52 protein-coding genes are annotated in these 53986 nt (G+C 68.1%); 17 read left to right on the forward strand and 35 right to left on the reverse strand.

The window, feature by feature from the left end; all coding sequences use genetic code 11:
- Nucleotides 1-183: 183 nt before the first annotated feature.
- Together AAFN89_RS19810 and AAFN89_RS19815 are read right to left on the reverse strand one after the other, a co-directional pair.
- Nucleotides 184-1128, reverse strand: a complete 945-nt coding sequence (locus AAFN89_RS19810; RefSeq protein WP_347540953.1) for a hypothetical protein — start codon at nt 1126-1128, stop codon at nt 184-186.
- Nucleotides 1129-1264: 136 nt separating this feature from the next.
- Complete coding sequence (locus AAFN89_RS19815; RefSeq protein WP_347540954.1) at nt 1265-2485, reverse strand: GTP cyclohydrolase II; 1221 nt, start codon at nt 2483-2485, stop codon at nt 1265-1267.
- Between the two features lie 95 nt (nt 2486-2580).
- On the opposite strand from AAFN89_RS19815, the gene AAFN89_RS19820 reads away from it, so the two are divergent.
- The 5 genes from AAFN89_RS19820 to AAFN89_RS19840 all read left to right on the forward strand — a co-directional run bounded on the left by AAFN89_RS19820 (nt 2581) and on the right by AAFN89_RS19840 (nt 6933).
- Nucleotides 2581-2865 (forward strand): DUF427 domain-containing protein, encoded by a 285-nt coding sequence (locus AAFN89_RS19820; protein ID WP_347540955.1) that lies wholly within the window; start codon nt 2581-2583, stop codon nt 2863-2865.
- A gap of 31 nt (nt 2866-2896) precedes the next feature.
- Nucleotides 2897-3586 carry a response regulator transcription factor gene (locus AAFN89_RS19825; RefSeq protein ID WP_347540956.1) on the forward strand — a complete coding sequence of 230 codons (690 nt, stop codon included), beginning with the start codon at nt 2897-2899 and terminating at the stop codon, nt 3584-3586.
- 211 nt (nt 3587-3797) lie between these two features.
- Nucleotides 3798-4628 (forward strand): MBL fold metallo-hydrolase, encoded by an 831-nt coding sequence (locus AAFN89_RS19830; RefSeq protein WP_347540957.1) that lies wholly within the window; start codon nt 3798-3800, stop codon nt 4626-4628.
- A gap of 17 nt (nt 4629-4645) precedes the next feature.
- Nucleotides 4646-5512, forward strand: coding sequence for a class I SAM-dependent methyltransferase (locus AAFN89_RS19835; protein WP_347540958.1), 867 nt, complete (start codon nt 4646-4648; stop codon nt 5510-5512).
- A gap of 101 nt (nt 5513-5613) precedes the next feature.
- A complete protein-coding gene (locus AAFN89_RS19840) occupies nt 5614-6933 on the forward strand; it encodes an adenylate/guanylate cyclase domain-containing protein (protein WP_347540959.1) in 1320 nt (439 codons plus the stop codon).
- A gap of 9 nt (nt 6934-6942) precedes the next feature.
- Here the strand turns inward: AAFN89_RS19840 and phnE (AAFN89_RS19845) are convergent, their stop codons facing one another.
- The 4 genes from phnE (AAFN89_RS19845) to phnD all read right to left on the reverse strand — a co-directional run bounded on the left by phnE (AAFN89_RS19845) (nt 6943) and on the right by phnD (nt 10432).
- Nucleotides 6943-7743 carry a phosphonate ABC transporter, permease protein PhnE gene (gene phnE, locus AAFN89_RS19845; protein WP_347540960.1) on the reverse strand — a complete coding sequence of 267 codons (801 nt, stop codon included), beginning with the start codon at nt 7741-7743 and terminating at the stop codon, nt 6943-6945.
- Nucleotides 7740-8540: a phosphonate ABC transporter, permease protein PhnE gene (gene phnE / locus AAFN89_RS19850; protein WP_347540961.1), complete on the reverse strand. Its 801-nt coding sequence runs from the start codon at nt 8538-8540 to the stop codon at nt 7740-7742. Before phnE (AAFN89_RS19850) ends, phnE (AAFN89_RS19845) begins: the two co-directional genes overlap by 4 nt.
- On the reverse strand, nt 8537-9334 hold the full coding sequence (gene phnC / locus AAFN89_RS19855; protein ID WP_347540962.1) for a phosphonate ABC transporter ATP-binding protein: 798 nt from the start codon (nt 9332-9334) through the stop codon (nt 8537-8539). Before phnC ends, phnE (AAFN89_RS19850) begins: the two co-directional genes overlap by 4 nt.
- A gap of 78 nt (nt 9335-9412) precedes the next feature.
- The gene (gene phnD / locus AAFN89_RS19860; RefSeq protein WP_347540963.1) at nt 9413-10432 is read right to left on the reverse strand and encodes a phosphate/phosphite/phosphonate ABC transporter substrate-binding protein; all 1020 of its coding nucleotides are present in this window, start codon (nt 10430-10432) and stop codon (nt 9413-9415) included.
- Between the two features lie 240 nt (nt 10433-10672).
- On the opposite strand from phnD, the gene AAFN89_RS19865 reads away from it, so the two are divergent.
- From AAFN89_RS19865 to AAFN89_RS19875, 3 genes are read left to right on the forward strand one after another with little or no spacing between them, the layout of a single operon-like run.
- Complete coding sequence (locus tag AAFN89_RS19865; protein WP_347540964.1) at nt 10673-11557, forward strand: HAD-IIB family hydrolase; 885 nt, start codon at nt 10673-10675, stop codon at nt 11555-11557.
- On the forward strand, nt 11554-12330 hold the full coding sequence (locus tag AAFN89_RS19870) for a DeoR/GlpR family DNA-binding transcription regulator (protein ID WP_347540965.1): 777 nt from the start codon (nt 11554-11556) through the stop codon (nt 12328-12330). Before AAFN89_RS19865 ends, AAFN89_RS19870 begins: the two co-directional genes overlap by 4 nt.
- Nucleotides 12331-12379: 49 nt before the next feature.
- Nucleotides 12380-12916 carry a hypothetical protein gene (locus AAFN89_RS19875; protein WP_347540966.1) on the forward strand — a complete coding sequence of 179 codons (537 nt, stop codon included), beginning with the start codon at nt 12380-12382 and terminating at the stop codon, nt 12914-12916.
- A gap of 191 nt (nt 12917-13107) precedes the next feature.
- Here the strand turns inward: AAFN89_RS19875 and AAFN89_RS19880 are convergent, their stop codons facing one another.
- The 4 genes from AAFN89_RS19880 to AAFN89_RS19895 form a co-directional block, all read right to left on the reverse strand.
- Nucleotides 13108-14262 (reverse strand): putative sulfate/molybdate transporter, encoded by a 1155-nt coding sequence (locus tag AAFN89_RS19880; protein WP_347540967.1) that lies wholly within the window; start codon nt 14260-14262, stop codon nt 13108-13110.
- Nucleotides 14263-14416: 154 nt separating this feature from the next.
- Nucleotides 14417-15238 carry a substrate-binding domain-containing protein gene (locus AAFN89_RS19885; protein WP_347540968.1) on the reverse strand — a complete coding sequence of 274 codons (822 nt, stop codon included), beginning with the start codon at nt 15236-15238 and terminating at the stop codon, nt 14417-14419.
- Nucleotides 15239-15263: 25 nt separating this feature from the next.
- On the reverse strand, nt 15264-15986 hold the full coding sequence (locus AAFN89_RS19890; protein WP_347540969.1) for an ATP-binding cassette domain-containing protein: 723 nt from the start codon (nt 15984-15986) through the stop codon (nt 15264-15266).
- Complete coding sequence (locus tag AAFN89_RS19895) at nt 15983-16687, reverse strand: ABC transporter permease (protein ID WP_347540970.1); 705 nt, start codon at nt 16685-16687, stop codon at nt 15983-15985. Before AAFN89_RS19895 ends, AAFN89_RS19890 begins: the two co-directional genes overlap by 4 nt.
- An 82-nt stretch (nt 16688-16769) precedes the next feature.
- Between AAFN89_RS19895 and AAFN89_RS19900 the strand changes: the two genes are divergently transcribed.
- The gene (locus AAFN89_RS19900; RefSeq protein WP_347540971.1) at nt 16770-17648 is read left to right on the forward strand and encodes a helix-turn-helix transcriptional regulator; all 879 of its coding nucleotides are present in this window, start codon (nt 16770-16772) and stop codon (nt 17646-17648) included.
- A 7-nt stretch (nt 17649-17655) separates the two neighbouring features.
- Here the strand turns inward: AAFN89_RS19900 and AAFN89_RS19905 are convergent, their stop codons facing one another.
- The 13 genes from AAFN89_RS19905 to AAFN89_RS19965 all read right to left on the reverse strand — a co-directional run bounded on the left by AAFN89_RS19905 (nt 17656) and on the right by AAFN89_RS19965 (nt 31876).
- Nucleotides 17656-18138: an RES family NAD+ phosphorylase gene (locus tag AAFN89_RS19905; protein ID WP_347540972.1), complete on the reverse strand. Its 483-nt coding sequence runs from the start codon at nt 18136-18138 to the stop codon at nt 17656-17658.
- Between the two features lie 113 nt (nt 18139-18251).
- Nucleotides 18252-18875 carry a helix-turn-helix domain-containing protein gene (locus AAFN89_RS19910; RefSeq protein WP_347540973.1) on the reverse strand — a complete coding sequence of 208 codons (624 nt, stop codon included), beginning with the start codon at nt 18873-18875 and terminating at the stop codon, nt 18252-18254.
- Between the two features lie 72 nt (nt 18876-18947).
- Nucleotides 18948-20123 carry an ABC transporter permease gene (locus AAFN89_RS19915; protein WP_347540974.1) on the reverse strand — a complete coding sequence of 392 codons (1176 nt, stop codon included), beginning with the start codon at nt 20121-20123 and terminating at the stop codon, nt 18948-18950.
- Entirely contained in the window at nt 20120-21121 is a 1002-nt protein-coding gene (locus AAFN89_RS19920; protein WP_347540975.1) for an ABC transporter permease, read from the reverse strand. The genes AAFN89_RS19915 and AAFN89_RS19920 overlap by 4 nt, the downstream gene beginning before the upstream one ends.
- Nucleotides 21122-21145: 24 nt before the next feature.
- Nucleotides 21146-23041, reverse strand: coding sequence for an ABC transporter substrate-binding protein (locus AAFN89_RS19925; RefSeq protein WP_347540976.1), 1896 nt, complete (start codon nt 23039-23041; stop codon nt 21146-21148).
- A complete protein-coding gene (locus AAFN89_RS19930; protein ID WP_347540977.1) occupies nt 23038-24921 on the reverse strand; it encodes an ABC transporter ATP-binding protein in 1884 nt (627 codons plus the stop codon). Before AAFN89_RS19930 ends, AAFN89_RS19925 begins: the two co-directional genes overlap by 4 nt.
- Before the next feature lie 3 nt (nt 24922-24924).
- Nucleotides 24925-25440, reverse strand: a complete 516-nt coding sequence (locus tag AAFN89_RS19935) for a hypothetical protein (RefSeq protein ID WP_347540978.1) — start codon at nt 25438-25440, stop codon at nt 24925-24927.
- A complete protein-coding gene (locus tag AAFN89_RS19940) occupies nt 25440-26294 on the reverse strand; it encodes a polysaccharide deacetylase family protein (RefSeq protein ID WP_347540979.1) in 855 nt (284 codons plus the stop codon). The genes AAFN89_RS19935 and AAFN89_RS19940 overlap by 1 nt, the downstream gene beginning before the upstream one ends.
- 296 nt (nt 26295-26590) lie before the next feature.
- A complete protein-coding gene (locus AAFN89_RS19945) occupies nt 26591-27712 on the reverse strand; it encodes a glycosyltransferase (protein WP_347540980.1) in 1122 nt (373 codons plus the stop codon).
- Complete coding sequence (locus tag AAFN89_RS19950; RefSeq protein WP_347540981.1) at nt 27709-28281, reverse strand: histidine phosphatase family protein; 573 nt, start codon at nt 28279-28281, stop codon at nt 27709-27711. The genes AAFN89_RS19945 and AAFN89_RS19950 overlap by 4 nt, the downstream gene beginning before the upstream one ends.
- Complete coding sequence (locus AAFN89_RS19955) at nt 28278-29393, reverse strand: glycosyltransferase family 4 protein (protein ID WP_347540982.1); 1116 nt, start codon at nt 29391-29393, stop codon at nt 28278-28280. Before AAFN89_RS19955 ends, AAFN89_RS19950 begins: the two co-directional genes overlap by 4 nt.
- An 8-nt stretch (nt 29394-29401) precedes the next feature.
- Nucleotides 29402-30640, reverse strand: coding sequence for a glycosyltransferase family 4 protein (locus AAFN89_RS19960; protein ID WP_347540983.1), 1239 nt, complete (start codon nt 30638-30640; stop codon nt 29402-29404).
- 21 nt (nt 30641-30661) lie between these two features.
- Nucleotides 30662-31876, reverse strand: coding sequence for a glycosyltransferase (locus tag AAFN89_RS19965; RefSeq protein ID WP_347540984.1), 1215 nt, complete (start codon nt 31874-31876; stop codon nt 30662-30664).
- A 193-nt stretch (nt 31877-32069) separates the two neighbouring features.
- Here AAFN89_RS19965 and AAFN89_RS19970 point away from each other — a divergent pair, with 193 nt between their 5' ends.
- The 3 genes from AAFN89_RS19970 to AAFN89_RS19980 are packed head-to-tail and all read left to right on the forward strand — an operon-like array spanning nt 32070 to nt 35683.
- Entirely contained in the window at nt 32070-34715 is a 2646-nt protein-coding gene (locus AAFN89_RS19970; RefSeq protein WP_347540985.1) for an ABC transporter ATP-binding protein, read from the forward strand.
- A gap of 33 nt (nt 34716-34748) precedes the next feature.
- Nucleotides 34749-35198 (forward strand): cyclic nucleotide-binding domain-containing protein, encoded by a 450-nt coding sequence (locus AAFN89_RS19975; protein WP_347541004.1) that lies wholly within the window; start codon nt 34749-34751, stop codon nt 35196-35198.
- The gene (locus tag AAFN89_RS19980; protein WP_347540986.1) at nt 35195-35683 is read left to right on the forward strand and encodes a class I SAM-dependent methyltransferase; all 489 of its coding nucleotides are present in this window, start codon (nt 35195-35197) and stop codon (nt 35681-35683) included. The genes AAFN89_RS19975 and AAFN89_RS19980 overlap by 4 nt, the downstream gene beginning before the upstream one ends.
- A gap of 22 nt (nt 35684-35705) precedes the next feature.
- Here the strand turns inward: AAFN89_RS19980 and AAFN89_RS19985 are convergent, their stop codons facing one another.
- The 4 genes from AAFN89_RS19985 to AAFN89_RS20000 all read right to left on the reverse strand — a co-directional run bounded on the left by AAFN89_RS19985 (nt 35706) and on the right by AAFN89_RS20000 (nt 38484).
- Complete coding sequence (locus AAFN89_RS19985) at nt 35706-36263, reverse strand: RES family NAD+ phosphorylase (RefSeq protein WP_347540987.1); 558 nt, start codon at nt 36261-36263, stop codon at nt 35706-35708.
- Nucleotides 36264-36270: 7 nt separating this feature from the next.
- Nucleotides 36271-36609, reverse strand: coding sequence for an antitoxin Xre/MbcA/ParS toxin-binding domain-containing protein (locus tag AAFN89_RS19990; RefSeq protein WP_347540988.1), 339 nt, complete (start codon nt 36607-36609; stop codon nt 36271-36273).
- 54 nt (nt 36610-36663) lie between these two features.
- A complete protein-coding gene (xth, locus tag AAFN89_RS19995; RefSeq protein WP_347540989.1) occupies nt 36664-37458 on the reverse strand; it encodes an exodeoxyribonuclease III in 795 nt (264 codons plus the stop codon).
- A gap of 231 nt (nt 37459-37689) precedes the next feature.
- The gene (locus AAFN89_RS20000) at nt 37690-38484 is read right to left on the reverse strand and encodes a gamma-glutamyl-gamma-aminobutyrate hydrolase family protein (RefSeq protein WP_347540990.1); all 795 of its coding nucleotides are present in this window, start codon (nt 38482-38484) and stop codon (nt 37690-37692) included.
- Between the two features lie 49 nt (nt 38485-38533).
- Here AAFN89_RS20000 and AAFN89_RS20005 point away from each other — a divergent pair, with 49 nt between their 5' ends.
- On the forward strand, nt 38534-39319 hold the full coding sequence (locus tag AAFN89_RS20005) for a sterol desaturase family protein (protein ID WP_347540991.1): 786 nt from the start codon (nt 38534-38536) through the stop codon (nt 39317-39319).
- A gap of 448 nt (nt 39320-39767) precedes the next feature.
- On the opposite strand, the gene AAFN89_RS20010 is transcribed toward AAFN89_RS20005, so the two are convergent.
- The 5 genes from AAFN89_RS20010 to AAFN89_RS20030 all read right to left on the reverse strand — a co-directional run bounded on the left by AAFN89_RS20010 (nt 39768) and on the right by AAFN89_RS20030 (nt 45960).
- Complete coding sequence (locus tag AAFN89_RS20010; RefSeq protein ID WP_347540992.1) at nt 39768-40388, reverse strand: outer membrane lipoprotein carrier protein LolA; 621 nt, start codon at nt 40386-40388, stop codon at nt 39768-39770.
- An 89-nt stretch (nt 40389-40477) separates the two neighbouring features.
- On the reverse strand, nt 40478-42874 hold the full coding sequence (locus AAFN89_RS20015) for a DNA translocase FtsK 4TM domain-containing protein (protein ID WP_347540993.1): 2397 nt from the start codon (nt 42872-42874) through the stop codon (nt 40478-40480).
- 6 nt (nt 42875-42880) lie between these two features.
- Nucleotides 42881-44107, reverse strand: a complete 1227-nt coding sequence (locus AAFN89_RS20020; RefSeq protein ID WP_347540994.1) for an aminotransferase class I/II-fold pyridoxal phosphate-dependent enzyme — start codon at nt 44105-44107, stop codon at nt 42881-42883.
- A 184-nt stretch (nt 44108-44291) separates the two neighbouring features.
- Nucleotides 44292-45620 (reverse strand): ammonium transporter, encoded by a 1329-nt coding sequence (locus AAFN89_RS20025; protein ID WP_347540995.1) that lies wholly within the window; start codon nt 45618-45620, stop codon nt 44292-44294.
- 1 nt (nt 45621) lies between these two features.
- The gene (locus AAFN89_RS20030) at nt 45622-45960 is read right to left on the reverse strand and encodes a P-II family nitrogen regulator (RefSeq protein WP_347540996.1); all 339 of its coding nucleotides are present in this window, start codon (nt 45958-45960) and stop codon (nt 45622-45624) included.
- 246 nt (nt 45961-46206) lie between these two features.
- On the opposite strand from AAFN89_RS20030, the gene AAFN89_RS20035 reads away from it, so the two are divergent.
- Nucleotides 46207-47466, forward strand: coding sequence for a UbiH/UbiF/VisC/COQ6 family ubiquinone biosynthesis hydroxylase (locus tag AAFN89_RS20035; RefSeq protein WP_347540997.1), 1260 nt, complete (start codon nt 46207-46209; stop codon nt 47464-47466).
- A gap of 201 nt (nt 47467-47667) precedes the next feature.
- Nucleotides 47668-47850 carry a hypothetical protein gene (locus AAFN89_RS20040; protein WP_347540998.1) on the forward strand — a complete coding sequence of 61 codons (183 nt, stop codon included), beginning with the start codon at nt 47668-47670 and terminating at the stop codon, nt 47848-47850.
- Nucleotides 47851-48101: 251 nt separating this feature from the next.
- Here AAFN89_RS20040 and thpR read toward each other — a convergent pair whose 3' ends face one another.
- The 3 genes from thpR to AAFN89_RS20055 all read right to left on the reverse strand — a co-directional run bounded on the left by thpR (nt 48102) and on the right by AAFN89_RS20055 (nt 50496).
- Complete coding sequence (gene thpR / locus AAFN89_RS20045; RefSeq protein WP_347540999.1) at nt 48102-48671, reverse strand: RNA 2',3'-cyclic phosphodiesterase; 570 nt, start codon at nt 48669-48671, stop codon at nt 48102-48104.
- A gap of 15 nt (nt 48672-48686) precedes the next feature.
- Entirely contained in the window at nt 48687-49724 is a 1038-nt protein-coding gene (locus AAFN89_RS20050) for an NADP(H)-dependent aldo-keto reductase (RefSeq protein WP_347541000.1), read from the reverse strand.
- A 67-nt stretch (nt 49725-49791) separates the two neighbouring features.
- Complete coding sequence (locus AAFN89_RS20055) at nt 49792-50496, reverse strand: arylesterase (RefSeq protein ID WP_347541001.1); 705 nt, start codon at nt 50494-50496, stop codon at nt 49792-49794.
- Between the two features lie 34 nt (nt 50497-50530).
- Here AAFN89_RS20055 and AAFN89_RS20060 point away from each other — a divergent pair, with 34 nt between their 5' ends.
- Both AAFN89_RS20060 and AAFN89_RS20065 read left to right on the forward strand, forming a co-directional pair.
- On the forward strand, nt 50531-51235 hold the full coding sequence (locus tag AAFN89_RS20060) for an ABC transporter ATP-binding protein (protein ID WP_347541002.1): 705 nt from the start codon (nt 50531-50533) through the stop codon (nt 51233-51235).
- On the forward strand, nt 51232-53790 hold the full coding sequence (locus AAFN89_RS20065) for an FtsX-like permease family protein (RefSeq protein WP_347541003.1): 2559 nt from the start codon (nt 51232-51234) through the stop codon (nt 53788-53790). The genes AAFN89_RS20060 and AAFN89_RS20065 overlap by 4 nt, the downstream gene beginning before the upstream one ends.
- Nucleotides 53791-53986 lie beyond the last annotated feature (196 nt).

Raw genomic sequence — 53986 nt, forward strand, 5'->3', positions numbered from 1 at the left:
TCACTCACCAAGAAAGTCGCCATCATCGCCGTCGCCAGAAAGCTCCTCACCCACCTCAACGCCATGCTCAGAGACCGTAAAGCCTGGGCCTGACAACACAGTTGCCGGCTCGGAGGCCGGAATGACTTCTTTGTTTGTGGTCATGCCGAGGCCAAAAGCATGGACCTGATAAACCAGACCCGGTCAGGCTGCGATGTCGAGGCCGGGCACGATGGGCGAGGCCCCGGCCGGCGCGCCGCCGGGCGGCGCGGCCGGACGCGACTGTTGATAGAGGTCGAGCGCCCGCATCATGGCGTCGGGGATCTGGGCATCGGGAACCCGATTGTCAGGACTTTCAGCGGAGGGCGCAGGCTCTTCCGCTGGCGAGGAACCGCCAGCCAGGGCCGACAGCGCCGCGTCCAGCCCGCCATCGATCGGCACCGCCTCGCCGGGCGCGGCGGCGATCGTGCGCGCCGGGGCAGGCGATTCGACTTCCGGGGGAGTCGGCATGGATTGGAAGAACCGGCTCGACTGCCAATCCTGGGGGCGCAGGGCGAAGCCGTTCTCCAGCTTGGCTGTCTGCATCGGCGGCGGCCCGGCCGGCTGGACCTCCGCCGGGACGGCCGTCGCTGGGGCGGTGACGGCAGACCGGGCGGCAGGATCGGCGGAGGCCTGGGGGGCGACTGGGGGGACGGGCCGAGCGACGGCTTCAGGGGTCGTCGCGGGGGCCATGGCCAGCACGGCGTCGGGCTGGACGACAGGGGCGGCGTCGGGGCCGCCGCCGCGTCCATCGTCGCCGGTCAGCATCGCCAGGGTGGTCTCGCCGATGTCGCGGCCGGTCACCTCCTCGCTCACCACATTGGCCAGGCTGGCGACAAGGCCGACCGGGCCGCCATAAAGGGTGGCTCCGGCGACCCGCGCGGCCGGGCCGATCTCGTCGCCCGTCAGATGGCGGTAGATCGTCGACACGACGGGGATGTGCTGCAACGGGTTGATGACGTCCAGCAGGTCCCAGAAGCCGAACTCGTTCTCCGCCGCCCGCTGCTCCCGGTTGGCGGCGATCTGCCGCTGGGCCGATGTTTCGCGATTCCAGGCGCGTCCGGACTCCCGGGCGGTATCAAGATTCAGTCCGTGACGTTCGATGGGCATGGGCGGCACCTCCGTCTCTTGAGGAAGCAACCGCCGTGCCAGGACTAAGGCGCTGGAATCGCTATGGTCGCCGCGCACCGGGCCGACATTATCCTGCCGACCCGGCAGACTCTGCCGGGAGATTCTGGCGGGAAGGCTACAGCAGGTGGCCGCTGCGGGCGCGCTTGGTCGCCAGGTAGAATTCGTTGTGGCCGTTGGCGGGGAAGGCGTGGGGAACGCGCTCCGCCACCTCGATCCCGCAGGCGACGAGCTGGTCCACCTTGTCGGGATTGTTGGTCATCAGCCGGACCCGGCCGAATCCCAACTGCCGCAGCATCTCCGCCGCCGGGAGGTAGAGCCGCTCGTCGGCGTCGTAGCCCAGCATCTCGTTGGCGTCGACCGTATCGAACTCCCCATCCTGGAGCCGGTAGGCGCGCAGCTTGTTGACCAGCCCGATCCCCCGTCCCTCCTGCGCCAGGTAGAGCAGCACGCCGCCGCCGGCGCGGGAGATCTCCGCGATCGCGCCGCGAAGCTGCGGGCCGCAATCGCAGCGCAGGGAGCCCAGAAGATCACCCGTGAAGCATTCCGAATGAAGCCGCGCCAGCACGGGGGCAGCCGGGTCGGGCTCGCCGATCACGATCGCCAGATGCTCCTGCCCGCCATCGGTCGGGCGGAAGGCGACGATGGCGGTCTGCTCCGCGCCCTCCAGCGGCACCGACGCGTCGGCGACCCGGCGCAGGCCGCGCGCGGCGTGGCGGTCGTACCAGTCGATGTCGAAGGCGCTGACCGACAATATGTCCGTCCGCGCCAGCAGCCTTTCCGTGCCCAAGGGCCGGTCGACCGGCGCGACCAGGGCGGCCGGCAGCAGGCGCGCCAGCTTCGCCAGCTTGGCGACGGCGGTCGCCCCGTCATGGGCGAAGGGCGGCGTGGTCTCCGTCGGCAGGTCGCGGAGCGCCGCCGCATCCACCGGTTCCAGCGGATCGCTCAGGCGACGCACCAGCTCGGCCGTCAGCCTCTCGCCCGGCCGCAGCTTCAGCACGCCTTCCGTCACGGCGGAAAGTCCCAGCGCTGCGGCGCGCTGGCAGGTGATCAGGACATCGGGCTCCTGGTCGGTCAGCGCCCGCATCCGTTCGATCGACCGCTTGGTCGCGCTCTCCGCCGCATGGGCCAGCAGGGCCGGCCCCTGGTCGGGCCTCACCAGCACGAAATCGCCGCGGCGGAGATCGGCGCAGGCGCGATCGACCGCGCGCAGCGACGCCTGCCGGTCCGGCGGCGGGGGAAGCGATGGGGAAGGGTCTGTCATCTGGATCGGCTGGTTGGGGGTGGGTTCGGGATAGATGGGGATCGCCATGCCGCGGGTGAAGCCGCGAACGGCCATGTGACACGGATCATCGCGGACGATCGCGTCTCCTCGATGTTATGGGTTTTGCAAGCTTCGCGATATCCTTCCAGCGGCAGAGAGGAAACAGAGCCATGCCGAGCGCCCTGTTCAACGGCCAGGTGATCGCCGACAGTCCGACCTTCGTGGAGGTGGAGGGTAATGTCTATTTCCCCCGCTCCGCCGTCCGGGCGGATGCCCTGACCCCCAGCGACACGACCAGCGTCTGCCCGTGGAAGGGCACGGCGCGCTATCACACCGTGTCGGTCGACGGCGTGGAAAGCCGCGACGCGGCGTGGTACTACCCCGATCCTAAGCCCGAAGCGGCGGAGATCAGGGACCATGTCGCCTTCTGGCGCGGGGTCGAGATACGCCGGTGAACGAGAAGGGCGCGAGGGGGAGGGGAGCCGCATGATTCCGGCCAAGAAGGTGCTGCTGGTCGATGACGACCCGGCGCTGCGCGGGTCGCTGGCCGAGCAGCTTCAGCTGATCGAGGAGTTCACGACCGCGGAGGCCGAGACGGCGGCCGACGCGCTGGCCGCCGTGAAAGACTCTCATTTCGACGTCATCCTGCTGGATGTCGGCCTGCCGGACATGGATGGGCGCGACCTCTGCCGGCTGATGCGCCGCAACGGCGTGCGCTGCCCGATCATCATGCTGACCGGCGTCGACGGCGACGCCGACGCCATATTGGGGCTGGACAGCGGGGCCAACGACTATGTCACCAAGCCGTTCCGGCTGGGCGTCCTGCTGGCCCGGTTGCGGGCGCAGCTCCGCCAGTTCGAGCAGAGCGAGGATGCCGTCTTCGCCATCGGCCCCTACACCTTCCGCCCGGCCGCCAAGATCCTGATCGACGAACCGCGCAACAGGAAGGTGCGGCTGACGGAGAAGGAGACGGCGATCCTGAAATATCTCTACCGGGCGGGAGAGAAGGTAATCGGCCGCGACGTGCTGCTGGGGGAGGTCTGGGGCTACAATGCCGGGGTGACCACCCACACGCTGGAGACCCATGTCTACCGCCTGCGCCAGAAGATCGAGCGCGACCCGTCGAACGCCGAGATCCTGGTGACGGAGCCGGGCGGCTACCGGCTGGCGCCGTGATGGCATCCATGACCGGCGCGAACTGCGGAAACGCTGGGAAAAGCCCTGTGACGGCGGGCACAGGAAGATTGCTCGACCCTATGCCAGTATTATGGCAAGTGGCGGCCCGGATGTCGTCTCGACACCGGAACCGACGGCTGCCAAAGTGCTTTCATCCCCCATCCGCACGAGGGATGGAGGCTTCTTTCCCAAGCTGCGGCGAAGTGCGGTGATGAACAGTTCATCCGACTTCTTCATCAAGTTCTGGGGGGTACGCGGCAGCATCGCCTGCCCTGGACCCCGGACCGTGAAGTATGGCGGCAACACAAGCTGCGTGGAAATCCGCTGCGGCGACCACAGGATCATCATCGACGGCGGCACCGGCCTGCGGGAGCTGGGCTACGAGCTGTCGAAGTCGCTGCCGCCGAAGATCGACATCTTCTTCACCCACACCCATTTCGACCATGTTGCGGGCGTGCCCTTCTTCAAGCCGGCCTACATGCCCGACACCCGCGTCGATTTCTGGGCCGGGCACCTGATGCCGGAGAAGACGCTGAGGGGGGTGCTGTGCGAGATGATGATGGCGCCGCTTTTCCCGGTGCCGATCAACGTCTTCTGCGGCTGCCAGTTCCGCGACTTCGCCTGCGGCAGCACGCTGACGCCCGCCCCCGGCGTGACGCTGACGACCTGCCCGCTGAACCATCCGAACGGTGCCTGCGGCTACCGGATCGACTTCCAGGGCAAGAGCATCTGCGTCATCACGGATACCGAGCACGTGCCGGGCAAGCCCGACCAGGCGGTGATCGATTTCGTGCGCGGCGCGGACATCATGGTCTACGACTCCATGTTCACCGACGAGGAATTCCCCAAATTCGTGACCTGGGGCCATTCGACCTGGCAGGAGGCGTTGCGCGTCGCCGACGCCGCCGGCGTCAGGCTGGCGGTGCCCTTCCATCACGACCCGCACCATAATGACGAGTTCCTGGACGATCTGGAGGCGAGGGCCGACGCCATCCGCCCGGGCACAATCTTCGCCCGCGAGGGCCTGGTCCTTCACGCCTGAATGGGTCCCTGCCTGACATGAGCTTCGCCAAGAAGGCGCGGCGGCTCCGCATGGGGCTGTCGACGGTGCTGGGGCTGAAGCGGCAGGGCTATTTCATCCCCTACCGCCACGCCGCCGAAACGCCCGTCGCCCTGCCGCCCTACCGGCCGTTCGAGGATCTGTTCGACCGGTCCCGGCCGGCCTTCCGCGAAATGCTTGGCTGGATGGACCGGCACGGTGAGGCGCTGGCTGCGCTGGGCCAGGAGCCGCCGCCCGCGCCGCGCTGGAAGCAGAGCTGGTTTCCACGGCTGGACGGGGCGGCCGCCTATGTGCTGGTCCGGGAGACGAAGCCGGCGCGGATCGTGGAGATCGGCTCCGGCCATTCGACCCGCTTCCTCGCCCGCGCCGCCGCTGATGGCGGGCTCTCCACCGCGATCACGGCGATCGATCCCGCGCCGCGCGCCGACATCTCCGCCCTGCCGTCGGTCCGAGCGATCCGCGCGACCGTCCAGGATGCGGGGCTGGAGCCGTTTCGCGACCTTGGCTCCGGCGACGTGCTGTTCATCGATTCAAGCCACATCGCCATGCCGGGCACGGATGTCGATTTCCTGTTCGGCCGGGTGATCCCGGCGCTGCCGGCGGGCGTGCTCGTGCATATCCACGACATCTGCCTGCCGGACGACTATGTCCGCCCCTGGCGCTGGCGCGCCTATAACGAACAGGCGCTGGCCGGGGCGCTGATGGCCGGCGGCGGGTTCCAGCCGGTCTTCGCCAGCCGCTACGTCGCGACGCGAATGTCCAAGGACCTCGCCGCCTCCGCCGCCGCCCGCCTCCCCCTGCCCGACGACGCGCTGGAGACGAGCCTCTGGCTGCGCAAGACGGCGGCGGCGATAGGGGGGCTGTAGGCGCGCGGCGGTTTTCATCTCGCCCGCTACACGACGAGTTGACCGCGCCGGAGGCCCTTTCCCGCCTATGATGTCGTCCGCGAGGCGGCTGAGGTCGGACCATGTGCATATCGGCGAAGGCGGCGTTGCCGGCGGGGGTGGCGGAGGCGATCGGGGAGCAGGAGGCGCGGTCGGAGATCCTGATAGGCTGGGTGCAGCTCGCGATCGGGGCCATTTTTGGCGCGCTCTACGCCATCGCGCCGCGCGCCCAGGGCGACCCGATGATGGGGCTGGAGATCGAGCCGGTCCCTCTGGCGCTTTCCGCCTATCTCGCCTTCACGCTGGCCCGGCTGGCGCTCGCCTACCGGCGGTTCACGCCTTCCTGGTTTCTTGCCCTCTCCATCGCCATCGACATGGCGCTGCTCATGGGGCTGATCTGGAGCTTCCATATCCAGTATGAGCAGCCGCCCGCCTTCTACCTGAAGGCGCCGACCCTGCTCTACGTCTTCATCTTCATCTCGCTCCGGGCGCTCAGGTTCGACTCCAAATTCGTGCTGACGGCTGGGATCGCAGCGGCGGCGGGCTGGCTCGCCATGGCTTTCTACGCGGTCGCCGCCGATCCGACGGGAACGGCGGTGACCCGCGACTATGTCGCCTACCTGACGGGCAACAAGATCCTGCTGGGCGCCGAGTTCGACAAGGTGATCTCCATCCTGATGGTGACGGCGATCCTGACGCTGGCGCTTCGCCGCGCCAGGCGGCTGCTGGTCGACTCCGTCCAGGAGGCGATGGCCTCGCGGGAACTGAAGCGGTTCTTCGCGCCGGAGATCGCCGACGCCATCGCCCATGGCGACCGGCCGATGGCTGCGGGCGACGGGCTGGTGCGGGAGGCGGCGATCCTGATGGTCGACATCAGGGGCTTCACCGCACGGTCGGCCAGCCTGCCTCCCGACCGGGTCATCGCGCTCCTGACCGACTATCAGGCGCGCATCGTGCCGGCGATCCGCGCCCATGGCGGGGCGATCGACAAGTTCATGGGCGACGGGATCATGGCGACCTTCGGCGCCGCGCGGCCTTCACCCACCGCGGCGGCGGACGCGCTGCGGTCGCTGGACGCGGTGCTGGAGGCCGCCGGCGCATGGGCGAACGGGGACGGCGTCGCGCCGCTGAAGGTGAATGCCGGCCTCGCCTCCGGGCCGGTGGTGTTCGGCGCCGTCGGCGATGGCGAGCGGCTGGAATTCACCGTCATCGGCGACGCCGTCAACCTTGCCGCGAAGCTGGAGAAGCACAACAAGGCCGAAGGCGTCCGCGCCACCATCGAGGCGAACGCCTTCGACACCGCGCTTGCCCAGGGCTACCGCCCGCGCTTCCCTGTCGAGCGGCTGTGCGGCCGACCGGTCGCGGGGCTGGAGACGCCCCTGGACCTCGCGGTCATCCGCTGAGGCGGGGTCCTATATCACCTTCCGGCGCAGCCAGCCGGACAGCGCCTCGCCCATAAGGACGAGGACGATGATGGCGATCAGGATCGCCGCCACCACCTGCCAGGCGAAGGTGTCGATCGCGCCCTGGAGCAGGAGGCCGATGCCGCCCGCGCCGACAAGCCCCAGCACCGTCGATTCCCGCAGGTTGATGTCCCAGCGCAGGATGGCGACCGCCAGGAAGGTCGGCACGACCTGCGGGACGATACCGTAGAGGATGATCTTCGCCCGGCTGGCGCCCGTCGCCTCGATCGCCTCGATCGGCATGCGGTCGACCTCCTCGATCGCCTCGCCCAGCAGCTTGCCGAGGAAGCCGATCGACCGGAAGGCGATGGCCAGGATGCCGGCCAGCACGCCGGGGCCGAAGACGGCGACGAACAGAAGCGCCCAGATCAGCGTGTTGACCGACCGGCTGGACACCAGGATGAACCGGCCCAGCCACAGGAAGGCGCGGTTGGGCGTGGTGTTCTGCGCCGAGATATAGGCGACCGGCAGCGACAGCACCACCGCCAGCGCCGTGGCGATGGTGGCGATGTTCAGCGTCTCCAGCAGCGCCTTCACGATCGCGTCCATCTGCGCGAAGTTCGGCGGCATCATGCGGCCCATCAGGTCGCCGATGGCGCGGGGCGCGTCGAGCAGCCAGGGGACGACGATATTGACGTCGCTCACCGCCCAGACGATGACCGACAGCGCGGCGAGATAGGCCAGGAACCGGATAAGGCGCTGGCGCGGCGTGTGCCGCCGCCATTCGCGATGGGCGATCGCCGTGGTCATGACATGTGCTTCCGGATATAGCCGCTTGCCGCCTCGCTGAGCAGGATGGCGCCGATGATCACCATCGTGATGGCCAGCGCGAAATCGTAGTCGTAGCGGCCGAAGGCGTTCATGAGCGTGGAGCCGATGCCGCCGGCCCCGACGATGCCGACGACGGCCGAGGCGCGGAGGTTGCTGTCGAGCTGGTAGATGCTGAGGCCGATCTGCCGGGGCATGATCTGCGGGACGACGGCGTAGAGCAGCGTCGTGAAATAGCCGGCGCCAGACGCCTTCAGCGCCTCCACCTGCCCCCAGTCGATCTCCTCGATCTTCTCGGCCAGCAGCTTGGCGACGAAGCCGATCGAATAGATCGTCAGTGTCAGGATGCCGGCCAGCGGCCCGAACCCCACCGCCTTCACGAACAGGATCGCCACGATGACGGGATGGAAGCTGCGGGCGACGATGACGATCCCGCGGCCCAGCAGGTAGATCGGCAGCGGCGCAAGGTTGCGGGCCGCCATGAAGGCGATCGGAATGCTGATCAGGAGCCCCAGCGCGGTCGCCAGGACGGCGATCTGCAGGCTTTCGACGAAGCCGTCGATCAGGAGGCCGGACCGCGCGAAACTGGGCGGGATGGCGCCGTCGAAGATGCGGATTGCGCGCGGGACGCCTTCCTGGATGCGCTCCCAGTCGAAGGGCAGGGTGCTCAGGACCCAATAGACGTAGAAGGCCGCGCCCAGGATCAGCCCGTAGCGCAGGAAGGGGTTGGGGATGAAGTGCGGCTTCCGCCAGCGCCGGCCGGCTGCGGTCGCGCTCACGACGCGGCCGCCGCCAGGACGGTCGGATCGCCGGCCGCGCCCGCGCGGTCCGCCGCCGGAGTGCCGGCGTAGATCTCCTCCATCGCCGGCTCGCCCAGGTCGGCGGGCAGGCCGTCGAAGATGATCCGGCCGAAGCGCATGCCGACGATCCGGTCGGTATATTGCTTGGCCTCGCCGACATTGTGGATGTTGATCAGGACGGGCAGCGACAGCTCCTCCGACAAGGCGCGGAGCAGTTCCATGATCTGCTCCGACGTCTTGGGGTCGAGAGAGGCCGTCGGCTCGTCGGCCAGCAGGATCTCCGGCTGCTGCATCAGCGCCCGGACGACGCCGACCCGTTGCCGCTCGCCGCCGGAAAGCTCGTCGGCGCGCTTGTTGGCGTAATGCGCGATGCCCACCCGCTCCATCAGTTCGAACGCGCGGTCGATATCCGCTTGAGGAAAGCGGCGTAGCGCGGCGCGCGTGAAGGAGACGTAGCCGAGACGGCCGGACAGCACGTTCTCCATCACCGTCAGCCGGTCTACCAGGTTGAAGCTCTGGAAGATCATGCCGATGCGCCGGCGAGCGCTCCTTAATTCCCGGCCCTTCAGGCCGGTCAGGTCGACGCCGTTCAGCTCTATCGTGCCCGATGTCGGCTCGACCAGCCGGTTGATGCAGCGCAGAAGCGTGCTCTTGCCCGCGCCGGACGCGCCGATGATCGAGACAACGCTGCGCTCCGGGACCGTCAGGCTGAGATTCTTCAGGACGGGGTCGTCGGAACCGTAGCTCTTGACGAGGTTGGTGATCTTAAGCATCGGCCATCTTACCAGAGAAAAAGGAAGCGGGCGGCCGTCATGGAAACGGCCGCCCGCCTGACAGGCTTGCTTCCGGGCTTACTCCGCGGCGAGGCCTTCCGGCGTGTAGGTCACGCCGTTGGCCGCCTGGATTTCCCGGATCACTTCCCAATCATCCTTGTAGTCGATCGGGATGAACTGCTCGACGCCGCCGAACTCCTCGCCCAGCGCGGTGCCCTCGAAATCGAAGGTGAAGAACGCTTCCTTGATCTTCTCCACCAGGGCCGGGTCCAGATTGTAGACATAGTTATAGGAGGTCGTCGGGAAGGGCTTGGATTCGTAGATGATCTGCACCTCTTCCGGATCGTAGAGGCCACGTTCGGCCATCCGGTCCACGACTTCCGACGCCACCGGGGCCGCGTCGTAGTCGCCGGCCACGACGCCCAGCATCGATTGGTCGTGGGAGCCGGAATAGACGACCTCGTAATCCTCCTCCGGCACGATGCCCAGCTTCGGGAACAGGGCGCGCGGCGCCAGGTTGCCGGAGTTGGAGGTCGGCGAGGTATGAGCGACCCGCGCCCCTTCCAGGTCCGCCATCTCGTCGATGCCGCTGTCCTTGCGGGTATAGACCTGCAGCGTGTAGCCGAACCGGCCGTCTTCCGACCCCATGATCGCGAAGGGCACGGACCCGGCCAGGTTGACCGCGAACGGCGTCGGGCCGGTGGAGAAGCCGGCGATATGGAGCCGGCCGCTGCGCATGGCCTCGACCTGGGCGGAGTTCGACTGGACGGCGAAGAATTCGACGTCGCGGCCGGTCACCTCCTCCAGATGGTCGATGAAAGGCTGCCAGATATCCTCGTAGATCGCCGGATCCTCGACCGGCGTATAGGCGAAGACCAGCGTGTCGGGGTTCAGCAGCTCGGCCGGATCGGTCGGCGCGTCGGCGACCAGATCGCCGTTCGCGTCGCAATAGCGCGCGTCGAGATCGCCATTGTCGGCGGCGCAATCCTGCGCGGCGGCGGGGCCGCCGGCGAGTATCGCCAGCGAGCAGAGCGCCGCGCCGAGCGTCCAGCCTGAGACGGCGGAGACGAGGGATCGGCGAAGGGCCAATTCTGTCATGATCGAGTCCTCCCGTAATTTGTCGTTGTCCGGCCGATCCCGGCCGGCGAGGTGTCCCGGCGTTCCCCATGAAAGCGTCCGGAGGCGTCGGAGCAACTGGGCGCAGATTAGCGGCGATGTGTGGCCATTAGCAACAATCAAGCGGATGATTTGTGGAAGTTCGCAACAATTTATGTTGTAGATATCAATCGATCACCATCCAAGTCGGGCATCCCGGCAAGCACATCCAGGGCAATCAAGGTGAAGCTCAGGCAGGATATCCCGTTCTCTCCGGCCGGTGCCGGACATGCCGTGGCGGAGCCGTCGGGCGCGCGCCCGACGGCGATGCGTCCCCTTTCCGGTTTCTCCGCCGCGGCGCGGGCCGGCGTGGGCGTGGTGCTGACCGATATCGACGACACGCTGACGGAGAACGGCGCGCTGCCCGCCATCGCCTACGACGCGCTGGAGCGGCTGAAGCGGGCGGGTCTGATCGTCGTGCCGGTCACCGGCCGGCCGGCGGGCTGGTGCGACATGATCGCCCGGCTGTGGCCGGTCGACGGGGTGATCGGGGAGAACGGGGCCTTCTACTTCCACTATGACCGCACGCGGCAGGCCATGGTCCGCCGCTTCCAGAAGGAGGCGGCGGAGCGGGCGGACGACCGGGCGCGGCTGGAGCGGCTGGGCGCGCATATCCTGCGGTCGGTGCCGGGAACCCGCATCTCCGCCGACCAGGCCTATCGGGAGACCGATCTGGCGATCGACATAGCCGAAGACGTGCCGATGCTGCCGGCCGCCGCCATCGACCGGGTGCTGGACATCTTCCGGGAAGCCGGCGCGACGGCGAAGCTGTCCTCCATCCACGTCAATGGCTGGTACGGGACCTACGACAAGCTGGGCATGGCCCGGCGGATGCTGTCGGAGATCTTCGGCCGCACCCTGTCGCGGGAGGATGAGGATGTGGTGTTCGTCGGGGATTCGCCGAACGACGAGCCGATGTTCGCCCATCTCCGCCACTCCGTCGCCGTCGCCAACTTCGCCGCCTTCGCGGGCAAGGTGAAGGCGTTGCCGCGCTGGATCACCGCGCGGCCCGGCGGCGCGGGCTTCGCCGAACTGGCCGACAGCCTGCTGGACGCCCGGGACCGATGAACGGCCGGCTGACCAAGATTCAGCGCCGGGAGAAGATCCTGGCCGACCTCCGGCTGACGCCGCTGGTCAGGATCTCAGAGCTGGCGGACCGGTTCGGCGTCTCCACCGAAACGGTGCGGCGCGATGTCGACGCCCTGTCCAGCCAGGGGCTGGTCGACCGCGCCTATGGCGGCGCGTCGGCCCTGCCGATGGGCGTGCAGCCGACCTTTGGGGAGCGCGACCGGACCTTCGTCAAGGAACGCGACCGGATCGCGGAGAAAGCGGTGTCGCTGGTCAGCCCCGGCGAGGTGCTGATGATCGACGCCGGGTCGACCACGGCGCAGTTCGCCCGCCATCTCGCCGCTGTGGGGGAAGATCTGACGGTGCTGACCAACAGCCATTCCGTCGCCTCCACGCTGGGCGGCGGGCGGTCGATCCGGGTGATCGTCTGTCCCGGCGACTACGTCCATCGCGAAGCCGGCATCTATGGCAGCGAGACGGTGGAATTCCTGCGGCGCTACCACGCCAACAAGGCGTTCATCGGCGCGGGCGGGCTGGGGGCGGAGGGCATCATGGACGTGAACTCCCCCGCCTGCTGGGTGAAGCGCGTGATGATCGCCCAGTCCGACCAGTGCTTCGTGCTGGTCGATCACAGCAAGTTCGACCGGCGGCTGCTGGAGATCGCCGCGCCGCTCAGCGGCCTGACCGGCATCGTCACCGATCGCCCGCCCGCCGTGCATCTCGCCCAGGCGCTCTCCCGCGCCGGCGTCGCGACTCATGAGACGGACGGGTAAGCGGCCGCCGGCGATTGCGGTCCATCGGCGCTTCTGGTTAGCTATCGGAATGTTGCGCGTCGCACCCATTGCCGCCGTCGGCTTCCTGCTACTGGGAGCCGCCGTCGCGCTGGGCAGTATCGATGTCGGCCATCTGGTGATCCAGCGATATATGGGCGAACCCTATGAGGGCGAGCTGACGGTCCGGATCGTCGTTCCCGGCGATGCGCCGGACGGGCCGGGCGGCGATTCAGGGCATGGAACCGCGCGGTTCGTCGACGAAGGCGACGGGCGCGCCCGCTTCATCGTCTCCGGCGCGATAGAGGGCGGCGAGAACGGATTCGCGGTCAGCGGGACCTATGACGAGAGGGGCTGGCGAAGCGACGAGGGCGAAGTGGTCGTGCAGGTTTCGCCCGAGGGACGGATATCCGGCGGCGGCCGCCAGGGGTCGTCTCTCTACACTCTGGACGGGTCCATGTCAGGCGAAAGGCTCGACCTTGTCGTCATCCTGGAGGCGCTGGAAGAAACTCCCGGTGGCTATCCGCCGGGAACGCAGTTCCGCTTCACCTACGACCTCGAACGCTCCCTTCCGGTCGCCGATCCCTGAGGGTTTCGGCTCTCAAAACCGTCATGCCGGACCCCGATCCGGCATCCATGCGGCGTCGATGGCGGGCGGGGCCGCGCCCGGTTCTGCGCCGGCGGTGACGCGGCGGCGGCCCATGGATTCCGGATCAAGTCCGGAATGACCAACAAAAACAATGTTATGCCGGCCCCTGGTGCGGAAAATTCCTACCAGGCCTATCCCTTGCCCTCGGCATATCTCGCCGCCCGCGACCGGCCCGTCTCCAGCAGCCAGCCGGCGGCCAGCCCCGCCGCCGGGTTCACGAAAAGCGTCAGCCCCGCCGTCAGCGCGATGGCAGGGCGGCAGGCCGGCCGGGCGTCGAACAGCCGCTTCGACAAAGCGAGGTCGACGCCGGCGACCATCAGGAGAGCGCCCAGGGCGGCAAGCGGAATCAGGCCGAGCAACCCGGCGGCGGCATCGGAAAAGCCGAAAGCGAGGATCAGCAGCGCCGCGCCCAGTAGGATGGGCGCGAGGCCGGTCCGCGCGCCGAAGCGGTGTTGCGCCTGCAATCCGCCCGCCCCGTGGCACATCGGCATCGCCCCGAACGGGGCCAGCGCCAAATTGGCGATCCCGGTCGACAGCGTCAGGTTTCGCTCCGTCGCCCTTGCCGAACGGCGCGGGAACAGTTCGCGCGACAGGATGGCCGTCACGACCACCGCGTTGGTCAAAGTGAGCGGCAGCTGGGGAAGGACGGCCAGCGCCATGGCGCGCCACGCCTCCTCCCATGACGGGAGCGCCACCCAAGGCAACCGCCAGTCGAAGACAACGCCCTCCGGCGGCGGGACGATTCCCATGGCCTGGCCGGCGACCGCCGCGACCAGCAGGGTAAGCGGCGCGGCCGGGCAGCGCGGGATTCTCATGAGGACGATCAGGACGGCCAGCATGGCAAGGCCGAACCATAGGGCGTCGCCCATCAGCCGGAAGCCGAGCAGGCCCATCGTCAGGCCGAGGCCGAGCTGCAGCCCCGCCGTGACCGATTGCGGGATAAGCCGGGCGACGGCCCCTATCGCCCCCGTCAGCCCCAGGACGAGCATGACGGCCCCGATCAGCATCCCCGTCGCCGCCGCCTCGCCGGCACTCATGCCGCCGGTCAGCAGGATCGCGCCGACCACCTTCATGGGCTGCACCGCCATGGGCAGGCCGTAGAACAGCCCGGACACGACAAGGAAGGCCCCGAACCCGAACAGCACGCCGAGCGGGGCGAGCCCGGCCACGGTCATCGCGCCGACGGCGTAGGGCAGAAGCGTGCCCAGATCGCCGCACGCGCCGCCAAGCTCGCCGAGCAGGCGTCTCGGAGAGCGATGCTCATCGATGCGGGTCGGGTCCTGCATGCGCCGATTGTCGCGCAAGGGCGCGGGTTTGGCGAGGGCGGGGACGGTTCCGGCCCAGCACGACCTTGTTCTTGTTCGTCATTCCGGACTTGATCCGGAATCCATGGGCCGTTGCCGCTTCACCGCCGGCGCGAGGACGCCTCCGACCTGGCTGTCAGGACGGTCCACTGCCGGCGTTGGGGAAGAAAAGCTGCTGGCCATCGAGCTGATAGGAGCCGATGGCCTGCTGCCCTTCCTCGGACACCAGCCAGTCGATGAAGGCCTGCCCGTCCTCCGCCTTGATGTGCTCATGGCGTTCCGGGTTCACCAGGATGACGCCATACTGATTGAACAGGCTGTCGGCGCCCTCCAGGACGATCTCCAGCGGGCCACGATTTTCGAAGCTGATCCAGGTCGCGCGGTCGGTCAGCGTGTAGGCCGGCATCTGGGCCGCCGTGTTCAGGGTCGCGCCCATGCCGGACCCCAGCTCCCGGTACCATTCGCTCGAGGGGTCGATTCCCGCCTGCTCCCACAGGCCCAGCTCCTTCTTGTTGGTGCCGGAATCGTCGCCGCGTGAGGCGAACGTGGATTCCGTTTCCGCGATGGCGGTCAGCGCGGCGACCGGATCGCTGGTCCCGGCGATGTCCGCCGGATCCTCGGCCGGGCCGACGATCACGAAGTCGTTGTACATGACCTCGATCCGCTCCACGCCATAGCCTTCCGCGACGAATTCCTCCTCGGCCGCCTTGGCGTGGACGAAAACCACGTCGGCGTCGCCGCGCCGGCCGGTGTCCAGCGCCTGTCCGGTGCCCTGCGCGATCACCCGGACCTCGATGCCGGTTTCCTCCGTGAATGTCGGCAGGATGTAGTCGAAGAGGCCGGAATTCTCGGTCGAGGTGGTGGAGGCGACGGTGATGTATCGCTCCTGCGCCAGCGCGGCCGGTGCGGCCAGGGTCAGGAACAGCGCCGCGAGGGCGGCAGGACGGCGGAAGGTCACGTGATGTCTCCTTTATTGTCGTTGGTCACCACAGCAGGTCGCCGCGCAGGAAAGCGGCGGCGGCGGGGGTTTCGGGGTTCGCGAAGAACCGGTCGGCGGGCGCGTGCTCGACGATCCGGCCCTGATGGAGGAACAGCACCTCGTCGGCCAGCCGGCGGGCCTGTCCCAGATCGTGGGTGGTCATGACGATCTTGACGCCGTCGGCGTGGAAGGCGTCGACCATCGTTTCGATTGCCCGCGTCGCCATCGGATCCAGGTTGGCCGTCGGCTCGTCCAGGAACAGCACCTGGGGCCGTAGTGCCCAGGCGCGGGCAAGCGCCAGGCGCTGCTGCTCGCCGCCCGACAGCACGCGCGCCGGCCGCTCGGCCAGCGATGCCAGCCCGAACCGTTCCAGCGCCGCCATCGCCCGCTCGCGCCGGCGGGATCTCCCCGCGCTGCGCAGGGAAAGGGCGTGTTCGATATTGGCGCGGGCGGAGCGGCGAAGCATGACGGGGCGCTGGAAGACCATGACGTGCCGGCCGTCGGGCGCGGCGGGACCCCGCCATGTGACCTCGCCGGCGGTCGGCGCCAGCAGCCCGTGGCAGAGGCGGAGGGTCAGGCTCTTGCCGGCCCCGTTCGGCCCCAGGATCACCGTCCGCGCGCCCCGCTCCAGCGACAGGGACAGCCGGTCGATCAGCGTCCGCCCGCCGGCGGCGTAGCTGACCTCCGTCAGGCGAAGGGGCAGGATGGCGGGATCGTCGCGCATCATCCGGCCCGCCTGCGGCCGATAACGCCCACCAGATGCGCCGACCCGTTCAGGAGGAAAGTGAGGCTGAGAAGCACGATCCCCAGCCCCAGCGCCAGGGCGAGGTCGCCCTTGCTGGTCTCCAGCGCGATGGCGGTGGTCATGGTCCGGGTGACGCCGGCGATGTTGCCGCCGACGATCAGCACCGCGCCGACCTCCGCGCTCGCCCGGCCGAACCCGGCGAGAAGGGCGGTGATCAGGCTGAACCGCGCATCCCAGAGAAGCGTCGGGATTGCCCGCGCGGTGGAGGAGCCCAGAGAGCGGAGTTGCTCCTCATACTCGCGCCACAGATCCTCGACCACCTGCCGGGTCAGCGCCGCCACGATCGGCGTCACCAGCACCGTCTGGGCGACGATCATGGCCCCCGGCGTGAACAGCAGGCCGAGCGGGCCCAGGGGGCCGGAGCGGGAGAGGGTCAGGTAGACGACCAGCCCGACCACCACCGGCGGCAGGCCCATCATCGCGTTGAACAGGACGATGATGACGCCCCGGCCGGGAAAACGGGCCAACGCCAGCGCCGCGCCGAGCGGCAGCCCGATGACCGCCGATATCGCGACCGCCGTCAGCGTGACCCGCAGCGACAGCAGGACGATCCCGCCCAGTGTCGGGTCCGCCCCCATGATGAGGCTGATCGCGGCCGTGAAGGCGTTGGCGTTTTCGTCCATTCGATCCTCGGATGCTTGCAGGATTATGCGAATGAAACGGGATATGCTCAAATATGGAATCAATGCATGAGAAAGCAGCAGAATGCCGCCCGACCTGATGACCACCGCCGAGGTTGCGGACTATCTGAGGCTCAAGGAGCGCAAGGTCTACGAACTGGTGGGGACGCGGCGCATCCCCTTCTCCCGGGTCAGCGGCAAGCTGCTGTTCCCGCGCCGGCTCATCGACCTCTGGGTCAGCCGGCATGTCGACTTTGCCGGCGGCGCGATAGATTCTCCGCCTGCCGTGGCGGCCGGCAGCCATGACCCGCTACTGGAATGGGCGCTGAAGGAATCGCGCTGCGACCTGGCGATGCTGTTCGACGGCAGCGAGGACGGGCTGCGCCGGCTGGCCGACGGGCGCGCGGCGCTGGCCGGGCTTCACCTGATCGACGCGGAAGGCGGCTACAATGTCGCCGCGATGAAGCGGTTCGAGGGGCTGGCCGACGCGGTGCTGATCGGCTGGGCCTGGCGGAATCAGGGGCTGGTGACGGCGCGGGGCAATCCGCTGGGACTGTCCGGAATCCAGGACCTGGCGCGGGACGAGGTACGGGTCGCCTTCCGGCAGCCGGGATCAGGGTCGCATGCGCTGCTCCACCGCCTGCTGGAGCGGGAGGGGCTCTCACCTGGCGATGTGGGGGAGGCGGCCTCCCCGGCGCTGGGAGAGACCGACCTCGCGACAGCGATCCTCGACGGCGAGGCCGATTGCGGGCTTGCCATCCGCGCCGTCGCGCGCCGCTTCGGGCTCGGTTTCATCCCCCTGCACCGCGAACGGTTCGACCTCGCCGTGCGTCGCCGCGACTATTTCGAGCCGCCGGTCCAGAAACTCCTCGCCTTCGCCCGCACCCCCGCCTTCGCGGAAAAGGCGGAGGCCCTGGGCGGCTACGACATCAGCGACCTTGGCGCGGTAGTTTATAATCCGTGAGGGGGGCTCAGGAGACGGCGATTTCGATCCGGTAGGCTCTGAGAACTGCCGGCAATTCCGGATGATGCTCCAGCGTGGACAGGGGAGGTGACCCGTCGCCCAGCTTATGGACGGCCCGGTCGAAGATCGCATAGCAATCCCGGCCGTTGAGGCGAGATGCGTAGAGAATGCCGTCTACATGGGGGTGGTCGTCATGAATCGATCGCCCGAGAGCGCGTCCCGCCGAGTGGTTCCGCGCGCCGACCGCATCGGTCGGAGCGCCCATGGTGACGCAACCATCATTTCGAAGGTCGAGAAGGGCAAGCCGGCCGACGGAGGCGAAGGTGGTGGCGCATCGCGCCGTCAGTTCGACCGGCCTGATCCGTCGCCTCGTGCGCCCGACCAGAGAGTCCCGCACCACCGTTTCGACAAAGGCGGTAGCGAAATCCTCGGCGGCATAGAGAACCGAATAGCCGCCCTTCTTTGTGCAGAAGCGGGAATCGCCCGCCACGGTGCCGCCAGGTTCATGTCGCCACCGCCAAGGGATGATCCGGACAAGCATCCGTGGTGGCGATGGCGTCTTGAGAACCGCTTCGACCGATTGCCGGGAATAGGATACGGGGCTCAAGTGAACGTCATGCCGAAGGCCGGCGCGGCGTCCAGGACCTCATCGATCGCGCCGTACTTTAGCCGGTCGATCGGGCGGGCGAGTTCATCCTCGAACGGCCAGGGTTCCGATAGGAAGGTCCAGGCAAGTTCCGGTTCCTCGATGATCTCCAGCACGCCGGAAACGCCGTCGACCACGCGGCCGGGACCGAGAATCTGCTCCGCCGGAACGGCGAGCCCTCTCCTGGTGTGACCCCAGGCGATCAGCTTCCCGATTCGCACCCATTCGTAGACCGTCGTCCGCGAAACGTTCAGGAGGGCGGCCGCTTCCGAAACGTTCACGATCGCATCTGTGTCGGCCGTCTCGACGATGAAGGGTTCAAGCGCCGGCGGCAGCCCATGGCGCACTGCCGGATTGTCATGAACCGTCGCCGTTGCCGCCGCCGCTTCCAGTGCGACGATCAGCGCCAACTCCGCCTGCTCCGGATGCTCCCGCACGAAACTGGCGGCGGCGGGTGAGAGGGAACGGGTATGCGTCGTCTCCCCGGCGGCAGGAACACTCTCAGCCTCCGCCGTCTCCATGAACTGGAAACGGACCGTGGGCCCCTGCGGATCGTTAAGCGCGAAATGTACCCGGCTCATGATGATGACCTTGCCTGCTGACTGAACAGCAAGATAAGGATTTGTGTTCAGTATGTCCAGAATGTTCAGAAGCTACTTGTAAGGGTCCGCCGCGTCGCGGAGACCGTCGCCGAGGAACTGGAAGGCCAGCACGACGACGATCACCGGGACGGCGGGGGCCATCAGCCAGGGGTAGAGGGCGACGACGTTGATGTTCTGCGCCTCGTTCAGCAGCACCCCCCAACTCGTGATCGGCGGGCGGAGGCCGAGATTGAGGAAGGAGAGCGCCGTCTCGCCCAGGATCATCGCCGGGATCGCCAGCGTCGCCGATGCGATCAGGTGGCTCATGAAGCTGGGCAGCAGGTGCCGGCCGATGATCCGCCGCGGGCTGGCGCCCATAAGCTGGGCGGCGGTGCAGAAATCCTCCTCCCGCAGCGACAGCAGCTTCGACCGCACCGCGCGGGCGAGGCCGGTCCAGTCGACCAGGCCGAGGATGATGGTGATCCCGAAATAGATCAGAAGCGGGCTCCAGGTCGGCGGCAGGGCGGCGGAGAGCGCCATCCAGAGCGGAAGCTGCGGGAAGCTCTGGAATATCTCGATGATCCGGTTGATCACATTGTCGATCCAGCCGCCGTAATAGCCGGCGATCCCACCGATCACGATGCCCAGGATGAAGCTGACCGTCACGCCGAAGAGGCCGACCGTGAGGGAGATGCGGGCGCCGTAGATCAGGCGGCTCAGCATGTCGCGGCCGAGCCGGTCTGTGCCCAGCAGGAAGAGCGTCCCGCCCTCCGCCGGGCAGGCCAGATGAAAGCTGCCCGGGACCAGCCCCCAGAACTCGTAGCCGTCGCCCAGGCAGAGGAAGCGGATCGGCTGCACGTCCTCAGGGTTGGGCGTGTAGATTCGCTTCATGGACGACATGTCCAGCTCATAGGAGAAGCCGTAGACGAACGGCCCCACGAACTCCCCCTCATGGAACAGATGGACGGCCTGGGGCGGGGCGTGGATGAAGCTGGTATGCCGCGTGTCCAGATTGTAGGGCGCGAGGAATTCGGAGATCAGGATCGAGAGGTACATCAGCGCGAGGATGCCGCCGGAGATCATGGCCAGCCGGTGCCGGCGCAGCTTCCACCACATGATCCGCCATTGGGAGGCGAGATAGTACCGCTCCTGCTGCGGCGTCAGCGCCGGCTCCTCATAAGGATTCCATGGCGCGGGGTTGACGTAATGGTCGGCCCCGGCGGCGTCGGGCGTTTGCGGCGTCGTCATTTCTCCGCCTTCCCGCCCAGCCGGATGCGCGGGTCGAGCGCGGCCAGCGCGAGGTCGGAGATCAGGACGCCGATGACGGTCAGCGTCGCCAGCCACAGGATGAACGAACCCGCCATGTACATGTCCTGGCTCTGCAACGCGGAGAGCAGGAGCGGCCCCGTCGTCTGGAGGCCCAGCACGATGGAGACGATGGTCGCGCCGGAGATCAGGTCCGGCAGCAGATTGCCGATGTCGGAGATGAAGGGGTTGAGCGACATGCGCAGCGGGTACTTCACCAGCGCCCGGCGGCGCGGCAGGCCCTTGGCGATCGCGGTGACGTAATACTGCTTCTGCAACTCGTCCAACAGGTTGGCGCGCAGGCGGCGGATCATCGCCGCCGTCCCCGCCGTGCCGATGACGATGACCGGCACCCACAGATGCTCCAGTACCGACCAGAACTTCGCCCAGCTCATCGGCTGGTCGATGAAGCGGGAATCCATCAGCCCGCCGATCGAGGTGCCGAACCAGACATTGGCGTAATAGAGCAGCAGCAGCGCCAGCAGGAAGCTCGGCACCGCGAAGCCGAGGAAGCCCAGCAGGGTCAGCGCATAGTCGCCGAAGCCGTACTGGTGGGTCGCCGAATAGATGCCGATCGGGAAGGCGACCAGCCAGATGAAGAGGGTGGTCGCGAAGGTGACGACGACGGTCAGGAACATCCGGTCGCCCACCACCTCCGTCACCGGCACGCCATATTCCAGCGAATAGCCGAAATCGCCCCGCAATATGCCGCCCAGCCAGAAGAAATATTGCTCCACCAGCGGCCGGTCGAGCGCGTATTCCTCCCGCAGATACTGGATGTAGCCGGGATCGATGCCGCCCTCTCCCCGGCTCTGCGCCTCGGCCAGCAGGGTCGTCAGATAGTCGCCGGGCGGAAGCTGGATGATGACGAAGCTGATCGCGCTGATCGCGAGCAGCGTCGGGATCATCACCAGCACGCGCCGGGCGAGATAGCCCAGCATGGCGTCAGCGGTCCCCGCCGGCGGTCACGGGTCCACCCAGAACGTTTCCGGCCGGTAGATGCCGAAATGGGCGCCGGGATCCCAGCTATAGATCGCCTCCACCGGCACGTTGTGCAGAGAGTTGGAGACGACGACCGGCTGAAGCACGCCCTGCACGGTGCCGATCGAGGTCACCTGTTCGGCATGGATGTCCAGCATGCGGTCCACGATCTCCACCCGCCTCTCGATCTCCGTGGCGGTGCGCCATTCGTCATAGAGGCGCATCAGCTCCTCCGCCCATTCCAGGTCGGGGGCGGTCCCGGCGACGCCATCGGTCTGATAGTGCTGGCCCCAGGCCGGATATTGCAGCCAGTTCTGGTCCACGGGCGCCAGTTCCACCGGCACCGTGGAGCGGGTGATGAGCCCGTTGTCGAGCCCGGTCCAGACCGACATCACCGCCTCTCCGGCGAAGATGCGGTTCCGCCAGACATCGCGCTGCGACTGGTTGACGAACAATCCGACGCCGATCTTCCGCCAGGAATCGGCGATCAGCTCCAGCGCGTCGATCTCGATCGACCGTTCGCCCGTGCTTTCGATCACGATCTCCAGCGGCCTTCCGTCCGGCAGCAGGCGCAAGCCCTCGTCGTTGCGTTCGGTCAGCCCGATTTCGTCCAGCAGGGCGTTCGCCCGGTCGATGTCGTAGGTCGCCCAGAGATGGAACCGCTCCTCGTCGAAGAAGGGCGATTCCGGCAGGACGGTGTTGTTGCCCGGACGGGCGAGGCCGAACCACAGCACCTGGTTCAGTTCCTCCCGGTTGACGGCGAGCGAGAGCGCCCGCCGGAAGCGGGCGTCGCGGTTCAGCTCCCGCCACACCGGGTCGGCCGCGTTCAAATTGGGATAGAGCGCGATCTCGGATCCCAGCGAGGTCGGCCACAGCCGGACGGTATAGTCGCCCCGCTCCTCCGCCTCCTTCAGGAAGGTGATGTTGTCGAACCGCAGGCCGCGGGCCTGGAGGTCGGATTCCCCCGCGCCGGTCTTGGCCGGGATCAGCGAACTTTCGGTGATGTTGACGATCACCCGGTCGAGATAGGGAAGCTGATGGCCCGCCGGATCGATTCGGTGGAAATAGGGGTTGCGCTCGAACACATAGCGCTGGGCGGGGGACGGGGTCGTGTTGACCCAGGGCTGGAGGACCGGCAGGTCCGGATTCTCCGCATCGTAGAGGTCGCCCTTGATGATGTGCAGCGCCGCCCAGTTGCGCTGGCCTTCGGCTTCCGCCATCGCCTCCAGCTCCTCGATGTCCGTATAGGCGGCATGGAACTGCTTCAGATAATGGGCGGGCGCGTAGACATAGAGCGGCGCGGCCCCCGCCAGAGCCGGCAGGAAGGCCGGGTTGGGGGTGGGCCAAGTGTAGCGGACGGTATAGTCGTCCAGCACCTCGAAGGTCGGAAGCTGCCCGTCGACGATCAGCCGGTAGTCCGGTCCGTAAGGCTTCAGATCGTCATTGAGGGCGACGTCTTCCCAGTAATAGCGGAAATCCTCCGCCGTGAACGGCGCGCCGTCGGACCAGCGAAGGCCGGGGCGCAGGTGGAAGGTGAAGATGCGCTCCTCCTCCACCTCGTAGCTTTCCAGAAGGTCCGGCTGGATGTTGAAATCGGTGTCGTAGCCGACCAGCCGGGCATAGCCGTAAACGTTCATGATGCGGATGTCCCGCGACCGGCGGGCCAGCCATTCGATCTGCCCTCCCGGCTGGCCCAGCTCCTTGCCCAGCGCCTCGAAATCCACGACCAGCGGATTGTCGGGCACGCGCTCCGCCACCGGCGGCAGCGTTCCGTCGGCGACGGAGGCCTCCAGCGACGGCGTCTCGACCAGCGCGACCGCGCCGGCCGGCACCGCCCAGCCGACCGCGAGGACGAGGCCAAGGGTGAGGAAACGGATCATGAGGCCAACTCCATGGGCTTGGCGTCGGAATGGGCGCGCACGAAGTGCCCGTTCTTCAGGTCTATCATGGCCGTGTGACGTTCCGGGCATTCCGTGAATGGCTCGGGCCATGCGGCCGGATCGGACGCCCGCCCGCCCATCAGCGCGTGGAGGTCCAGCGGGCAGTCCGGATCTGCGTGCGGCACGGCGGAAAGCAGCGCCTTCGTATAGGGGTGGACCGGCCCCTGGAACAGGATCGCGCGGGGCGCGGCCTCGACGATCCGGCCCCGGCACATGACCATGATCCGGTCGGCGATATAGTCCACCACCGCCAGATTGTGGCTGATGAAGAGGTAGGTGAGACCCAGCCTCTCCTTCAGATCCTTCAGCAGGTTCAGCACCTGGGCCTGCACCGACACATCCAGGGCCGAGACCGGCTCGTCGCAGATGACGATGTCGGGCCGAAGCGCGAGCGCGCGGGCGATGCCGATCCGCTGCCGCTGCCCGCCGGAGAAGCTGTGCGGGTAGCGCTGGAGGTGCCTTGCGTCCAGCCCGACCAGCGCCATCAGCTCCTTGGCCATGCCGCGCCGGGTCGCCGGCGTGCCGATCCCGTGGATCGCCATCGGCTCGGTCACGATGTCCTGGACCGTCATCCGGGGGTTGAGGGAACTGAACGGGTCCTGGAAGATGAACTGCATGCGCGGCCGGAAAGCCTTCAGCTCCGGGCCGGACAGCGCCAGCACGTCGACCGGCCCATCCTCTCCGTTGAAGTGGATCGAGCCGCTATCGGGCGTCAGCGCGCGCATCATTATCTTCGAAAGCGTGGTCTTGCCGCAGCCGCTCTCGCCCACCAGGCCCAGGCATTCCCCCCGCTCCACCCGGAAGCTGACATCGTCGACCGCCAGGATCGTCTCCGTCGGCTGGCGGACGAAGCCGTCGGCGCGGATGGCGAAGGATTTGGTGACGCCGCGGACCTCCAGCAGCGGCCCCTCGCGGTCGGATCGCTCGGCGGCCGGCTTCTCCGCCATCAGCGCGCCGCCCGTCGTCTCGATATCGCGGATCGGCGACAGGCGCTCGTCGCCCTCCATGCCGAAGCGCGGCACGGCGTTCAGCAGGGCGCGGAGATAGGGGTGGCGTGGGTCGTCGAAGATCTGCCGCAGGGTTCCCGCCTCCATCACCTCGCCGCGATACATCACCACCACGTCCTCCGCCATGTTGGCGACGACGCCCAGATCGTGGGTGATCATCAGGATCGCCATCCCCAGTTCGGCCTGGAGGTCCTTCAGCAGCTTCAGGATCTGCGCCTGGATGGTGACGTCCAGTGCGGTGGTGGGCTCGTCGGCGATCAGCAGCGACGGGCGGCAGACCAGCGCCATGGCGATCATCGCCCGCTGGCGCAGGCCGCCCGACAGTTCGAACGGATAGGTCTTCAGCGCGCGGGCCGGATCGGGGAAGCCGACCAGCCCCAGCATCTCCCGCGCCAGCTCCTCCGCCTCGCGGGCCGAGACGGCGCGGTGGAGCCGCACCGCCTCCGTCACCTGGTTGCCCACGGTGTGGAGCGGCGACAGCGAGGTCATCGGCTCTTGGAAGATGATGGATATCTCACCGCCGCGGATCGACTGGTAGGCCTTGCCCTCGCGGTCGAGCTTAGCGAGGTCGACGGGACCGCCCGGACGGGAGGGGTCTTCGAAGCGGATCGCGCCGCCGGTGATCCGACCGTTGCGGGGAAGGATGCCCATGATCCCTTGAGCGATAACGGACTTGCCGGACCCGCTTTCCCCGACGATGGCGAGCGTCCCGCCGGAAGGGATGGCGAAGGAGACGCCCTTGACGGCGTTGACCAGCCCTCCGGGAACGGTGAAATCAATGCTGAGATCCTGGACCCGGAGGAGATCTGCCATGCTTCAGCCCCCCGCGCCCGGATCGCCGGTAACGGGATCGCCCGGCGCGTCGAAGCCCAGCGCCGCCAGATTGTTCAGCGTCGTCGGCTCCAGCCGCAGCCCCTTCGCCTTCGCCGCGTCGACCGCCCTGTCGACGATATCCTCGAACCCGGCGATGGAGGATTCGACCTTCAGTGTTTTGCCCGCACCCTTGAGGGTCAGGTGCATCCACCCCTTCTGCTTGTCCCGGCGGGTGGAGAAGTAGCGCAGCCTGAGATCGGAAAGGTCGGCCCAGGCGACGGCCTTGCCCATCGGCCCCTCGGCGCGGATGCCGTTATCGTCCACATGCATGGTCGTAACTTGGCGCTGGGCGGTGCGCAGCAGGAACAGCAGGAACAGAAGCGCCATCGCGCCAAGCAGCAGGCCGACGATCCAGTGGGGGCGGACCAGGATCAGCGGCAGCGCCGTCAGCAGCAGCCCGGCGGCGGCGCGGAGATAGTCTGCTCTCAAACTGTCGCGGGAATATATATGAACGGGCATCAACCGATATCGAAAAGGGTGGCGGCGGACCGCCAGGAGACGGCGGGGTGGGATCGGGTCCGGATAAGGAACCGGTCGATAAAGTCCCAGCTTTCGGCGTCGTGGTCCAGATGGTGGGTGAGCAGGCCCGTCGGCTCGTCCGAATCGACGGTCCCGGCGCGGCGGGCGGCGAGGTGACGGCAGACGGCATCCAGCACCGCCCGGTCGCCCGCGAAGTCCCGGCCGCCGCGCCAGTCGATGATGTCGGCATGGGTGTTGGTCCGGGCGATCCCGCCGCCCGCCTTCCGGGGACCGAAGGTGCTGAGGCCGGCATACCCCCAGCCGGGCAGGGCTGCCGTGGTTTGCGGGCCGATCCTATTCCAGGGCGGCGTCAGGACCGGCAGGAAGCGTTCGCCGAACAGCGTTCGGAGACGGGCGGCTCCCCGGCCGAGCTCCTCGCCGATCATGGCCGGCGGCCGGTGATCGCCCAACTCCGCCTTCTTCTCGCTCTCCGGGGCGTGGTTGGCATGCGCCCAACCATGCTGAAGGATCGTCGCCGTCGTACCGCCTTCCAGCCGGCCCGCCAGCCCGTCCTCAACGAAAGCGGGGATGACGGCCAGCGCCAGCGGGACTTCGTGACGAGCGGAAAGCGACAGAAGCCGGTCGAGCGTCGGGGTCGGCATGACGGCGTCGTCGTCCCGCCACCAGAAGGTCGCCGTCATTCCGGCCTCCGCCCATGCCGACAGTTCCTGGTCCAGGGCCGACCAGGGGTCGACGACAGGTTCGGTTGTCGGGGCGCCGGTGGCGGTCGAAATTGTAATAATCTCCTCCCTTGCCGCCGGCTTTTGTGGTCGGGAGCCGGTCGGGGGCGGCATTATAGGAATTTCGATCGGGGATGAAACCGCGGGGGTGACAGGCCCTGTCGAGCCGCGTCCGCGACGACGCAACGTCGCCGCTTCACCGGCGGCGGGGCACGGGGCTCCAGTGTGATCTTGTTTTTACTGGTCATTCCAGCGGAAGCTGGAATCCATTGGCCGTCGCCGCTTCACCGGCGGCGAAGAACCGGGTGCGGCTCCGGCTTCGTCGGCATCGTATGGATTCCGGATCAAGTCCGGAATGACGTCGTTTTTTTATGACCATCATCCGTATCGAATCTCGAGGGACAGATGGACTATCGGGCCTCGATCAGCATCTCCGCCGCAATCTCCGCGCCGTTCAGCGCCATGGCCGGCGGCGGGGACGGCATTTGCGCGGTGGTCTCCACGGCGGCCGCCAGGCCTTCGGGCGTCAGCGTCGCCTCCTCCAGTACCTGGGCCCGTCCAGCGCCGGCCAGCAAGCGCGCGCGGATCGCCTGCTCGGTCTCCCCGCCCGCCGCGAAGGGGACCAGCACCGACCGGCAGCCGGCGGCGAGGATGTCCATCACCGTGTTGTAGCCGGCCTGGCTGACGGAGGCGCGGCAGTGCGCCAGCAGGCCGGTGAAATCCGGTCGCGCCCGCTCCACGATCGCGGAAGGCGGCGCGGCGGCCGCCAGCGCGGCGAAGACGGGTCCCGGCAGGTCGGGGCCGGCCAGCAGCCGCCATCGGTAGGTAGAAAGGCGCGCGGCCTCCAGCGCGATTCGCAGCAGCCTTTCGCCGACCGCGCCGCCGCCGACGGAGACGATGATCTCGTCCCTTCCCTCGTCGCTTGGGGGAGGCGGTCCCGGATCGGGGCCGACATAGCCGGTATAGCGGATCAGGTCGGCGATCCGATCAGCGAAGGGGAAGCTAGCGCCGAACGGGACGAAGGCCGGATCGCCATGGACCAGCACAAGGTCGACATGGCGGCGCGCGATCTCCGCCATCTCCGCCTCCTTGGCCGGATCCTTCTTGGCGACAAGTATGTCGCGCACGGAACTGGCGACCAGCGGCCGGCCGGGCCGGGCGCGGGCGCGCTCCAGCAGCGGCAGCAGTTCGAACCGGAAGGCGCGGCGGCCGAAGGGGAAGGTCTCCAGAAGAAGGATGTCCGGGCGCAGATCGTCATGGATGTCGAGCAGCATGGCCGTCCGCCGCGCCTTCCAGCCATCGTCGATCGGCATCCCGTCCTCCCCGACGATGGAGCCGAAGCCGGGATCGCTCGCCCGCGCTGGCGGAAGCTGAATCGTTTCGATGTCCCCGAACCCCGCTTCGGGGACGGGAAAGCCGCCTTGGGCGATCGTCACCCGCGCGCCGGCCTTCGACAGGGCCGATGCGATCCGCGCCGCCCGCCGGACATGGCCGATTCCCAGCAGGTGCTGGACGTGGAACAGGACTTTCATCGGACAAGCGGCAGGTTCAGCCGCACAACCTCCGGCCTTTCCCCGCCGATCCGGAACAGATGGCCGTGGCCGTCCAGCAGCCGGTCCGGCGGTTTCGCCGTCATGTCCCAGCCCGTAGCGAGCGAGTAGAGCGCGCGAAGCACGCCCTTATGGGTGACCGTCACCGAATCGGCCTCCAGCTCCGCCAGGAAGGGCAGCAGGCGGGCCTGCACCATGCGCGGGCTTTCCCCGCCTTCGGGCCGGAAATCCAGCCCCCCGGCCTCGTTCTCCGCCATCGCGGGGCCGAGATCGGCGCGCAGATCGGAGAGGCGGCGTCCTTCCCAAGCGCCCCAGCCCATCTCGACCAGTGCCGGCTCGACCGTGGGCGTCGCGCCCATCGCCTCGGCCGTCTCCCGGCACCGGCTGAGCGGGCTGGTGAGCCAGCGGAAGCCCTCGATCTCCGCCGGAAGCCGCCAGCCGGCCGCCTGCCGCCGCCCTTCGTCGGACAGCGGGCGGTCGGTGCGTCCCTGGAGCCGGCGCTCGGCGGTCCAGTCGGTCGCCGCGTGGCGGAAGGCGAACAGCAGCGTCATCGTGCGACCGCCCGCAGGATCGCATTGATCCGTACCGCCGTGGCGTCGAAGCCATGATCGATAGGGGTCAATCCCGCCGCCGCCCGCCCCATGGCGCGGCGGACGGCGGGATCGTCCAGCAGGACGGCGAGGGCTTCGGCGAAAGCGGCCGGGTCGCCGGGTTCGGTCAGCAGGCCGGTCAATCCGTCGCGCACCACGTCCGGCACGCCGCCATAGGCGCCGGCGACGACCGGCAAGCCGGCGGCCTGCGCCTCCAGCAGCGCCATGCCGTAGGCCTCGTTGACGGCGGGCCAGACCTTCAGGTCGGCGGCGGCGTAGAGATCGGCGAGGGTTTCGGGATCAAGGATGCCGAACCAGCGCGCCCGTGCCGGGTCGAACAGCCCGACGATATCGTCCTTCGCCGGCCCGTCGCCGACCAGCGCGATCCGCCACGGCCGGTCCCCCAGCCGCCGCAGCGCATCGGCCAGGATCTCGTAGGACCGGCGCTTGTCCCCCTGCCGCATCATGCCGACGGCGATCAGCCATGGTCCGGCTTCACCGTCCAGCAGCCGTCGGCGCGTTCGCGAGCGCCGTTTCCGGGCGGCGGCGAAGGGGGCAGTGTCGATAAAGGGTGGCAGGCGGTGCAGCCGTGCGGGATCGGGCAGCGCCGCCTTCAGCCCCTCGGCGTCGATCGCGGACATCGCCAGCACTGCGTCGGCGCGCCGCAGGGCGGCCTCGGCGGCGGCGTAGCCTTCGGCCCAAGGCCCCGTCGCCCGCTTCGGCGCGCGGGAGGCCTCCGCCACCAGATAAGGAATATCCAGCGCGTCGGCGACGGCAGGACCGATCCAGTCGGGGGCCTTGTGGTAGAGGTGATAGGTGAACCATGCCTCCGGCGCGTCCGTCGCGCCGCGCCAGCGTTCGATCAGCCGGGCGGCGATCGCCTCTCCCCGCCGCCGGGTCCGGGCGGGCCGTCCGGGCACGGTGCCGTCGTCCCATGTCCGCAGCCGGGAGGCCAGCCTGACGTCGTGGCCGCCGGCGCGGAGGGCGGCCATCAGCAGCCGGGCCATCCGCCGGTCGCCGGACGGCGTCGGATGGTCGGGCGGCTTCATCGGCGCATGGAAGGCGACGCGCATCGCCGCCGTCAGGAACGCAGGCCGAACTTCACGACCAGCCGTTCGAGGCCGTTCCGGAAGGCGAAGGAGGACCGCACCCGCTCCGCCCCCGCCAGACCCAGCCGGGCGCGGGCGACGGGATCGGCGATCAGCGCGGCCAGCGCCTTGGCCAGCGCGTCCGGGGCGGCTGGTTCGACCAGCCGGCCGGTCGCACCGTCCTCGATCAGCTCCGGTATGGCGGAAATGCGCGTCGCCAGACAGGGCAGGCCGGTCGCCTGGGCCTCCATCAGCACGTTCGGCAGCCCGTCGCGGTCGCCGCTGTCGGCCACCTTGGCGGCCAGCACGAACAGGTCGGCCTCCCGATAGGCGTCGACCACCGCGTCCTGCGCCTGCGCGCCGCGCCAACTCACGCGGTCGGAGAGGTTGAGGCGCGTCGTCGCCGCCTTCAGCTTGGGCAGAAGATCGCCGCCGCCGATATGGGTGAAGCGCCAGTGCAGGCCGGCGGGCAGCCGGGAAAGCGCCGTCAGCAGGTCGTGATAGCCCTTCTTCTCCACCGCCCGCCCGATGCTGAGCAGGCGGACCGGGTCGTCCGGGTCGCTGCCGTCGCGCGGCGGCCGGTTCACGGGGTCGGGGAAACGGTCGAAATCCAGCCCGTGATAGACCAGCTCCACCTTCGCCGGATCGTCCGCCAGCCCGGCCAGGTAATCGCGGTTGATTGCGGTGCAGGTGACGCCCCATTCGGCGGCGCGCAGCTTCCCCCGAAGCTCCCGCTCGGGCGTCGTCCAGATGTCCTTGGCGTGGGCGGAGAAGCTCCACGGCAGGCCCAGGATCAGGGCGGCGTACCGGGCGACGGAGGACGGGGTGTGCAGGAAGTGCGCGTAGATGTCGGTCACGTCGCGCGGCATCTCGTTGGCCATCACCAGCGCCTGGCCGAAGCGCCGGACGCGGTTGCGCGTCGGGTCGCGGACCAGATCCTTCAGGAAGGTGTCCCAGGCCTCGTCGTAGCCCGGCTGCCGCCGCGCCCACGACCAGCCCCTGAGGATCCGTCGCGGATCCTCATGCAGATATTCCGGCAGGTAGAGCACCGGGGCCGTGATCTCCCGGTGCAGCGCATGGATCTTGCGGTCCGTCGGCCGGCGCAGCGAGACGATGATCTGGCTCTGCCCGGCGTTCTGGAGGCCCAGAATCTCCTGCGCGATGAAGGTTTCCGATAGTCGCGGATAGCCCTTGACGACGATTGCCGTCCGTCTGTCGGAGGATGAAGCCATGGAAGTCAGGCTGCCATGGTTTCAGGCGCTCTGCCGCGCGCGGAGCGTCGGCGTCGGCGCGCGATCCACGGCCGCGTCGACCAGCCGGTTGACGTTGACCAGCCCCTCCAGAAGGCCGGGAACCACGATCTCCGAAGGCTTCGGCTGGGCCGGCAGCGCCCGCAGCGCGCGGATCATGGCCGATGGCGGGCGGTGGCCGTCATCCTCCAGCATCCGGACCAGCCCCAGATCCTCGGCGCGGGAGACGCGGATATACTGCTCCATGCGCGGGCGGGTGCGGGGCACCAGGACCGCCCGCTTGTCGAAGGACAATATCTCGCAGAAGGTGTTGTAGCCGCCCATGGCGACAACGCCGACCGCCGCCTCGATCAGATTCTCCATATGGGCGTCGAAGGTGATGATCTCGACATCGTCCAGCATTTCCGCGCGGCCGATGAAGTCGGCCTGGCGTTCCCGCTGCATGAACGGCCCCATGACGATCAGCGCCGGATGGGGCATCTTCCTGTCGGCCTCGTAGGCCGTCAGCACCCAGTCGACCATGTCCTCTCCGTCGCCGCCGCCGCCCGGCGTGACCAGCACGTGGGGTTCGTCGAACGGCGCTGCGGCCGGGCCGCCGCCGGTGGAGACCGACCGGGGCAGGTAGCCGGTATAGGCCATCTTGCTCCGGACGCCGCGCGGCAGGTCGATCCCCTTCAGCGGCTCGCAGATCTGCGGCAGCCCGTAGATCCAAATATGGTCGTACAGGTCTTCCAGCGCCGGCAGGACGTTCTTGCGCTCCCATTCCGGCGCCAGCAGGGCCGGCTCGTCCATCACGTCGCGCAAGCCCAGCGCCAGCGGCGTGCCGCGCGCCTTCAGCATCTCCAGCGTGGCCTTGGCCTCGCCGCGCAGCCCCAGCGGCTCCTTGTCGACGATCAGCAGGTCGGGATCGAAGGTCTCGGCTGTGTGCTCGATGATCGACGCCCGCATCGCCAGCGTCTCTTCGGTGTCGATATGCAGGTTGAGCGAGGTGTATTCCCCGTTCCTGAGCTTGATCACGCCCGGCACGCGCACGAAATCGACACGCGACCGGAAGTCGAAGCTGCCGATGATCGGCGACCCCGACAGGATCAGCACGGACATGTCCTTGTGGTTCTCGACCAGATCATGGGCGATCGCCCGGCAGCGCCGCAGATGGCCCAGGCCGAAGCTGTCGTGACTGTAGATGAGAACGCGGGTCTGATCGCTGCGCTTCGCCATTCCCCTGCCTCGGCGGTCGGCTTGAGACGCGGCGGAGATGGCGGCACCGTCGCGCCGGCGATTCTTATCACGAAGCCGCGCGGCAAAACCATGCCGTTTGCGACACCGCCCTTCTGCGGCTATCTTCCGCCTCTGAAACGATGGCGCGCCCGTAGGGTTGCGGGGACATCAGGCAAGGCAGCGGGCGGCTTACATGGATCGAAGCATCTACCGCTTCATTCTGAGGTACAGCAGACGCCAGCAGATATTCATCGTAGCCCTCACGCTGGCGTCGTTTCCCTTCCTCTACTACTCGCTGGAACTGCCCAAGCAGATCGTCAACGACGCGATCGGCGGTACGGATTTCCCCAAGAGCTTCTTCGGGATAGATCTGGCGCAGGTGCCCTACCTGTTCGCGCTGTCGGGCCTGTTCCTCGCGCTGGTCTTCATCAATGGCGGCTTCAAATACGCCGTCAACGTCTACAAGGGGCAGACCGGCGAACGGATGCTGCGCCGGCTGCGGTACGAGCTCTACGCCCGCGTGCTGCGATTCCCCGCCCCGCATTTCAAGAAGATGAGCCAGGGCGAGATCATCCCGATGATCACCGGCGAGGTGGAGCCGCTGGGCGGCTTCATCGGCGACAGCTTCGTACTGCCGATTTTCCAGGGCGGCACGCTGCTGGTCTATATCGGCTTCATCTTCGTCCAGGACCCGGTCCTGGGCGCGGCCGCGATCTCGCTCTACCCCATCCAGGGCTATATCATTCCGCGCCTGCAACGGCGGGTGAACGAGCTGGGCAAGCAGCGTGTCCGGACGATGCGCCACCTGTCGGACAGGATCGGCGAATCGGTCAGCGGCATTCAGGAAATCCACGCCTACGACACGTCGAACTACCATCTGGCGGACTTCGCCCACCGGCTGGGCAACATCTTCGACATCCGGTTCGAGATCTACCGCCGGAAATTCTTCATCAAGTTCCTGAACAACTTCATCAACCAGCTCACCCCGTTCTTCTTCTACGCCATCGGCGGCTATCTGGTGATCAAGGGGCGGCTCGACCTCGGCGCGCTGGTGGCGGTGCTGGCCGCCTACAAGGATCTGGCGGCGCCCTGGAAGGAGCTTCTGACCTACTACCAGCTCAGGGAAGATTCCCGGATCAAGTACGAACAGGTGATCGAGCAGTTCCAGCCGGCCGGCATGCTGGGCATGGACCAGCTTGACGGGGACGAAACGCTCGATCCGCTGCCCGACAGCCTCGTCTTCTCGAACGTCGTCTATGCGGAATATGATTCGCCGCCGATGGTGGACGGCGTTTCCGCCACCCTGCCGCTCGACCGCCATGTCGCAATCCTGGGCGACGGCGACAGCGGCCGGGATTCCTTCATGATGCTGGCCGCCAGATTGATCCGGCCGACCGCCGGGCGGATCAGGCTCGGCGGGGCCGACTATGCCGACCTGCCGGAAGCCGTGACCGGGCGCGCCATAGGCTATGTCGGCCCCCGCAGCTACCTGTTCACCGACACGCTGGGCGCCAACCTGCTCTATGGCCTGAAGCACCGGCCGATGGCTGAGCCTTCCTATGACGAGAAGCGGAAGGCATGGCGGCAGAACCGGATAAGGGAGGCCATGTCGTCCGGCAACATCGTCTACGACGTGGACGCCGACTGGGTGGATTACGCCGCCGCCGGGGCGGAGAGCCCGGAGGAGATGCTGCCGCGCGTGCTGGCGGCGCTGGCGGCGGTCGATCTGGACCAGGACGTCTACCGGATGGGCCTCAACGGCACGATCGAGCCGCAGCGGAACCGCGCGCTGGCGGACAAGATCCTGGAGGCGCGGAAGACCGTGCGCGCCCGGCTGACCGAGGACCCGGAGGCGCGCGAACTGGTCGAGCCGTTCGAGGCCGACCGCTACAACACCAGCGCCACGGTGGCGGAGAACCTGCTGTTCGGCACCGCCGTGGGGCCGACCTTCGCGCATGAGAATCTGGCCGACCATGCTTACGTCCGGAAGGTGCTGGCCGACACCGGGCTGACCGAAGACTTCCTGCAGATGGGCGCGCAGGTCGCCGAGACGATGATCGAGCTGTTCGCCGACCTGCCGCCGGGCCATGAGTTCTTCGAACAGTTCAGCTTCATCGGGTCCGAAGATCTGCCGGACTTCCAGCCGCTGGTGGCGAAGGTGGGACGGGAAGGCGTCGATGGGCTGAAGCCGGAGGAGAAGTCGCGGCTGATGGCGCTGCCCTTCAAGCTGATCGCCTCCCGGCACCGGCTGGGGCTCTTGGAGGAGGACATGCAGCAGCGGCTGGTGGAGGCGCGGCGGCGATTCGCCGACGGGCTGCCGCCGGACCTTCGGTCTTGCGTGGAGTTCTTCGATCCCGACAGCTACAACAGCGCCGCCTCCATCCAGGACAACATCCTGTTCGGCCGCATCCGCTATGGCCGGACCGGCACGGCTGACAGCATCCGGTCGGTGGTCCGCGTGGTGATGGGCGAGATGGACCTGCGCAACGCGATCATCGCCGTCGGGCTGGACCATTCCGTCGGCGTCGCCGGCGCGCGCATGACCGCCATCCAGCGGCAGAAGACGGCGCTCGCCCGCGCGATCCTGAAGCGGTCGGCGGTGCTGATCCTGAACGAGGCGACGGCGTCGCTGGACGGCGGCAGCCAGGCGCGGATCCATTCCCGCCTCCGCGAATGGGCGGATGGCAGGGGCCTGATCTGGGCGCCGCACCGTCCCAGCCTGGCCCGGGATTTCGACGATGTGATCGTGCTGAAGGCCGGCAGGATCGCCGAACGCGGCCGGTTCGAGGAGCTGGATCGCGAGGGGAGCGTCTTGCGCGAACTGCTGCAAGCGGAATAAACAGATAAAAAACAAGGAATGGGGGAGTTGACGGTGAGCCTGGCGGAAGAAGTTGAGCTTCTTAAGAAGATTCCGCTCTTCGAGAATATTGAGGTTTCGAAGCTGAAGCTGCTCGCCTTCACCAGCGAGCGGGTGGTCTTCAGCGCCGGCCAGACGGTGTTCGAGCAGGATGAGATGGGCGCCGCCGCCTACATCATCATCAGCGGCGAGGCCGAGGTGATCGTGAAGACGCCGACGGGGCCGAAGATTATCGCCACCGTGGCCAAGAACGATTTCGTGGGTGAGATCGCGATCCTCTGCGACGTGCCGCGCACCGCCACCATCCGCGCGAAGACGGATTTGACGACGCTCATGATCTCCAAGGACCTGTTCTTCCGCATGGTCACGGAGTTCCCCCAGATGGCGGTGGAGATCATGCGCGTCCTGGCCCACCGGCTGGAGCGCACGACCAAGGCCGCGGCGATGGAACACGAAGGCCCTTGAGCCGACTGGACAGCTTCATCCGCCGGATGGAGGCGCAGCGTTCGTGCCTGAACTGGGCGGCGGCGCAGGTCGAGGGGCTGCCGGGGCCGGTGCTGGAGCTGGGGCTCGGCAACGGACGGACCTACGACCATCTCCGCGAATTGCTGCCCGGCCGCGCCATCCATGTGTTCGAGCGGCGGGTCGCCTGCCATCCGGACTGCGTCCCGCCGCCCGGCCGCCTGTTCCTCGGCGAGGTGGCGGAGACGCTGCCCCAGGCCGCCGCCGCCCTCGGCCGGACGGCGGCGCTGATCCACACCGACCTCGGCACCGGCGACCGCACCGTGAACGAGGCCCTCGCCTCGGCCATGGCCCCGGCACTGGCCGCTTTGCTGACCGCCGGCGGCGTCTGCGTGGCGAACCATGAACTGGCGGTCGAAGGTTGGACTCCCCAACCGCCCCCCGACGACGTGCCGCTGGGGCGGTACTTCCTCTATCGGGCGGGGTAGGCAGGTTTGGCTGGCGTCGGACCTATCTCCCGCGCTTCTCCTGACGGGCGGACCGCCAGACGTCCCAATCCACCAGCTCGGATTCCACGACTGCGAGATCGCCCGGATCGATTCGATCCATGAACAGGATCAGGTTCTGGCAGCGCCATCTTGCGCTGGGGGCCAGGATGCCATCGAAGCCGAGGAAAAAGGCCGCATCTCCGATCTCCTGGCTACGTTCGTAGCTCAGCTCTCCATATCGCTCGGGAGCGATGCCCAGGGCAGATAGTGCAGCCAGGTCCGCCAGTTTGAGGGTTCTGGCGGTTCTCACCCGTATCCGATGAAGCACCGATTGAATCTTCGACGGAAAGACGGGCTGGCGGCTCAGATGGAAATGAATCTCCTCCAGCGCCCCTTCGCGCTCGAGCGATGTGTAGAGCACATCGAAGGTTCCCGGATCCCATCTCGCCTTGGAGGGGGAACCTTCCAATACGTCGCGCTCCGATCGCACGATGCGCCATACATCCCCCTCGAACGCGACGCCGGCATGGGCATCCAGGGCATCGAGAAGCTCGATATCGCGCGCACGCCGCTCCGCCATCGGCCGTTCAGATGTAAGCGCCGGCGTCGAGGCGCTCGATCACCGCCAGCACTTCCTCCGTGCGATCGGCGTTGATCAGGTCGATGGCCCTCTCGCCGTTCAGCAGCGGATGCCGGGAATGCAGCCACAGGCGGGTTTCATCGGCCGTATAGAAATCCGACAGCCGGTCGACGATGTAGCGCAGGTCCGCGATGACCGTCTGCGTTCGCAGGCTGGGCGAACCATTGCCATGCGACCAGCGAGAAACCGTCGCCGTGGAAACGTCGACGATATTCGCAATGTCTTTCCCTTGAAGTCCGCCGCGTGAGCGGAGATCGCTGAGAATGCGTGCAACCGCGGTGCTCATGACGTAAATTACCAAACGATTTCATGATACACAATCAATGAAATAGAACTGGAATTAAATTGCGATATCGGCCCAGACAGGGACGTGGTCGGAGGGTTTGGGTTCCCAGCCGCGCGCTTCCCGCACCACGCCATGGCCGGTCAGCGCGCCGGCCAGCGGGGGCGTCACCCAGACATGGTCCAGCCGCCGCCCCTTGTTGGACAACGCCCAGTCCCGCGCACGGTAGCTCCACCAGGTGTAGAGCTTCTGGTCCTCCGGCACGAACTTTCGGATGGCGTCGACCCAGCCGATGGAGGCCTGGAGGGCGACCAGCCTCTCCACCTCGACCGGCGTGTGGCTGACCACGTTCAGCAGCTGCTTGTGGCTCCAGACGTCATGCTCCAGCGGCGCGACGTTCAGGTCGCCGACCAGCACCATCTTCCGGTCGCCGGGCCGGGCGGCCGGCCACCACGCCGTCATCTCGTCCAGGAATTGCAGCTTGTGCTTGAACTTGTCGTTCACCGCCGGATCGGGGATGTCGCCGCCCGCCGGGACGTAGAGATTGTGGATCTCCAGTCCGCCGGGCAGGGTCGCCGCGACATGGCGGCAATCCTCCCGCCCGCACCAATGGGTCACCTCATGCGCCTCGATCGGCAGGCGGGAGATGATGGCGACGCCGTTATAGCTCTTCATGCCGGCGACGGCGATGTGGGGATAGCCTGCGGCGGCCAGGGCTGAGGCGGGGAACTGGTCGTTCAGGCACTTGATCTCCTGAAGGCACAGCACGTCGGGCTTCAGCTCGTCCAGCAGCCGAAGCACGATGTCGATTCGCAGGCGGACCGAGTTGATGTTCCAGGTGGCGATGCGCATGGGTTTGGCCGGCCCTTTCCATGAGAGGGCCGTTCCCGGTTTCCCCCTTGTTTGATCCTGATTCTTTTCCGGCAGCATGCCTGACCGAGATGACGAGGCAAATCAAGCCCGCTTCATCTGCAACGCCCCTCACCCAACCCTCTCCCCAGAGGGGCGAGGGCTACCAATTCACCCTCGCCCCTTGTGGGAGAGGGAGGGACCCGACCCGAAGGGGCGGGAGGGTGAGGGGTTCTACGCCGCCGCCGCCCGCCCCCGGCCTACAACATAGGCCCTGACGGCGTCGCCGAAGGCGGCGAAGAGGCGGGTGGAGTCCGGGTTGTCCTGGAACTTCCATTCGGGGTGCCATTGGACGGCCAGCGCGAAATCCGGACAGATGTCGCCGGGGCCGCGATCGACGCGAACCGCCTCGATCTGCCCGTCGGGCGCGACGGCCTCCACCGACAGCCCGTCGGCCAGCCGGTCGATGCCCTGGGCGTGGATCGAATTGACCGTGATCTCCATCCGGCCGAACAGGCGGTGGAGCCGGCTACCCTCCTGGACCGCCACCGGATGGGCGGGGCCGTACTGCACATCGACGGGCCGGGTGTCGTCGGCGCGGTGATCGGCGCGGCCGGGAAGGTCCTGGACCTTCTGGTGCAGGCTGCCGCCCAGCGCGACGTTCAACTCCTGCAAGCCCCGGCAGATCGCCAGGACCGGCATGTTGCGTTCCAGCGCGCGGCGGATCAGCGGCAGGGTCGTGGCGTCCCGTGCGGGATCGTGGGCCGTGCCGGGGTCGCTCGGCTGGCCGGCATAGCGTGCCGGCTCCACGTTCGACGGGCTGCCGGTGATCAGCAGGCCGTCCAGCCGGTCCAGCAGATCGTCGATCTCGTACCAGTCGCCCAGCGCCGGGATCAGGAAGGGCAGCGCCCCGGCCCCGTCGGAGACGGCGCGGACATATTTGTCGCCCGCGATATGGAAGGGGTGCGGGCCGATCTGCTTCGTGCAGCAGGGGATGCCGACGACGGGTCGGCGCGGGGAACGGGTCATGTCTCGAGACTCTGGCTGAAGACTCTGGTTGCCGCCTATTGTGACGCCGATGGATGACGCCGTTCAAGAGTTGCTGGCATGGAAGGGCCTGGCCGCCGGGGCTTGGCTGGTCGGCCTCGTCCTCTTGGAACGGCTGTTGCCGAAGGCGGAGCCGCCCGCCGGCGACGGCAGGTTCGGCCATCGGCGGCTGCTGCGGAACGGCGCGCTGTGGCTGGCCAACACGATCCTGTCGCCGCTGGCGGTGGTGCCCGTGTCGCTCTGGGCCGCCGCTCACGGCCTCGGCTGGCGGCCGGACTGGTGGTCGGGCTGGGCCGGGCTCGCCGTCGACCTCGTCCTGCTGGACGGGCTGATCTACTGGTGGCACCGGGCCAATCACGAGATCCCGTTCCTCTGGCGGTTCCATGAGATCCATCATCTCGATCGCTTCCTGGACGCGACCTCCGCCGTCCGGTTCCATTTCGGCGAGGTGCTGCTGAGCGCGGCGGCCCGGGCCGCCGTCATCATCCTGCTGGACGTGCCGATCGGCTCCGTCCTGGCGTTCGAGACGCTGGTGCTGGTCGCCACGATCTTCCACCATTCCAACCTCCGGCTGCCGGACGGGCTGGAGCGGGCGCTGGCGCGGGTCGTGGTGACGCCGTCGATCCATTGGGTGCATCACCACCGGGTCCGTCGCGACACCGACAGCAACTACGCCACCATCCTCAGCCTCTGGGACCGCCTGTTCGCCTCCCGCAGCGCCACGCGCCGCTGGACGACGATGCCGATCGGCGTGGAAGGCGAGGAGGAGCGGCCGCTCGCGACCCTCTTCGCCAGGCCGTTCCGCAGGCGTCGTTAGCCGTTGTTTCTGTTGGTCATTCCGGACTTGATCCGGAATCCATGGGCCGGTCCCGCTTCACCGTCGGCGAAGAACGAGCCCCGCCCCGGCGACCGTCGACACCGTATGGATGCTGGATCAAAGTCCAGCATGACGGTTTCTCGGAACGCGGCGCACACATGGTTCGACAGGCTCACCATGAGGAAAAGAGGCGAACCTTTTCCCCTTATTGGTCATTCCGGACTTGATCCGGAATCCATAGGCCCTCGCCGCTTCATCGGCAGTGCAAGAAGGGCACGTACCCACCTTCTTCGACGCCCCATGGATGCCGGATCAGGTCCGGCATGACGGCGTTGGTGAGCACCCTCTCTCCCCCTTCATCCTGTGCTTGCCGAAGGATGTGGGCATACATGGTTCGACAAGCTCACCATGAGGGGAGGCGGGGGGCGCTCGCCGCCCGGAAGCCGGCTCAATCCGGCCGGGGAGCGACGAAGAGGCTGCTGCTGAGCTGGCCGCCGAAGCGGGCGTTGGAGAGCTGGATTTCGGTCGTCAGGCCGGCGGCGTCCGCGACGATCCAGCTGTCCAGGCGCAGCGGGCTGTCGGTGAAGACCAGCGTCAGCATTCCCGCGCCCGGATCGCTGGTCTGGACGATGTCGATCTCTATCCGGCCGCCCTCGTCGCGCACGCCGCGCACCGTCACGTCGCCGGAAAGCTCGATGTCCGGCCGGGTGATGAAATCGGCGAGGCTGGAGCCCAAGAGGGCGTCGCTGCGCTGCCCCAGTTCCTTGTCGTAGTAGGTCAGCCAGAAGCCGTCGGCGACGTAGAGATAGGGCAACTCGTCATATTCGATGCGCATCCGGCCGGGGCGGGAGAGGTAGAAGTCGCCTTCCGCCACGCCGCCATTCTCCGCCGTCTGGGTGAATCGCGCCTGCATCGTGGTGATGCTGTTCAGGTAGCCTTCTATCCGCTCCACCGTCGCCTGCTGCGCGTCTGATAATTCCGCTGCATCCGACTGGGCGGCGGCGGGGAGCGGGGCGGCCGTAATGGCGAGGCTGGCGGCGAGGGTGAGGGAGGCGAGAATCTTCTTCATGGCTTGGGAAACTGCCGGCGGTTGATGGCGGAAGTGCGGCCCGGTCTGGGCCATGTCGGGTCCCGGCCGAGGAGATTGGCCAACTCGCGTCAGTCGTGGTCGCCGACCAGGACCTCCCGCTTGCCGACATGGTTGGCCTGGCTGACCACGCCCTCCTGCTCCATCTGCTCGATGATCCGGGCGGCACGGTTGTAGCCGATCTGGAGATGCCGCTGGATGAAGCTGGTCGAAGCCTTGCGCTCCCGGCCGACCAGCGCCACGGCGCGGTCGTAGAGGTCGTCGCCGGAGCCGCCGCCCTCTCCGCCATCCAGCATGGAGGGGTCGAAGCCGTCCTCGTCCGGCTCCTCCACCACCGACTCATTGTAGGAAGGCTCGCCCTGGGCCTTCAGATGGGCGACCACCTGCTCCACCTCCCCGTCGCTGACGAAGGGGCCGTGGACGCGGGTGATCCGGCCGCCGCCGGCCATGTAGAGCATGTCGCCCTGGCCCAGCAGCGTCTCCGCCCCGCCTTCGCCCAGGATGGTGCGGCTGTCGATCTTGGAGGTGACCTGGAAGCTGATACGGGTCGGGAAGTTGGCCTTGATCGTGCCGGTGATGACGTCCACCGACGGGCGCTGGGTGGCCATGATGATGTGGATGCCGGCGGCCCGCGCCATCTGCGCCAGCCGCTGGATCGCCGCCTCGATGTCCTTGCCGGCGACCAGCATCAGATCGGCCATCTCGTCGACGATGACGACGATATAGGGCAGTTCGGTCAGGTCCAGCGGCTGGTCCTCGAACACCGGCTTGCCGGTGTCGGGGTCGAAGCCGGTCTGGACCCGGCGCAGCAGCACCTCGCCCTTCGCCTTGGCCTCCCGCAGGCGCTGGTTGTAGCCCTCGATGTTGCGGACGCCCAGCTTGGACATGTTGCGGTAGCGGTCCTCCATCTCCTTGACCGTCCATTTCAGCGCCACCACCGCCTTCTTCGGGTCGGTGACGACGGGGGACAGGAGATGGGGGATGCCGTCATAGATCGACAGCTCCAGCATCTTGGGGTCGATCATGATGAACCGCACCTTCTCCGGCGGCATCCGGTAGAGGAGCGAGAGGATCATGGTGTTGACGCCGACCGACTTGCCCGACCCGGTGGTGCCGGCGATCAGCAAATGCGGCATCCGGGCCAGATCGGTGATCACCGGGCCACCGCCGATATCCTTGCCCAGCATCAGCGCCAGCTTGGAGGAGGAGCGGTCGTAGGCGTCGGACGCGATCAGCTCCCGCAGATAGACCGTCTCCCGCCTGGCGTTGGGCAGCTCGATGCCGATCGCGTTCTTGCCGGGCACGACGGCGACGCGGACGGAGACGGCGCTCATGGAGCGTGCGATGTCGTCGGCCAAATTGATGACCCGGCTGGACTTGGTGCCGGGCGCGGGCTCCAGCTCATAGAGCGTGACCACCGGGCCGGGATTGACCTTCACGATCTCCCCCCGCACGCCGAAATCGCTCAACACCCCTTCCAGGATCTGGGCGTTGACCGACAGGGCCTCGGCGTTCAGCGCCGCCGGCCGGCGCGCCGGGTCGGGCAGGTGCAGGAGGTCGAGCGCCGGAAGCTCGTAATCCGAGGTCGGCTCGAACTCCAGACTCGGCTGCTTCTCGGCCGCCGCGCGCCTGCCTTCGGCCATGGGCTTCGGCTTGGGCGCGACCACCGCCTTCTCCCGTCGCGCGGGCGGCGGGGGCGCGGCGATGCCGATGGGCGTCCGCGCGCCGTCTTCGCCGGGCGAGGGTTCCTGCCGGGCGGCGCCGGTCCGCGTCATCCGGCCCGCCGCGTCCTGGGCGGCCGCGACGGAGGCCCGGCCGGCGGCCGCCGTCTCCCGGCTGAGAAGGTTGGTCAGCCGCCCGATGCCGAGGAAGAGGTCGCGCCAGTCGGAGAACTTCAGCCCCGTTGCCGCGATCAGCAGGGCGAGGGAGAGAAGGCCCGCCCCGGCCGCTACCCAGATCCCGGCCGCTCCGGCAAGGCCCGGAAGCCCGCTCAGCGCGCCGAACCCCAGCGTGCCGACCGCGCCGCCCAGGCTGTCGACCGTGCGCCAGCCGCCGGAAAGGTCGAAGGGCGACAGCGCGATAGCGAGCAGCAGCACGCCCGACAGCAGCGCCAGGAGCCGCACCCAGAACCGGCCCAGCGGCTTGTGCCGGGCGATCCGCCAGCCCCAGACGATCGGCAGCGCGCCGATCGCCAGCGCCGCGAGGCCCAGCGTCTGGATCATCAGGTCGGCCGGATAGGAGCCGGCGACGCCCAGCAGGTTCCGGATGGTCCCGTCGGGATTGGCGACATTCCAGGACGGATCGGTCGGCGCGTAGGTGATAAGCGCCGCCAGCGCCGCCGCGCCGAACGCCATCAGCGCCGCGCCGCCCAGCTCGATCAGCCGCTGGCGCAGGAACAGGCCTGCGCCGTCCGGCAGGAAGGAGGAACGGGGCTCGCGGCCCGCGGTGCGGCTGGTCGATGTGGCCATTCTAGGTCAGCTTCCCGTGCGCCGGTGGGCGAGGCGTTGATCTAAGAAGTCGGTCAGCCGCGCCATGGCGTCGGCCACGATGGCGGAATCATGCACCAGCGCGACGCGGATATAGGGCGCGCCATGGTTGCGGCCGGCCCGGTCCGGACGAGTGATATAGGCGCCGGGCAGCACGCGCAGCCCTTCCGCCTGCCAGAGGTCGCGAGCCGCGCTTTCGCCATCCCCGACATCGAGCCAGAGGAAGAAGCCGCCATCCGGCCGGTAGAAGCCGAACCGGTCGCCGATCGCCTGATGGGCGGCGTCGAAAGCCGCGCGGTAGCGGGCGCGGTTCTCCTCGACATGCGCATCGTCGTTCCAGAGCGCCGCCGACGCCGCCTGGATCGCCAGCGGCATCCCGGCCATCGCATAGCTGCGAAGCTGCGCGAAGGCGGCGATCAGGCGCGGATCGCCGGCGACGAAGCCCGACCGCAGGCCGGCGGCGTTGCTGCGCTTGGACAGCGAATGGAAGACCAGCAGATTGTCCAGCGCCCCGCCATCCATGGCGCCTGCGACCTCCAGCGCGCCCGTCGGCGGCGTCCGGTCGTATATCTCCGCATAGCATTCGTCGACCGCCAGGATGAAGCCGTGCCGGCGGGCGAGGCCGATGGCGCGCGCCAGATAGGCGGCGTCGGCCGCCGCCCCCTGGGGGTTGGCCGGCGTGCAGAGGTAGAAAAGCCGCGTGCGGTCCAGAAGGTCCCGGTCCAGCGCGTCCAGGTCGGGCAGGAAGCCGGTCGCCGCGGTGGCGTCCAGGAAGACCGGCTCCGCCCCCGCGATCACGGCCGCGCCCTCATAGGCGGCATAGAAGGGGTTGGGCAGCAGGACCGCTGGCGGCCGGTCCGTCGGTTCGCCCGGCGCGGAAAGCTGCGCCAGCAGGAACAGCCCTTCCCGCGTGCCGGACAGGGGCAGGATCGCGCGGTCGGGGTCGATCGTCCCCTCGGCCAGGCGGTAGCGGCGCTTCAGCCAGCCGGCGATGGCTTCCCGCAAGGCGGGCGTGCCGTTGACCTGGGGATAGCGGTTCCAGCCATCGGCGCTGGCGGACAGCGTTTCGGCCAAGAGCGCCGGGGGCGCGTGCTGCGGTTCGCCGACCGACAAGGCGAGCGCCGTCAGACCGCCCGGCGGGGCGACAGGTTGAAGAAGCTGGGCCAGCCGGGTGAACGGGTAGTCCGCCAGCCGCGCCAGGGAGGCGTTGATCATGGTGACCGCGCGTCGCCTGATTACCGTGAAATCCGGCCATGACTTTACCGCCGGACGTCTCTGGATACAAGCAATCGGCCACCAAGGAAAATATTGAATCCAACGGGTTCGGGAAAGACTCTGGCGCAGCGCATAAAAACGGCCGGAGGGGTGGGACCCCTCCGGCCGCTTGTTTCCGGCGAGCCTACTGGATGGTTTCGCCGTGGATCGCGAGGTCGAGCCCGTCGCGTTCGGCTTCCGGGCTGACGCGGAGGCCGGTGACGAGCTGGACCACCTTCAGGATGACGAAGGTGCCGATGGCGCTCCAGGCGACGGTCGCCAGGATGCCGTAGACCTGCACCAGCACCTGCCCGGGATTGCCCTCAAGGAGGCCCGGATAGCCGCCCAGCTCGCCGACCGCGAACACGCCGGTCAGCACCGCGCCGACGATGCCGCCGACGCCGTGGACGCCGAACACGTCCAGCGAATCATCGTAGCCGAAGGTCTTCTTCAGCCAGGTCGAGGCGACGTAGCAGAGGACGCCGGCGACAAGGCCGATGACCAGCGCGCCGCCGGGCGCGACGAAGCCCGAGGCAGGGGTGATCGCCACCAGACCGCCGACCGCGCCGGAGATGATGCCCAGCAGGCTGGGCTTGCCCTTGGCGATCCATTCCGCGACCATCCAGGAAAGCGCCGCGCCCGCCGTGGCGAAATGGGTAACCGCCATCGCCATCCCCGCGCGCCCGTTCGCGCCCAGCGCCGACCCGGCGTTGAAGCCGAACCAGCCGACCCACAAGAGCGAGGCGCCGATCAGGCTCAGCACCAGATTATGCGGGGCAAAGACGTGGCCCGCGCTGGCGCCGTAGCCGGCCCGCTTGCCGACCACGATGGCGGCCACCAGCCCGGCGACGCCGGCATTGATGTGGACGACGGTGCCGCCCGCGAAATCCAGCACGCCCGCGCCGAACAGATAGCCGTTCGGATGCCAGACCCAGTGCGCCACCGGCGAATAGACCACCAGCGTCCACAGGCCCGTGAACAGCAGGAGCGCAGAGAATTTCAGCCGGTCGGCGAACGCCCCGACGATCAGCGCCGCCGTGATGATTGCGAAGGTTGCCTGGAACATCACGAAGACCGGCTCCGGGATCGTCGTGGCCACCGCGCCCTCCGTCCCCGCGCCCAGCACGAATGCGCCCGTCCAGTCGAGGTCGGCGAGCAGGAAGCGCGACAGGTCGCCGACGAAGGCCCCGCCATTGCCGAAGGCCAGGCTGAAGCCGGCGACCATCCACAGGACGCTGACCAGACAGCAGACGGTGAAGCACTGCATCAGCATGGTCAGCGCGTTCTGCTTGCGCACCATGCCGGCATAGAAGAGGGCGAGGCCGGGGATCGTCATCATCAGGACCAGTGCAGTCGCGGTGATGACCCAGGCGGTGTCGCCGGTGTCGATGGCCGGCGCTTCCTGGGCCAGGGCCGGAAGCGTCAGGAGGAAGCCGCCGGCCGCGCCGGCGACGAGGGTAAGGGCACGGAGCATGTCAGAGGGCCTCCTGGTTGGTTTCGCCGGTCCTGATGCGGACCGCGTGGGCGAGATCGAGGACGAAGATCTTGCCGTCGCCTATGCGGCCGGTATTGGCGGCCTTCTGGATCGTCTCCACGACGCGGTCCGCCAACTCGTCCGTGACCGCGACCTCGATCTTCACCTTGGGCAGGAAGCTCACCGCATATTCGGCGCCGCGATAGATCTCGGTCTGGCCCTTCTGGCGGCCGAAACCCTTCACCTCGCTGACCGTGAGGCCCTGCAGGCCGAGCGCGGTGAGCTGTTCGCGCACCTCGTCCAGCTTGAAAGGCTTGATGATCGCCATGATCAGTTTCATCACGCATTCCCTTAAGCTTCGCCCCTTTGCGGGGTCGTCCGGAGGAAGCGGATTTCAAGTTCCGTGCCGGTTTGCCGCAGCGCAAAAAGGGACGGATTCCGGGGATACGGCGATGCCGGCTGCCTAAATTGAAGGCGGTGACGGAGTGCCGCCTAAATTATAGCCATTTCCATGCGGCCGCCGGTCGCGCCATGGTCGCACCCCCGGGGCTGGACAATCCGCGCGCCGCCGCCGATTGTCCGTTCCATGAGCACGGCTTCCCCTTCCCGGCCCGCGCCCGCCGACCACAGCGCGGAAATCCTGATCGTCGGCGGCGGCCCCGCCGGGCTGACGCTCGCCGCCGCGCTGGGCGGCGCGGGCGTCAGGACGATCGTCGTCGACCGCGAGAGCGCGGCCGCCCGCACCGACGCCGGCTTCGACGGCCGCACCACGGCCCTGACCTGGGGGTCGATCGAGGTGCTGAAGGGCGTCGGCGCGTGGGAGGCGATGGAGCCCAACGCCTGCCCGGTCCTCGCGACCCATGTCGTCGACCGGGGTTCGCCGCTCTTCCTGCATGTCGAAGGCGATGAGATCGGGGACCATCCCTATGGCTACAATGTCGAGAATGGTTGGATCAGGGGGGCGCTGATCGACCGGCTGAAGGCCTGCCCCAGCGTCACCGACCTGTCCCCCGGCGCGATCGCGGGGTTCGAACGGCGACCGGGTGCCGTCGTCGCGACGCTGGCCGACGGGCGGACCGTTGCCGCCTCGCTGCTGGTCGGGGCCGACGGAAGGCGGTCGCCGACGCGGGAATGGGCCGGCATCCCCGTCAACCATTGGGAATACGACCAGATCGCCATCGTGGTGACGGTGGAGCACGAGCTGTCGCACGAGAATGTCGCGGTGGAGCGGCTGTCGCCGTCAGGGCCGTTCGCCATCGTGCCGATGATCGACGACGGCGAGGGGCGGCACCGCGCCGCTTTGGTCTGGTGCGCGCGGAAGGCGGAGGCGGCGCGCTATCTGGCGCTGGAGGAGGCCGATTTCATCGCGGAGATAGAGCGCCGGTGCGGCGATCGGCTGGGCGCGGTCAGGCCGATCGGCCGGCGCTTCTCCTACCCGCTCTCCGGCCTCCACGCCCGGCGCTATGTAGGCGACCGCGTGGCGCTGATGGGGGAGGCGGCGCACGCCATCCACCCGATCGCCGCCCAGGGCCTCAACCTCTCCATGCGCGACGCCGCCGCCCTGGCGGAGGTCGTGGTGGACGCAAGGCGTCTTGGCCTCGATATCGGCTCGGTCGATCTGCTGAAGCGGTATGAGCGGTGGCGGCGGCTGGATACGATGAGCGTGATCGCCTACACCGACACCTTCTTCCGCGCCTTCAGCAACACGATCCCGCCGGTAAGGCTGGGCCGCAACCTGGCGCTGGCGGCGGTCCACCGCGTCCGCCCGCTGAAGAAGGCGATCATCCGCAACGCCATGGGCCTCTCCGGCCAATTGCCCCGCCTGATGCGCGGCGAGACGCTTTAGGAGGGGTTAGCCCCTTTGGTCATTCCGGACTTGATCCGGAATCCATGGGCCATAACCGCCTTCCTCGACGGCGACGATCCGGGCGGTCTTTTGTGAAGACCCCTCACCTTGAGCCCGTCGAAAGGTGTGTGCCCGCATGGTTCGACAAGCTGACCATGAGGGAGGGATACCTGCCCCCGTTCCCTTGGTCATTCCGGATCTATGGACCGTCGCCGCTTCGCAGGCGGCGAAGGAGCGGGTGTGGTCCCGACCTTCATCGGCACCGTATGGATGCTGGATCAAGTCCAGCATGACATTGTTTTTGTTGGTCATTCCGGACTTGATCCGGAATCCATGGGCCATAACCGCCTTCTCGACGGTGACGATCCGGGCGGTCTTTTGTGAAGATCGCCCGTCGAAAGGTGTGTGCCCGCATGGTTCGACGGGCTCACCATGAGGGGGAGGGCCAACCCTTTCCGTTGTTGGTCATTCTGGACTTGATCCAGAATCCATGGACCATGGCCGCTTCACCAGCGGCGAAGGGCCGGGCGCGGTCCCGTCCGCCATCGACGCCGGATCGGGGTCCGGCATGACTTCACAGAAGATTCCTCACCTTGAGTCTGTCGAAAGGTGCGCGCCCGCATGGTTCGACGGGCTCACCATGAGGGTGATGTCTGGTCGGTCAGATTTGAAAGCCGATATTCTGCCAAGGCCTCATGGGCCGGGCCGTTGGAGCCCAGATGGCTGCGGTAGAGGGTGAAGGCATCCACCCGGATCGGCCCGGACCGGAAGAGCGCGTTGTCCTCCAGCCACCGGCCGACCCGGTCGGTCCGCGCCGCCGCGTTCAGCCGGCCGAGCGTCACGTGGGGATGGAACTTGCGGTCGTCGGGCGGCAGGCCGGCCGCCACCGATGCGCGGTCGACCTTGTCGTGGAGGAAGCGCAGGGGCTCCGTCCGGTCGACGCCCGCCCACAAGGTCTGCGGCTTGCGCGCCGTGCCGAAATGGCCGACGCCGTCGAGGACGAGGTCGAAGGAGGGAGCCTCCACCCGGCGAAGCGCGGCGTCGACATCCTCGGCCGCCGGCTCGTCCACCTCGCCCAGGAAGCGCAGCGTGACGTGGAAATTCTCCGGCGGCGTCCAGCGCGCGCCGGGCACGCCCGCCTGGAGGAGGGCGAGACGCTCGCGGACCGTTTCGGGCAGGCCCAGGGCCACGAACAGGCGGATCATTTGTCCTCCCCGACTTCAGGGGCAGGGATTGGGGTTCCCCGCATGGATAGTTTCGATCCCCTCGATCACCTCCGGCGGCAGGGTGAGGTCGTAGGCGTCGATATCGGCCTTCAACTGCTCCATCGTCGTCGCGCCGATGATGGTGGAGGTGACGAAGGGCCGGTCGCGGACGAAGGCCAACGCCATCTGCGCCGGGTCCAGCCCGTGCCGCCGCGCCAGGTCGACATAGCGCCGCGTGGCCTCGTCGCCGCGCGGATTGTCGTAGCGGGAGCGGCGCGGGTCGGTCGCCCGGCGGGATCCCGCCGGCATCGCCCCGTCGAGATACTTGCCGCTGAGCGTGCCGCCGGCCAGCGGCGAATAGGCCAGAAGGCCGCAATCCTCCCGGATCGCGCACTCCGCCAGCCCGATCTCGAACGACCGGTTCAGCAGGCTGTAGGGGTTCTGGATCGAGACGATGCGCGGCAGGCCAACGCTTTCCGCCGCCCGCAGGGCGCTCATCATCCCCCAGGGCGTATCGTTGGACAGGCCGACATGGCGGATCTTGCCGTCCCGCACCAGATCGGCCAGCGCCGCCAGTGTCTCCTCCGGCGGGGTCATCGCCTCGTCGCCGTCATGGCGGTAGTCCAGCTTGCCGAAGCTGTTGACGTTCCGGTCCGGCCAATGGGTCTGGTAGAGGTCGATATAGTCGGTCTTCAGCCGCTTCAGGCTGTCCTCGACCGCCCGGACGATGTTCTTCCGGTCCAGCCGCTGATCCCCGTCGCGGATATATGCGCGCGTGCCGGGGCCGAGGATCTTGGAGGCGAGGACAATCCGGTCGCGGTTCTTTCGCGACTGGAACCACGTCCCGATGATCTCCTCCGTCCGGCCGTAGGTCTCGGCGGACGGCGGCACGGCATACATCTCCGCCGTGTCGAAGAAGTCGATCCCGCGATCCAGCGCGTAATCCATCTGGGCATGGCCCTCGGCTTCCGTGTTCTGGCCGCCCCAGGTCATGGTGCCCAGGCAGAAGGCGGTGACGTGAAGATCGGTGCGGCCGAGCCGACGACGCTCCATGAGGGTCTCTCCGGATACGGGGGAAAAGAGGCAGCCCGGACGGGCCTGAGGGGCGCTTATAAGGCGTTCAGGACGAGGTGGCGAGCCCCTCGGCCTCGATCAGATCGACGATATAGGGCACGATCTGCTCGACGATCCGGGCCACGCCCTGCGCGTTGGGGTGCATTCCGTCCTGCTGGTTCAGCTCCGGGTCGGTCGCCACCCCTTCCAGGAAGAAGGGGTAGAGCGGGATCTCGAACTCATCGGACAGGGCCGGATAGATGGCGTCGAAACGTTCGGCGTAGTCCTCGCCCAGATTGGGCGGGGCGTACATGCCGGCCAGCAGGACCGGGATCTCCCGCGCCTCCAGCTCCCGCAATATGTCCGCCAGATTCTCCTTGGTCGCGGCGGGATCGATCCCGCGCAGCCCGTCATTGGCGCCCAGTTCCAGCAGCACCAGGTCGGGCTGGTCGCCCAGCGCCCATTCCAGCCGGGCCAGCCCGCCGGCGCTGGTGTCGCCGGAGACGCCGCCATTGATGACCTGGATGTCGACGCCCCGAGCCAGCAGCGCGGCTTCCAGCTGGACCGTGAAGCTCTCCCGGTCGGCGAGGCCGTAGCCCGCGACCAGGCTGTCGCCGAACGCCAGCAGCCGCAGCGTGTCGGCCTTCGCCGGCGTGAGCGGCGCCAGCGTCAGGAAGGTGGCCGCCGTCACGGACAGGATCAACGCCAGCAGAGTCCGCGCGGCGTTGAAACGGCTGGCGGGCGGGCCATCTAGGCTTGGAAACGGTGACATCGTCGGAGAGATCATGGAACGGCCGGACGCTTCGATGAATGGACGAAACAGCATCGTCCTCGAAAAAGTTCACCTAGAATTGGAAAGCGCGGCCGGTCCCGTCAACATATTGCGCGGAATAGATCTCTCGGTCGGGCTGGGCGAAGCGGTCAGCGTCGTCGGCCCGTCCGGGTCCGGCAAATCGACCATGATGATGATCTGCGGCGGGCTGGAGCGGCCCACCAGCGGCCGGGTCGAGGTGGCGGGGAAGGATCTGACCCGCCAGTCGGAGGACCAGCTTGCGCTGATCCGTCGCGACCATATCGGCATCGTCTTCCAGAATTTCCATCTGGTGCCGACCATGACGGCGCTGGAGAACGTCGCCATCCCGCTGGAGTTCGCCCGGCGCGATGACGCGTTCGACCGGGCGGCGGAGGGGCTGAAGGCGGTCGGCCTCGGCCACCGGCTGACCCATTATCCGGGCCAGCTTTCCGGCGGGGAGCAGCAGCGCACGGCCTTGGCCCGCGCCTTCGCGGCGGAGCCGGACCTGGTGCTGGCGGACGAGCCGACGGGCAACCTGGACGGCGACACCGGGCGGCAGATCATCGATCTGATGTTCGACCTGACCCGCGACAAGCGCGCCACCCTGCTTCTCATCACCCATGACCCGGCGCTGGCGGAGCGATGCGACCGCGTCGTCCGGCTGGTCGACGGCCGGATCGTCGATGACGGCCGGTCCGACCGGAGCGCCGCCGAATGACGGATTGCGGTGTGGGAGGCGCTGGCGGCGGCGGGCTGGGCCTCGCCTTCCGCCTCGCTAGGCGGGAGCTTCGCGGCGGGCTCAGGGGCTTCTACATCTTCCTCGCCTGCCTGGCGCTCGGCGTCGGCGCGATCGCCACCGTCCAGTCGGTGTCCAGCGGCATCCTGGAAGGGTTGCGGGAGGATGGCCGCGCGATCCTGGGCGGCGACATTCTGGTCCGGAACCTCTACCGGCCGATCGGCCCGGAGGCCGAAGGCTGGATCGCCGAACGGGCGGACGCGGTCTCCGCCGGCGCGGAGATGCGGGCGATGGCGCGCAATGCGGCCGGCGACAGCGCGCTCGTCGAATTCAAGGCGGTCGACGGGCTCTACCCGCTCTATGGCGCGATGGAACTGCGCGGCGGCGCGGAACTGGAGGCCGCGCTGGCGCGCACCGACGGGCGCTGGGGCGCGGTGGTGGAGGATACGCTCCTCGGCCGGCTGGGCCTTGCCGTCGGCGACGAACTCCAAGTCGGGCAGGCGACGTTCGACATCCGCGCGGTGATCGAGCGGGAGCCGGACCGCGCGGCCGGCGGCAGCTTCTCCCTCGGTCCGCGCCTGATGGTCTCGCTCGACGCGCTGCCCGACACCGGGCTTCTCCAGCCCGGCAGCATGATAACCTACGAATACCGCGTCCGGCTGCCTTCCGGCGGCGACCCCGACGCGGCGGTGGAGGCGCTGGAGGCGGCATTCCCGGACCGGAACTGGCGGGTGCGGGACTTCACCGACGCCTCGCCGCAGCTTGAACGGATGATCAACCGGCTGACGCTGTTCCTGACGCTGGTTGGGCTGACGGCGCTGCTGGTCGGCGGGGTCGGCGTCGGCAATGCGGTGAGGGCGTTCCTCGACGGCAAGCTGGCGACGGTGGCGACGCTGAAATGCCTGGGCGCGCCGGGGTCGCTGATCTTCCGGACCTATCTGCTGCAGATCCTGATCCTGGCGGGCGGCGGCATCCTGATCGGGCTCGCGATCGGCATCGTCGCGCCGCCGCTGGTCAACGCGCTGGTCGCCGATCTGCTGCCGATCGAGGCGGAGGTCGGAATCTACCCGTGGGCGCTGGCGCTGGCGGCGGCGTTCGGGCTCCTGACGGCGCTCACCTTCTCCCTCTGGCCGCTGGCGCGGGCGCAGGAGGTTCCGGCGGCGGGGCTGTTCCGCTCGCTCGTCTCCCCCGACAGGGGCTGGCCGCGCGCGGCCTATGTCGCGGCGACGGCGGCCAGCGCCCTGGCGCTCGCCGGGCTGGCCGTGGCGACGGCGCAGGACCGGATGTTCGCGCTCGCCTTCGTCGGCGGGGCGGTCCTGACCATCCTCGCCTTCCGCGCGGCCGCCTGGGCCGCCATGCGGCTGGCGAAAGCGGCGGGCAGGCCAAGGTGGCCGGGGCTGAGGCTGGCGCTCGCCAATCTGCACCGCCCCGGCGCGCCGACGCCCAACGTCATCCTGTCGCTCGGCCTCGGGTTGACCGTGCTGGTCGCCATCGCGCTGATCGAAGGCAACATGTCCCGGCAGGTCCGCGAAAGCCTGCCGGAGGTCGCGCCCTCCTTCTTCTTCATCGACATCCAGCCCGACCAGATCGGCCCCTTCACGGAGATTGTGACCGGCATCGAGGGCACGTCGAACCTGGAAAGCGTGCCCTCCCTGCGCGGGCGGATCGTCGCGATCAACGGTGTGCCGGCGGAACAGGCGCTGGTCGAACCCGGCGAATCCTGGCTGCTGCACGGCGATCGCGGCGTGACCTACGCCGCCCGCCCCAGCCCCGGCGACCGCATCATCGCCGGCGAATGGTGGCCGGAGGATTATGACGGGCCGCCGCTGATCTCGATCTACGAGGATATCGGCACGGCCTTCGGGATCGGCGTCGGCGACGAGATGACGGTCAACATCCTCGGCCGCGACCTCACGGCGGAAGTCGCCAGCCTCCGCGCCATCGAATGGGAGACGCTCTCCATCAACTTCACGATGGTCTTCTCCCCCGAACCGCTCAGCAGCGTGCCGCACACCTATCTGGCGACTGTCCACACCGCATCGCCGGAGATCGACGCCCAGGTCCAGCGCGCCGTCACCGACGCCTTCGCCAATGTCACCGCCGTCCGGGTGCGCGACGCGCTGGAGACGGTGAACGGCATCCTGCGGCAGATCGGGGCGGCGGTCAGGGGCACGGCGGGGATCACGCTGATCGCCGGAACGCTGGTGCTGGCCGGGGCCATCGCCGCCGGGCACCGAAGGCGGGTCTATGACAGCGTCGTGCTTAAGGTGCTGGGCGCCACGCGCGCCGACGTGCTGCGCGCCTTCTCGATCGAGTACGGCATATTGGGGCTGCTGACGGCCGCCATCGCGGCGCTCGTCGGCACGGTTACGGCGTGGGCGGTGCTGACCCGGATCATGGAGATCGAATGGACCTTCATGCCTCAGGTGGTCCTCCTCACCACGGCGATCTGCACCGCCATCACCCTCGGCTGCGGCTTCATCGGCACCTGGCGGGCCTTGAGCCAGAAAGCCGCCCCGCTACTGCGGACGGAGTGAGAAGAAACGCCCCCTCACCCAACCCTCTCCCACGGAGGGGAGAGGGCTAACAACTTGACCCTCTCCCCTCCGTGGGCTACGGCATTCACACATCTTTGGTTGAGTGGCGTTGGATGATCTGATTCTCTGGGTTTGATTGGGATTGGAGGATTGGACGATGGAGACGTCGCTGGGGCGGTTTGGTGACCGCCGCCTG

Origin of the sequence: Inquilinus sp. CAU 1745, from assembly GCF_039839375.1 — a bacterium.
In the GTDB taxonomy this organism is placed as follows: domain Bacteria; phylum Pseudomonadota; class Alphaproteobacteria; order DSM-16000; family Inquilinaceae; genus JBDOQU01.

Coding starts and splice junctions, on each gene's coding strand:
- AAFN89_RS19810 (WP_347540953.1), bottom strand. CDS start 1,128: ATGCCCATCGAACGTCACGGACTGAATCTTGATACCGCCCGGGAGTCC.
- AAFN89_RS19815 (WP_347540954.1), bottom strand. CDS start 2,485: ATGGCCGTTCGCGGCTTCACCCGCGGCATGGCGATCCCCATCTATCCC.
- AAFN89_RS19820 (WP_347540955.1), top strand. CDS start 2,581: ATGCCGAGCGCCCTGTTCAACGGCCAGGTGATCGCCGACAGTCCGACC.
- AAFN89_RS19825 (WP_347540956.1), top strand. CDS start 2,897: ATGATTCCGGCCAAGAAGGTGCTGCTGGTCGATGACGACCCGGCGCTG.
- AAFN89_RS19830 (WP_347540957.1), top strand. CDS start 3,798: ATGAACAGTTCATCCGACTTCTTCATCAAGTTCTGGGGGGTACGCGGC.
- AAFN89_RS19835 (WP_347540958.1), top strand. CDS start 4,646: ATGAGCTTCGCCAAGAAGGCGCGGCGGCTCCGCATGGGGCTGTCGACG.
- AAFN89_RS19840 (WP_347540959.1), top strand. CDS start 5,614: ATGTGCATATCGGCGAAGGCGGCGTTGCCGGCGGGGGTGGCGGAGGCG.
- phnE (WP_347540960.1), bottom strand. CDS start 7,743: ATGACCACGGCGATCGCCCATCGCGAATGGCGGCGGCACACGCCGCGC.
- phnC (WP_347540962.1), bottom strand. CDS start 9,334: ATGCTTAAGATCACCAACCTCGTCAAGAGCTACGGTTCCGACGACCCC.
- phnD (WP_347540963.1), bottom strand. CDS start 10,432: ATGACAGAATTGGCCCTTCGCCGATCCCTCGTCTCCGCCGTCTCAGGC.
- AAFN89_RS19870 (WP_347540965.1), top strand. CDS start 11,554: ATGAACGGCCGGCTGACCAAGATTCAGCGCCGGGAGAAGATCCTGGCC.
- AAFN89_RS19875 (WP_347540966.1), top strand. CDS start 12,380: ATGTTGCGCGTCGCACCCATTGCCGCCGTCGGCTTCCTGCTACTGGGA.
- AAFN89_RS19880 (WP_347540967.1), bottom strand. CDS start 14,262: ATGCAGGACCCGACCCGCATCGATGAGCATCGCTCTCCGAGACGCCTG.
- AAFN89_RS19890 (WP_347540969.1), bottom strand. CDS start 15,986: ATGATGCGCGACGATCCCGCCATCCTGCCCCTTCGCCTGACGGAGGTC.
- AAFN89_RS19895 (WP_347540970.1), bottom strand. CDS start 16,687: ATGGACGAAAACGCCAACGCCTTCACGGCCGCGATCAGCCTCATCATG.
- AAFN89_RS19900 (WP_347540971.1), top strand. CDS start 16,770: ATGCCGCCCGACCTGATGACCACCGCCGAGGTTGCGGACTATCTGAGG.
- AAFN89_RS19910 (WP_347540973.1), bottom strand. CDS start 18,875: ATGAGCCGGGTACATTTCGCGCTTAACGATCCGCAGGGGCCCACGGTC.
- AAFN89_RS19915 (WP_347540974.1), bottom strand. CDS start 20,123: ATGACGACGCCGCAAACGCCCGACGCCGCCGGGGCCGACCATTACGTC.
- AAFN89_RS19920 (WP_347540975.1), bottom strand. CDS start 21,121: ATGCTGGGCTATCTCGCCCGGCGCGTGCTGGTGATGATCCCGACGCTG.
- AAFN89_RS19925 (WP_347540976.1), bottom strand. CDS start 23,041: ATGATCCGTTTCCTCACCCTTGGCCTCGTCCTCGCGGTCGGCTGGGCG.
- AAFN89_RS19930 (WP_347540977.1), bottom strand. CDS start 24,921: ATGGCAGATCTCCTCCGGGTCCAGGATCTCAGCATTGATTTCACCGTT.
- AAFN89_RS19935 (WP_347540978.1), bottom strand. CDS start 25,440: ATGCCCGTTCATATATATTCCCGCGACAGTTTGAGAGCAGACTATCTC.
- AAFN89_RS19940 (WP_347540979.1), bottom strand. CDS start 26,294: ATGCCGCCCCCGACCGGCTCCCGACCACAAAAGCCGGCGGCAAGGGAG.
- AAFN89_RS19945 (WP_347540980.1), bottom strand. CDS start 27,712: ATGAAAGTCCTGTTCCACGTCCAGCACCTGCTGGGAATCGGCCATGTC.
- AAFN89_RS19950 (WP_347540981.1), bottom strand. CDS start 28,281: ATGACGCTGCTGTTCGCCTTCCGCCACGCGGCGACCGACTGGACCGCC.
- AAFN89_RS19955 (WP_347540982.1), bottom strand. CDS start 29,393: ATGCGCGTCGCCTTCCATGCGCCGATGAAGCCGCCCGACCATCCGACG.
- AAFN89_RS19960 (WP_347540983.1), bottom strand. CDS start 30,640: ATGGCTTCATCCTCCGACAGACGGACGGCAATCGTCGTCAAGGGCTAT.
- AAFN89_RS19965 (WP_347540984.1), bottom strand. CDS start 31,876: ATGGCGAAGCGCAGCGATCAGACCCGCGTTCTCATCTACAGTCACGAC.
- AAFN89_RS19970 (WP_347540985.1), top strand. CDS start 32,070: ATGGATCGAAGCATCTACCGCTTCATTCTGAGGTACAGCAGACGCCAG.
- AAFN89_RS19985 (WP_347540987.1), bottom strand. CDS start 36,263: ATGGCGGAGCGGCGTGCGCGCGATATCGAGCTTCTCGATGCCCTGGAT.
- AAFN89_RS19990 (WP_347540988.1), bottom strand. CDS start 36,609: ATGAGCACCGCGGTTGCACGCATTCTCAGCGATCTCCGCTCACGCGGC.
- xth (WP_347540989.1), bottom strand. CDS start 37,458: ATGCGCATCGCCACCTGGAACATCAACTCGGTCCGCCTGCGAATCGAC.
- AAFN89_RS20000 (WP_347540990.1), bottom strand. CDS start 38,484: ATGACCCGTTCCCCGCGCCGACCCGTCGTCGGCATCCCCTGCTGCACG.
- AAFN89_RS20005 (WP_347540991.1), top strand. CDS start 38,534: ATGGATGACGCCGTTCAAGAGTTGCTGGCATGGAAGGGCCTGGCCGCC.
- AAFN89_RS20010 (WP_347540992.1), bottom strand. CDS start 40,388: ATGAAGAAGATTCTCGCCTCCCTCACCCTCGCCGCCAGCCTCGCCATT.
- AAFN89_RS20015 (WP_347540993.1), bottom strand. CDS start 42,874: ATGGCCACATCGACCAGCCGCACCGCGGGCCGCGAGCCCCGTTCCTCC.
- AAFN89_RS20020 (WP_347540994.1), bottom strand. CDS start 44,107: ATGATCAACGCCTCCCTGGCGCGGCTGGCGGACTACCCGTTCACCCGG.
- AAFN89_RS20025 (WP_347540995.1), bottom strand. CDS start 45,620: ATGCTCCGTGCCCTTACCCTCGTCGCCGGCGCGGCCGGCGGCTTCCTC.
- AAFN89_RS20030 (WP_347540996.1), bottom strand. CDS start 45,960: ATGAAACTGATCATGGCGATCATCAAGCCTTTCAAGCTGGACGAGGTG.
- AAFN89_RS20035 (WP_347540997.1), top strand. CDS start 46,207: ATGAGCACGGCTTCCCCTTCCCGGCCCGCGCCCGCCGACCACAGCGCG.
- AAFN89_RS20040 (WP_347540998.1), top strand. CDS start 47,668: ATGGACCGTCGCCGCTTCGCAGGCGGCGAAGGAGCGGGTGTGGTCCCG.
- thpR (WP_347540999.1), bottom strand. CDS start 48,671: ATGATCCGCCTGTTCGTGGCCCTGGGCCTGCCCGAAACGGTCCGCGAG.
- AAFN89_RS20050 (WP_347541000.1), bottom strand. CDS start 49,724: ATGGAGCGTCGTCGGCTCGGCCGCACCGATCTTCACGTCACCGCCTTC.
- AAFN89_RS20055 (WP_347541001.1), bottom strand. CDS start 50,496: ATGTCACCGTTTCCAAGCCTAGATGGCCCGCCCGCCAGCCGTTTCAAC.
- AAFN89_RS20060 (WP_347541002.1), top strand. CDS start 50,531: ATGAATGGACGAAACAGCATCGTCCTCGAAAAAGTTCACCTAGAATTG.
- AAFN89_RS20065 (WP_347541003.1), top strand. CDS start 51,232: ATGACGGATTGCGGTGTGGGAGGCGCTGGCGGCGGCGGGCTGGGCCTC.